At 43.5% G+C, this 57,671-nt stretch carries 51 protein-coding genes, 1 tRNA gene and 5 pseudogenes; 14 read left to right on the forward strand and 43 right to left on the reverse strand.

What is annotated here, in order from left to right:
- From F6K63_RS22685 to patR, 10 genes are all read right to left on the reverse strand, one after another.
- On the reverse strand, positions 1-1,024 hold a 1,024-nt coding region (locus tag F6K63_RS22685; RefSeq protein ID WP_287313174.1), incomplete at its 3' end, for a carbohydrate-binding protein.
- Positions 1,025-1,087: 63 nt separating this feature from the next.
- Complete coding sequence (locus F6K63_RS22690; RefSeq protein WP_287313175.1) at positions 1,088-2,071, reverse strand: KpsF/GutQ family sugar-phosphate isomerase; 984 nt, start codon at positions 2,069-2,071, stop codon at positions 1,088-1,090.
- A 386-nt stretch (positions 2,072-2,457) separates the two neighbouring features.
- Entirely contained in the window at positions 2,458-3,291 is an 834-nt protein-coding gene (locus F6K63_RS22695) for a glycosyltransferase (protein ID WP_071107464.1), read from the reverse strand.
- Between the two features lie 27 nt (positions 3,292-3,318).
- Positions 3,319-4,023 carry an acyltransferase gene (locus F6K63_RS22700; protein ID WP_287313176.1) on the reverse strand — a complete coding sequence of 235 codons (705 nt, stop codon included), beginning with the start codon at positions 4,021-4,023 and terminating at the stop codon, positions 3,319-3,321.
- 33 nt (positions 4,024-4,056) lie between these two features.
- Positions 4,057-5,334: an ABC transporter ATP-binding protein gene (locus F6K63_RS22705; RefSeq protein ID WP_287313177.1), complete on the reverse strand. Its 1,278-nt coding sequence runs from the start codon at positions 5,332-5,334 to the stop codon at positions 4,057-4,059.
- Positions 5,335-5,336: 2 nt separating this feature from the next.
- Entirely contained in the window at positions 5,337-6,146 is an 810-nt protein-coding gene (locus tag F6K63_RS22710) for an ABC transporter permease (protein ID WP_193431614.1), read from the reverse strand.
- Between the two features lie 701 nt (positions 6,147-6,847).
- Positions 6,848-6,979: a hypothetical protein gene (locus F6K63_RS22715; RefSeq protein ID WP_267875759.1), complete on the reverse strand. Its 132-nt coding sequence runs from the start codon at positions 6,977-6,979 to the stop codon at positions 6,848-6,850.
- A 102-nt stretch (positions 6,980-7,081) separates the two neighbouring features.
- A complete protein-coding gene (locus F6K63_RS22720; RefSeq protein ID WP_071107460.1) occupies positions 7,082-8,875 on the reverse strand; it encodes an SLC13 family permease in 1,794 nt (597 codons plus the stop codon).
- Positions 8,876-9,336: 461 nt separating this feature from the next.
- Positions 9,337-9,504: a hypothetical protein gene (locus tag F6K63_RS22725; RefSeq protein WP_154659665.1), complete on the reverse strand. Its 168-nt coding sequence runs from the start codon at positions 9,502-9,504 to the stop codon at positions 9,337-9,339.
- 6 nt (positions 9,505-9,510) lie between these two features.
- Entirely contained in the window at positions 9,511-10,521 is a 1,011-nt protein-coding gene (gene patR / locus F6K63_RS22730) for a heterocyst master regulator PatR (RefSeq protein WP_044492236.1), read from the reverse strand.
- Positions 10,522-10,809: 288 nt separating this feature from the next.
- On the opposite strand from patR, the gene F6K63_RS22735 reads away from it, so the two are divergent.
- Positions 10,810-11,721 carry a tetratricopeptide repeat protein gene (locus F6K63_RS22735; protein ID WP_287313178.1) on the forward strand — a complete coding sequence of 304 codons (912 nt, stop codon included), beginning with the start codon at positions 10,810-10,812 and terminating at the stop codon, positions 11,719-11,721.
- 74 nt (positions 11,722-11,795) lie between these two features.
- Here F6K63_RS22735 and F6K63_RS22740 read toward each other — a convergent pair whose 3' ends face one another.
- From F6K63_RS22740 to F6K63_RS22750, 3 genes are all read right to left on the reverse strand, one after another.
- Positions 11,796-13,523: a succinate dehydrogenase/fumarate reductase flavoprotein subunit gene (locus tag F6K63_RS22740; protein WP_008179299.1), complete on the reverse strand. Its 1,728-nt coding sequence runs from the start codon at positions 13,521-13,523 to the stop codon at positions 11,796-11,798.
- Between the two features lie 184 nt (positions 13,524-13,707).
- Positions 13,708-14,019, reverse strand: a complete 312-nt coding sequence (locus tag F6K63_RS22745; RefSeq protein WP_008179300.1) for a hypothetical protein — start codon at positions 14,017-14,019, stop codon at positions 13,708-13,710.
- Between the two features lie 757 nt (positions 14,020-14,776).
- A tRNA-Arg gene (locus tag F6K63_RS22750) sits at positions 14,777-14,849 on the reverse strand.
- Positions 14,850-15,499: 650 nt separating this feature from the next.
- Here F6K63_RS22750 and F6K63_RS22755 point away from each other — a divergent pair.
- The 3 genes from F6K63_RS22755 to F6K63_RS22765 all read left to right on the forward strand — a co-directional run bounded on the left by F6K63_RS22755 (position 15,500) and on the right by F6K63_RS22765 (position 18,303).
- Positions 15,500-16,159: an Npun_F0813 family protein gene (locus F6K63_RS22755; protein WP_008179302.1), complete on the forward strand. Its 660-nt coding sequence runs from the start codon at positions 15,500-15,502 to the stop codon at positions 16,157-16,159.
- Between the two features lie 93 nt (positions 16,160-16,252).
- The gene (locus F6K63_RS22760; RefSeq protein WP_008179304.1) at positions 16,253-17,287 is read left to right on the forward strand and encodes a hypothetical protein; all 1,035 of its coding nucleotides are present in this window, start codon (positions 16,253-16,255) and stop codon (positions 17,285-17,287) included.
- A complete protein-coding gene (locus F6K63_RS22765; RefSeq protein ID WP_287313179.1) occupies positions 17,284-18,303 on the forward strand; it encodes a helix-turn-helix domain-containing protein in 1,020 nt (339 codons plus the stop codon). Before F6K63_RS22760 ends, F6K63_RS22765 begins: the two co-directional genes overlap by 4 nt.
- 179 nt (positions 18,304-18,482) lie before the next feature.
- Here the strand turns inward: F6K63_RS22765 and F6K63_RS22770 are convergent, their stop codons facing one another.
- The gene (locus tag F6K63_RS22770) at positions 18,483-19,412 is read right to left on the reverse strand and encodes an ADP-ribosylglycohydrolase family protein (RefSeq protein WP_287313180.1); all 930 of its coding nucleotides are present in this window, start codon (positions 19,410-19,412) and stop codon (positions 18,483-18,485) included.
- A gap of 551 nt (positions 19,413-19,963) precedes the next feature.
- Between F6K63_RS22770 and F6K63_RS22775 the strand changes: the two genes are divergently transcribed.
- The gene (locus F6K63_RS22775) at positions 19,964-21,886 is read left to right on the forward strand and encodes a glycoside hydrolase family 10-like protein (RefSeq protein ID WP_071107454.1); all 1,923 of its coding nucleotides are present in this window, start codon (positions 19,964-19,966) and stop codon (positions 21,884-21,886) included.
- Between the two features lie 265 nt (positions 21,887-22,151).
- Here F6K63_RS22775 and F6K63_RS22780 read toward each other — a convergent pair whose 3' ends face one another.
- From F6K63_RS22780 to F6K63_RS22825, 11 genes and pseudogenes are all read right to left on the reverse strand, one after another.
- Positions 22,152-22,769, reverse strand: a complete 618-nt coding sequence (locus F6K63_RS22780; RefSeq protein WP_287313181.1) for a GNAT family N-acyltransferase — start codon at positions 22,767-22,769, stop codon at positions 22,152-22,154.
- A 114-nt stretch (positions 22,770-22,883) separates the two neighbouring features.
- Positions 22,884-23,048 (reverse strand): hypothetical protein, encoded by a 165-nt coding sequence (locus F6K63_RS22785; RefSeq protein ID WP_271969911.1) that lies wholly within the window; start codon positions 23,046-23,048, stop codon positions 22,884-22,886.
- A 29-nt stretch (positions 23,049-23,077) separates the two neighbouring features.
- The gene (locus F6K63_RS22790; protein ID WP_071107451.1) at positions 23,078-23,620 is read right to left on the reverse strand and encodes an EF-hand domain-containing protein; all 543 of its coding nucleotides are present in this window, start codon (positions 23,618-23,620) and stop codon (positions 23,078-23,080) included.
- A 120-nt stretch (positions 23,621-23,740) separates the two neighbouring features.
- Positions 23,741-24,358, reverse strand: coding sequence for a hypothetical protein (locus F6K63_RS22795; RefSeq protein WP_271969912.1), 618 nt, complete (start codon positions 24,356-24,358; stop codon positions 23,741-23,743).
- 141 nt (positions 24,359-24,499) lie between these two features.
- Positions 24,500-25,135, reverse strand: a complete 636-nt coding sequence (locus F6K63_RS22800) for a class I SAM-dependent methyltransferase (protein WP_287313182.1) — start codon at positions 25,133-25,135, stop codon at positions 24,500-24,502.
- Between the two features lie 65 nt (positions 25,136-25,200).
- Positions 25,201-25,544 (reverse strand): annotated as a pseudogene (locus tag F6K63_RS22805) (IS1 family transposase); the annotation flags it as partial.
- A gap of 178 nt (positions 25,545-25,722) precedes the next feature.
- Complete coding sequence (locus tag F6K63_RS22810; RefSeq protein ID WP_287313183.1) at positions 25,723-28,767, reverse strand: non-ribosomal peptide synthetase family protein; 3,045 nt, start codon at positions 28,765-28,767, stop codon at positions 25,723-25,725.
- Between the two features lie 18 nt (positions 28,768-28,785).
- Positions 28,786-29,553 carry an SDR family NAD(P)-dependent oxidoreductase gene (locus tag F6K63_RS22815; protein WP_287313184.1) on the reverse strand — a complete coding sequence of 256 codons (768 nt, stop codon included), beginning with the start codon at positions 29,551-29,553 and terminating at the stop codon, positions 28,786-28,788.
- A 66-nt stretch (positions 29,554-29,619) separates the two neighbouring features.
- Entirely contained in the window at positions 29,620-29,799 is a 180-nt protein-coding gene (locus F6K63_RS37385) for a cupin domain-containing protein (protein ID WP_353813073.1), read from the reverse strand.
- Positions 29,800-30,012: 213 nt separating this feature from the next.
- On the reverse strand, positions 30,013-30,657 hold the full coding sequence (locus F6K63_RS22820; protein WP_071107444.1) for a formyl transferase: 645 nt from the start codon (positions 30,655-30,657) through the stop codon (positions 30,013-30,015).
- A complete protein-coding gene (locus F6K63_RS22825; RefSeq protein ID WP_071107443.1) occupies positions 30,657-30,959 on the reverse strand; it encodes a hypothetical protein in 303 nt (100 codons plus the stop codon). Before F6K63_RS22825 ends, F6K63_RS22820 begins: the two co-directional genes overlap by 1 nt.
- Before the next feature lie 491 nt (positions 30,960-31,450).
- Between F6K63_RS22825 and F6K63_RS22830 the strand changes: the two genes are divergently transcribed.
- The 3 genes from F6K63_RS22830 to F6K63_RS22840 are packed head-to-tail and all read left to right on the forward strand — an operon-like array spanning position 31,451 to position 34,442.
- Positions 31,451-32,212 carry an HpcH/HpaI aldolase family protein gene (locus F6K63_RS22830; protein ID WP_071107442.1) on the forward strand — a complete coding sequence of 254 codons (762 nt, stop codon included), beginning with the start codon at positions 31,451-31,453 and terminating at the stop codon, positions 32,210-32,212.
- 29 nt (positions 32,213-32,241) lie between these two features.
- Positions 32,242-33,309 carry a histidinol-phosphate transaminase gene (gene hisC / locus F6K63_RS22835; protein ID WP_071107441.1) on the forward strand — a complete coding sequence of 356 codons (1,068 nt, stop codon included), beginning with the start codon at positions 32,242-32,244 and terminating at the stop codon, positions 33,307-33,309.
- A gap of 17 nt (positions 33,310-33,326) precedes the next feature.
- Entirely contained in the window at positions 33,327-34,442 is a 1,116-nt protein-coding gene (locus tag F6K63_RS22840; protein WP_071107440.1) for an ATP-grasp domain-containing protein, read from the forward strand.
- Positions 34,443-34,579: 137 nt separating this feature from the next.
- Here F6K63_RS22840 and F6K63_RS22845 read toward each other — a convergent pair whose 3' ends face one another.
- The 10 genes and pseudogenes from F6K63_RS22845 to F6K63_RS22890 all read right to left on the reverse strand — a co-directional run bounded on the left by F6K63_RS22845 (position 34,580) and on the right by F6K63_RS22890 (position 43,878).
- A complete protein-coding gene (locus F6K63_RS22845) occupies positions 34,580-35,974 on the reverse strand; it encodes a sodium/proline symporter (RefSeq protein ID WP_071107439.1) in 1,395 nt (464 codons plus the stop codon).
- A gap of 1 nt (position 35,975) precedes the next feature.
- A complete protein-coding gene (locus F6K63_RS22850; protein WP_202970742.1) occupies positions 35,976-36,218 on the reverse strand; it encodes a hypothetical protein in 243 nt (80 codons plus the stop codon).
- Positions 36,217-36,297, reverse strand: a pseudogene (locus tag F6K63_RS37955) (helix-turn-helix domain-containing protein); the annotation flags it as partial. The gene F6K63_RS22850 and the pseudogene F6K63_RS37955, both read right to left, overlap by 2 nt.
- Positions 36,298-36,315: 18 nt before the next feature.
- The gene (locus tag F6K63_RS22855; protein ID WP_287313185.1) at positions 36,316-37,893 is read right to left on the reverse strand and encodes a PLP-dependent aminotransferase family protein; all 1,578 of its coding nucleotides are present in this window, start codon (positions 37,891-37,893) and stop codon (positions 36,316-36,318) included.
- A gap of 30 nt (positions 37,894-37,923) precedes the next feature.
- Positions 37,924-38,268, reverse strand: a complete 345-nt coding sequence (locus F6K63_RS22860) for a hypothetical protein (RefSeq protein ID WP_287313186.1) — start codon at positions 38,266-38,268, stop codon at positions 37,924-37,926.
- 687 nt (positions 38,269-38,955) lie between these two features.
- Positions 38,956-40,527 (reverse strand): FAD-dependent oxidoreductase, encoded by a 1,572-nt coding sequence (locus tag F6K63_RS22865; RefSeq protein WP_071107435.1) that lies wholly within the window; start codon positions 40,525-40,527, stop codon positions 38,956-38,958.
- Positions 40,528-40,910: 383 nt separating this feature from the next.
- A complete protein-coding gene (locus F6K63_RS22870) occupies positions 40,911-41,546 on the reverse strand; it encodes a class I SAM-dependent methyltransferase (RefSeq protein ID WP_287313187.1) in 636 nt (211 codons plus the stop codon).
- 65 nt (positions 41,547-41,611) lie between these two features.
- Positions 41,612-41,990, reverse strand: a pseudogene (locus F6K63_RS37960) (IS1 family transposase); the annotation flags it as partial.
- 148 nt (positions 41,991-42,138) lie between these two features.
- Positions 42,139-42,328, reverse strand: a pseudogene (locus F6K63_RS22885) (IS1 family transposase); the annotation flags it as partial.
- 440 nt (positions 42,329-42,768) lie between these two features.
- Positions 42,769-43,878, reverse strand: a complete 1,110-nt coding sequence (locus F6K63_RS22890; protein ID WP_071107433.1) for a class I SAM-dependent methyltransferase — start codon at positions 43,876-43,878, stop codon at positions 42,769-42,771.
- A gap of 170 nt (positions 43,879-44,048) precedes the next feature.
- On the opposite strand from F6K63_RS22890, the gene F6K63_RS22895 reads away from it, so the two are divergent.
- Entirely contained in the window at positions 44,049-44,192 is a 144-nt protein-coding gene (locus F6K63_RS22895; protein ID WP_158026840.1) for a hypothetical protein, read from the forward strand.
- Positions 44,193-44,194: 2 nt separating this feature from the next.
- Here the strand turns inward: F6K63_RS22895 and F6K63_RS22900 are convergent, their stop codons facing one another.
- The 6 genes from F6K63_RS22900 to yidD form a co-directional block, all read right to left on the reverse strand.
- Positions 44,195-45,736, reverse strand: a complete 1,542-nt coding sequence (locus tag F6K63_RS22900; RefSeq protein ID WP_287313188.1) for a site-2 protease family protein — start codon at positions 45,734-45,736, stop codon at positions 44,195-44,197.
- Positions 45,737-45,738: 2 nt separating this feature from the next.
- Positions 45,739-46,677 carry an N-acetylmuramic acid 6-phosphate etherase gene (murQ, locus tag F6K63_RS22905; RefSeq protein WP_008179345.1) on the reverse strand — a complete coding sequence of 313 codons (939 nt, stop codon included), beginning with the start codon at positions 46,675-46,677 and terminating at the stop codon, positions 45,739-45,741.
- A gap of 86 nt (positions 46,678-46,763) precedes the next feature.
- Complete coding sequence (locus F6K63_RS22910; protein WP_131826930.1) at positions 46,764-46,970, reverse strand: hypothetical protein; 207 nt, start codon at positions 46,968-46,970, stop codon at positions 46,764-46,766.
- Between the two features lie 25 nt (positions 46,971-46,995).
- Positions 46,996-47,394 carry a DUF3110 domain-containing protein gene (locus tag F6K63_RS22915; protein WP_044492183.1) on the reverse strand — a complete coding sequence of 133 codons (399 nt, stop codon included), beginning with the start codon at positions 47,392-47,394 and terminating at the stop codon, positions 46,996-46,998.
- 282 nt (positions 47,395-47,676) lie between these two features.
- On the reverse strand, positions 47,677-48,387 hold the full coding sequence (locus F6K63_RS22920; protein ID WP_008179350.1) for a M15 family metallopeptidase: 711 nt from the start codon (positions 48,385-48,387) through the stop codon (positions 47,677-47,679).
- Positions 48,388-48,768: 381 nt separating this feature from the next.
- Positions 48,769-49,080 (reverse strand): membrane protein insertion efficiency factor YidD, encoded by a 312-nt coding sequence (gene yidD / locus F6K63_RS22925; protein ID WP_008179352.1) that lies wholly within the window; start codon positions 49,078-49,080, stop codon positions 48,769-48,771.
- 62 nt (positions 49,081-49,142) lie between these two features.
- Between yidD and F6K63_RS22930 the strand changes: the two genes are divergently transcribed.
- From F6K63_RS22930 to F6K63_RS22940, 3 genes are all read left to right on the forward strand, one after another.
- Positions 49,143-49,850 carry a diacylglycerol/polyprenol kinase family protein gene (locus F6K63_RS22930; RefSeq protein ID WP_287313189.1) on the forward strand — a complete coding sequence of 236 codons (708 nt, stop codon included), beginning with the start codon at positions 49,143-49,145 and terminating at the stop codon, positions 49,848-49,850.
- A 482-nt stretch (positions 49,851-50,332) separates the two neighbouring features.
- Positions 50,333-50,848, forward strand: coding sequence for a GNAT family N-acetyltransferase (locus tag F6K63_RS22935; protein ID WP_287313190.1), 516 nt, complete (start codon positions 50,333-50,335; stop codon positions 50,846-50,848).
- A 287-nt stretch (positions 50,849-51,135) separates the two neighbouring features.
- Positions 51,136-51,783, forward strand: a complete 648-nt coding sequence (locus tag F6K63_RS22940) for a glutathione S-transferase family protein (RefSeq protein WP_008179356.1) — start codon at positions 51,136-51,138, stop codon at positions 51,781-51,783.
- Positions 51,784-52,330: 547 nt separating this feature from the next.
- On the opposite strand, the gene F6K63_RS22945 is transcribed toward F6K63_RS22940, so the two are convergent.
- The gene (locus tag F6K63_RS22945; protein WP_008179358.1) at positions 52,331-52,480 is read right to left on the reverse strand and encodes a hypothetical protein; all 150 of its coding nucleotides are present in this window, start codon (positions 52,478-52,480) and stop codon (positions 52,331-52,333) included.
- 371 nt (positions 52,481-52,851) lie between these two features.
- Here F6K63_RS22945 and F6K63_RS22950 point away from each other — a divergent pair.
- Positions 52,852-54,204: pseudogene (locus tag F6K63_RS22950) on the forward strand (nicotinate phosphoribosyltransferase).
- A gap of 46 nt (positions 54,205-54,250) precedes the next feature.
- Here F6K63_RS22950 and F6K63_RS22955 read toward each other — a convergent pair.
- Positions 54,251-56,503, reverse strand: a complete 2,253-nt coding sequence (locus F6K63_RS22955) for an ABC transporter substrate-binding protein (RefSeq protein ID WP_008179362.1) — start codon at positions 56,501-56,503, stop codon at positions 54,251-54,253.
- Between the two features lie 346 nt (positions 56,504-56,849).
- On the opposite strand from F6K63_RS22955, the gene F6K63_RS22960 reads away from it, so the two are divergent.
- Positions 56,850-57,020 (forward strand): hypothetical protein, encoded by a 171-nt coding sequence (locus F6K63_RS22960; protein ID WP_154659666.1) that lies wholly within the window; start codon positions 56,850-56,852, stop codon positions 57,018-57,020.
- Positions 57,021-57,671 lie beyond the last annotated feature (651 nt).

Here is a 57,671-nt window from a genome sequence, read left to right on the forward strand (position 1 = left end):
CCTCAGGAGTTGGGGTCACAGATGGTGAGACCGGAATCAAATCAATGTAGTTGATGTTGAAGCCCCCACTCAGTACATCCAGGCGCAATTGATGAGTCCCGGCACTGAGGCTGAGCACTTGGGAAGACTCGATCGTCTGCCAAGTTCTCCAGCCACCAGTGTTGCCCAAATTCACACTGGCCTGTTCTCCGTCTAGACTGACTTGGAAGCTATGATTGCCATTGAGTGCAGAAGCCACACGAGCTTCGAGTTGATAAGTCCCGGAACTGGGAATGGTGACCTCATAGGTCAGCCATTCTCCTGACTCAATCCAACCCACCAGCGGCGTGCCATCTACATCGCCGCTGTAAGAAATATCCACATCCTCAAAGCGATACTCTCCACCATTATTGCCAGGGTCAAGATCGTAATAAGCTACCCCTTGACCACCAGTATTGTAGTCTTCTGCTTCGATGCGAACAGTAGAGCCGCTTGCCTGAACATCAGTTATAGTATCAATTCCGTTGCCCTGATTAGAGGTGTTGTTATCTGTACCACCATTATTGCCGTTGCCGACCTCAGGAGTTGGGGTCACAGATGGTGAGACCGGAATCAAATCAATGTAGTTGATGTTGAAGCCCCCACTCAGTACATCCAGGCGCAATTGATGAGTCCCGGCACTGAGGCTGAGCACTTGGGAAGACTCGATCGTCTGCCAAGTTCTCCAGCCACCAGTGTTGCCCAAATTCACACTGGCCTGTTCTCCGTCTAGACTGACTTGGAAGCTATGATTGCCATTGAGTGCAGAAGCCACACGAGCTTCGAGTTGATAAGTCCCGGAACTGGGAATGGTGACCTCATAGGTCAGCCATTCTCCTGACTCAATCCAACCCACCAGCGGCGTGCCATCTACATCGCCGCTGTAAGAAATATCCACATCCTCAAAGCGATACTCTCCACCATTGTTGCCAGGGTCAAGATCGTAATAAGCTACCCCTTGACCACCAGTATTGTAGTCTTCTGCTTCGATGCGAACAGAGTTCATAACCTACTCCTAATAATTTTTATTTCCTATTACACGAGTAGGTAGATGCTTCTTCAAGCTTGCTCAAAGTATACCACTTTGAGCAATGTCATGGAGTCGAAGTAAGCCAATACAGCGTTTGTGTTTATCCACCACCGGCAACACGGAGATTTGAGAAGTCCGATTTTCCATAAGCTGTAAGGCATCGTAAGCCAGTTGGTCAGGTTGAACCATTACCGGATTGGGAGTCATAATTGCTACTGCCTTGAGGTGTTCTAGCTCAGTTGGCTTGATTTTGGCAATCGAACGTCGTAAATCACCGTCAGTAATAATTCCGAAAAGTTCACCCCTATCGTCAACTACATTGACTGCTCCCAAACTGCCTTTAGTGATAGCACCAACAATTTCAATCCAGCTGGCTTGAGGGGAAATCACAGGGTTGTCTTGGTCTTTGTGCATTAAGTCTGCGACTCTCAAAGTCAGGCGCTTACCCAAACGTCCTGCCGGATGATTCAGAGCAAAATCTTCTGGCGTTAGCCCCTTAATTGGCATTAGTGTCATTGCCAAAGCATCTCCAATTGCCAGAGCAACCGTTGTGCTGGTAGTTGGAGCAAGATTAAAAGGACACACTTCTTGATCAACGGAAGCATCAAGCACAACATCTGCATTGCGAGCAAGAGTAGAGTTCAGGTTGCCCACAATCGCAATAATCGGTAATTGCCGACGCTTGAGGTAAGGCATTACAGCCACAAGCTCATCGGTTTCACCACTGTTGCTCAAAGTCACAACCACATCTGAAGAGGTGACGCTCCCTAAGTCACCGTGCATAGCATCCCCTGGATGTAGATAGGTTGCTAGAGTCCCCGTACTCGTCAAGGTAGCAGCAATTTTACGCCCTACAATTCCTGACTTGCCAACTCCCACCAATACCACCTTACCTCGACAATTAGCTAAAAGCTCAACAGCTTGCTCAACTTCCTGAGGTTGAAGTCGATTGGCAGCTAGAGTAATTGCATCAGCTTCTATTTTTAGCCTTTCAACAACCTGTGAAAAGCAAGTTTTTTCCATTAGGAACTGCATATATCTGTCTATAATTGGGGTAATATAAGTAGATATACCCTAAACTAAATGATTTAATTTTTATCTCCTTAAATTCCCCATACATAAGTCGATTATAGGCTATTTTATTGGAGTTTTAAGTAACTTAAAACCGTAAGTATTCAGCTATCAGCGTGTCGCGTATCAGCTATCAGCTATCAGCGTGTCGCGTATCAGCTATCAGCGTGTCGCGTATCAGCTTTTGAATAACATAGGCATTCGTCACAGCGTCGAAGCCTGTGCCACAAACTAGAAGCCTGTGCCACAAAGCTGTTCGCGTAGCGTGAGCTAAAAGCTCACGGCTGACGGCTGACTGCTGACCACTGACTGCTGACCGCTGACCGCTGAATGCTTACTTAAAACCAACTAGTTTTTTTAACGGATTTAATCGCCCTTTTTAAAGAAACTATTTCCCGAGCCATGGTTGAGAAATTTCCCTCTAGTAAATCACGCCTGACGTAGGAACGAACAAGGCTTAAATCAATATCATTTTGGGTTATATAACCGCAATCCCTAGCTTCCTTAAAGTACTGAAACCATAGATCTCCATAGGGATGATTGGTATACTTCCAGGGTTGAGTGTAGAGGTTCGTATAGTGGATTAACTTCGTATCTTTGTCATAGTAATCAAAGACATTCCAAAGGGGGTCTAGTTCTCCGATCTGGTAATTGTGATGAGCAAGAAAAGCAGGACTCATACGGGCAAGGTCAGGGTAAGAATACAGACCTTGCTCAATTTCGTCGTAGTAGGTTTCTAAATCAAAGTTGCATTTTTGACAATCGATCAGCATTACGCTCAAGCCCCAAAGGTCTTTAGCTTCACTGCTATAAGCTCTTTTTACTAGGAAATCACAGCCATTCAAAGGTGTGTCTAATAGTTCACCAATATCAGTCAAACAGATAGTATCTGAGTCAATATAAATAGCTTTACCTTGATAGTTACAGAGTTGTGGAATCAAATATCGGTAGAGACTAAACTCAGTTGTATTCCGATATTTAACTCTTAAGGACATGGGAGCGAGATAAGGCTGATCATCATTAAGTTCAATAGCATTGTGGGTGCCATTGAAAACATAAATATCCAGTTCCCTATGGCTATGCTTACGAAGAGAGTAAATTGAGACTTTCCTCTCCAGTAGACTCGCTTCGCCAGATCCGATAAATACTCGCACACGCTCTTGATTTTTCATGGCTAATTTTCATAATAGTGCTAGGAATTATTTATTAGTAATAATTTGATTAGATAAATCTATTTGACTTTGACTAGTCTTGGAAAAAACTTGATCCTGTTTACTCTCTTTAGGTTCACCACGTTTACGAATAACCTTGCCTGGTACTCCTACAACTACGGAGTAAGGCTCAACACTCTTGGTTAAAACTGTCCCAGCACCGATGACAGAACCTTTACCTATTCTGCAACCATCAAGGATTCTTACTCCCGCTCCTATCCAAACATCATCTTCTATAATGACACCTTTCTTAGTAGACGGTTGAAGGTCGATAGGCGTATCAAGATCATCAAAGGTATAGTTTGAAGTAACAATTACAGTATGGGTAGCGATTCTGACCCAGTTTCCTATAACTAAGTCACCTGCACCATAAAGAAAACAGAAAGGGTTGACACTACAGTCACTACCAATTTTTATCTTACCCTGTGCAGATATGAGCATTGCTGAACTTCGGATAATTGAGCGATCGCCAATATGAATAGCAGAGTCTTCCAAATTACATTGAAGAGTTACATTATTTTCTACAATGACTCGATTTCCAATAAATAATTTACTTAAATTATTTTTGATTACGCTTTGGCCTATATAACAGTCTTCCCCAAGATTTCCCAGGTTTTTACGGTAATATTTTTGTATTAGTTGTTTTTTATAATTATTCCGTAAATTACGAATTAACTTAAATAAGTTATACATCTATTATAATGGTTATAACAACAATATTTTTTGTTATTGGGGTAATGCTTTCCATTTTCTAGGTTGATAAAATTGACATTGTGTCATTAATGAATTACTTTTAACTTTGAAGGTTAATGATACGTGGTCGTAGATATACTTAGGTGGCTTTTTGACCCAGACTCTACTAGAGTAAGAACCAGGTCTTAATCCAAGATAAGGCATTTCTAACTGAAGTTGAACTATTCCATTATAAATTTTTAATATTGTGTTGTCTAGGTTACTATCCAGGTTTAATAATGGTTCCCCTTCTCCAGAAATTTCTCTAATCATAATACAAAGGATTCCATGAGAAATTTCTGTGTGAGCTTTGCAATTAACACACAAGTATACAGGTTGACCACTCAGAGGATATTCAATCCTATTTCCTTGTCCATCTTTAAAGTAAACGGCAAGAATATCTAAACCAGTGCTTTCTTCTGGTGGTTTTTCTTGAAAGAAAACAGCGCCCTGTGATTCCTGTTTGTTATCTAGGAACAAATCTTCATCATATTTTTGCATTACCACAGCCGCCTTACCAACTGCTAGTAATTTTCCTCGTTGAAGATAAATTGCTGAATCACAAATAGATAGAATAGAATTAGGATTGTGAGCTACTAGAACAAAGGTTGTACCTTTATCACGTAATTCAGACAGCTTTCTATAGCATTTCATCCTAAACAGAAGATCGCCGACTGCTAGCACCTCATCAATCAGAAGAATATCTGGTTCTGTATGAATTGCACTAGCGAAGCCTAACCTTGCTGCCATTCCAGAACTATAGGTTTGTACCGGCGAATCAATCGCATCCCCAATTTCCGCAAACTCTAGAACTTGATCAAACCGCTGATCAATTTCTTCCTTCGACAACCCCAAAATCGACATATTGGCATAAATATTTTCCCGCCCTGTCAAAATCGGATTAAACCCTGCTCCCAAAGCAATCAATGGTGCCAACCGACCTTTAACTTCCACAGAGCCAACATCCGGCTTAATCAAACCACTAATAATCCGCAACAATGTCGATTTACCACTACCATTTGTCCCCACTAAGCCAATAGCTTCTCCTCGTCGCAATTGAATACTGACATCATTCAGTGCCCAAAACTCCTTTTTCCGCAGCTTCTCATCCTTCTGCCTCAATCCTACTAACTCAGTGGCAATATCATGGACCCCATATAATAAAGACCGCTTCAAGTCCCGACAAAACTTTTTAGAAACCCCATTAACCGAGAGAATGACTTCACTATCCTGGGATTTGTCCGCAACGTCTCGCTCAGTGCTACTAATCATAATTAAGAACTGATCCTCTCAACTACAAAAGGGATAGATAGACGATAGACAATCCAAGCTAGGAGCAATCCCACAACAGCAATCCCACTCGTAACCCAAAATCCCAGAGGTTCTGATATCACACCTGTCGTTGCCAACTCTCGTGTTGTCACCAGCAAAGGAGTGACTGGATTCAATTTCACAATAGCGCCAAATACCCCCTCACTAGGAACTGGGTAGACAACTGGAGTCAGAAACAACCAAAATCCAGTTGCCAAAGTAAGACCCATAGAAAAATCTTTATACAAGGCTCCCATCGGGGCTAATAACAAGCCAATAAATGTTCCGAATAAGACAAGATGAATGAAAGCCACTGGTGCTATAATCACGCTCCAACTTACTGGCATCCTGAACCAGATAAACAAGCCCACAATCAGAATCAGCTTGATACCAAAGTTAAAAAATACTTGACCCAGTTTGCTAAGAATAATGGCTTCACGGGGGAAATTAATTTTAGCCAACATCGCCTTTGCCTCGGTCACCGCTTGGACAGGACCATTCAGTGTTTCCACAAAAGTCTGCCACAGGGTCATGCTAAACATCACATAAGCTGGATAGGGCAAGCCCGTGCTACCAACATTAATCACCCCATTACTCTTAGCCAAAGTAAAGCCAACAGCCGTCACAATTGGTGGTATAAAAGCCCAGATAATTCCCAGCAATGACTGGCGGTATTGAGCACTGATATCCCGGACCAGAAGTCGCCAAGCTAGTTCTCTAGAAGCCAGCAAGTCTCGCCGCATCTCTTGAAATAATTGAAGCGGATGCCTCATCTGACTCTCAGGGGTATAAACCACCCTGGGTAATCTCTGATCTGATCTTTGAGTCCGTTTCAAAACTATCTCCTCACTAAAATCCCTATGGTTACTCTGGTTTAAACTTGTGGAATAACAATCAATTATTTTATCGATTATATAATAATAAATTTTAAATTAATTTAAAATTTATTATTATCATAGCTTTACCATAGCGCCCTGCTAGGTTTTAGCTCTGAGGTATTTCTACTTATTTAAGGTATTTTTTTAAAGAGTGTAATGGCCATCAAACGTAATAATATAGGTTTTAATGCTAAAATATCAATGGTTTACAACTCTTTAAAAATTGAATAATTTGATACTATTTTTTTTGCTATAATCTACAGGTTATGGTGAGATTTTAAATCGATAATTATGGTTTATAATAATTATCTGTTCAGTTATTCAAGAGTTATTGGTTAAATCTGGATAGTTTAGCCAATCAATTAAATTCATTGGTTCAGAAAAAAAACTCTACCCCAGTTGACCAAACTATTCTTCAGCCAATTTTTTTTCCAATCACCAGCCTTGATATCAAGTTGCGTTCAAAGATATCACGATTCACAATCAGGAGGGGGAAGAGGGGAAAGAGTCCAGAGTATACCATCGGGCACCTCTGGTTTAGAACCGGACTTTCCGACCCGTCTGTTGCCGGTAATATCATGTCAAGATAATTACCCTTAATAAAAATCTCCCCCATCTGGCCATCTGGCCATCTGGCCATCTCCCCACACTTCCCACCCTCCCCAACCTCCCCGCGCCCCCCAAAATTGATGGGTATTCAACCAGACTTGATATAAGGGGTTAATCATTTCCCGACTCTTCGGATTTCAGCTCTCGGATCACTTAGCAGTTGCATAGTAAAAGATTTAGCTAAAGCTTCAAGAATCCCGGTCTATTTATAGCGGGGAGACTCAAGACAACCCATACAGGGCAATCACCAGTGGCGGAATAATCAATGCCATCAACAAACTTAATGGGGCACCCACCCTAGCAAAATCCAAAAACCTGTAACCCCCTGGCCCATAAACCATGGTATTGGTCTGATACCCAATCGGAGTCATAAAACTATTAGATGCGGCAAACATCACCGTAAACATAAACGCCAGAGGATTGAGACTCAAACTCTTAGCTACCTCCACAGCAATCGGCAATAGTAACACCACCGAAGCATTATTAGACAGCACCTCTGTGATCAGGACAGTAACCACATAGAACAGTGTTAACAACCAATAACCAGGGAGATTACCCCCTAGTGCCACTAGATTTTCCGCTAACCATTGGGTTGTGCCTGACTCCTTCATGGCTATTCCCAAAGGAATTAACCCAGCCAGCAGGAAAATAATATCCCAGCGTACTGTTCCGTACAGTTCCCCAGGCTTGAGACAACCAGTGATCACCATCAAGACTACTCCCAACAAGGCACTCACCATAATCGGTAGTACATTAAAGGCAGCTGCTAAGACTACCCCTACACTAATTGCGATCGCAATCCCTGCTTTGTCTCGCCGTAGGGTTTCTAAATCTCGCTGTCCAATCACCAACAAATCTCGACTGGTTTGCAATCCCAACAAACTTTGCCTCGGACCTTGTACCAACAGCACATCACCAAAGTGCAAGCAAACTCTTCCAAGTCTTTCTCTGACCAGTTCCTGTCCCCGTCGAATTGCCAAAACCGTACCGTTATAGCGTTGTCGAAACCGCATATCCTTTAAGGTTGAGCCAATTAAATTAGAGTTAGCCAGGATCAACACCTCAGCAATCCCTTCCTCCCCAGAGGTAAGACCCGTTTCCAAGGGTTGCTTTCCAAATTGGACATCAGCTAAGATTTCTATCCCTCGTTCATCTTTGACTCTCAGCAGACACTCCCGACCAGACCTCACAATCAAAATATCCCCTGGTCGCAATACTTTATCTGCCAGCGGTTGGGGAAAACGGCTACCATTGCGAATCAGTTCCAAAACGTCCAAATCAAACTTCCGCTGAATTTCACTGGCACGTAGGGTTTGCCCCACTAGGCTGGAATCTGGTGTAATTACAATTTCACTGACATACTCTTTGAGATTATAGTCCTGAGTGACAATACCATTGCTGGCTACTTTACGGTTGGGCAAAAGTCGGGGTGCCACTAGAGCCAAATATGCCAATCCTATGGTGAATGTAATTAGCCCCAATCGGGTGAATTGAAACAAGCTGAAATCACCATAGCCCAACTGTTTAGACAACCCACTGGCCAAGACATTAGTGGAGGTGCCAATGGTAGTGATCATGCCCCCTAAGATAGTGACAAAGGATAAGGGCATCAAAAGCCTAGAAGGGGAAATACTTTGCTTGCGGCACCAATCTTCTACAATAGGAAGTAGTACAGCCACCACAGCGGTATTGTTAATGAAGCCTGTTATGGGCCCAGCAATTATTCCCATGGTAAAGATTTGCTGGGTTGACTCCTTGCCTCCCCACTTCAGCAGTAGGTCATTCACGATTTGAAGCGCCCCAGTTCGGGCAATCCCAGCACTGAGGATAAACATAGCCATCACAGTGATCGTGGCAGGGTTGCCAAAACCGGAGATTCCCTGTTCTGGGGTGACTAGCTTTAGAAGCATAAGTAATACCATCACTGCGATCGCAGTGATATCCACTGGCATCCATTCCCTAATGAAACTGATTAAAGCTAGTAGGACAACGCTCAGGGTTAGAAATATAGTCATAGATAGCGATCGCTCTCACCAAAAAAGACTACCTTAGTTAGGTAGCTCATGGACATCCATCAAACATTTTGATAAATTTACCTATCCATGGAATTTATCTCGCCATATACTAGCCAAAATGATTCAATAACGCTATTAGTTAGCGTATCCTTTATCAAACTAATTTATAGTTATAGCAATGAGCATAAGCCTTAGGAAATCAAATTAATTTAAAGGTAACTTCGGAACTTCGGAACTTTGGAACAAGCATGTACTAATCTTTATTCCCCGAATTCATCCGTGACTATGAACTTAATTATTCATTATTATCTAGTCAAGTATATCCCTTAATTAAAACTTTAAATTAAGACACCCTTGATTTAAAAAAAATTAATAATAAACTGTCAATTATTGTTGACTGTTAACTGTTGACTGTTAACTGTTGACTGTTAATCTTACCATCCCGCCAACAAAAAAATCAATTAAATTAAAATTGAATAAACTCCTGGGGGTTGCTCTGAGGATGCCAGGGGAACAGGTAGCTTCTGGAGTAGGGGAGTAGGGGATATTCCATGTCCGTCCCGATTCCCCCATCCCCCCATCTTCTTCAAAGTAAAGCGTGGTAGCTCACGCTTCGAGCAATTTTCCACTTCCCATCAAGCAGAATTCCCAGAGGGATCACCCTTACTACCCTTGTCAATACGCTTGATCGGTTTCGGTCTTGGTCTTTGGGGTTTGGGTGCTGTGGCTGTAGCCACGCCATCCTTTTTACGAGGAGGGCGTGGCTTCGGGTAACTCTTTTTAGCACCAAAACGTTTTTTATTTTTATTAAATGGTTTCCTCTTTGGTCCAAATTTGTTGAGAAAACCAATATCGTTTCCTTCCTGGATCACCAGGGTATTGGCTTGCAGCTGTGCATGTAAATCCCAAAAATGACCAACGACCCTTTCTCCCAGGCAACCCTTAAGCTTTAACTTGAAAAACTTAGGCTTATCTGACTCTTTACGAGGTAATTGCCTAATTTTAACAACGACTTGTTCCTTCTCCCGCGAATGGTAGATCACCTCGCCACGAATGGAAAAATAGCCATCCTTCGGAATCGGTTCCGCCTCAGCTTCTGAGGAGTCATTTGATGTCTCGACTTCTGCTTCGGACTGAGCAACTCCCGAGTCAGTTGTTTCAGCTGAAGCTGTGGGTTCGAGAGTTTCTGGTTCCCAGACGCCAACAATTTGGACATGTAAGTTATCGTCTGCTTGCCTGATGCGGGGATAGACAACCCAGAGGTGGGGCTGATTGAGATCTAAGTGATTCTTGACCAAACTCATGACCCGACCGAGTAACACCGCATCAATCAAGGTTCCATCTGCCGCTACAAGTGTTCCCCTGGTCAACTGCTCTGCGGAAGGCATATATTTGCCATTGACCAGACCAATGGCGCGGTATTGCCTAGGTTCACTGGGGGCAGGAATTGGGTGCTGTCTTGAGACCTTACTTGAGACCTGAGTAGTTACTTTCCCATTAGATTCAGCTAAGGGAGCTGATTTGGTGGTATCTTGAGAGCCACCAGTTGGTGTTTCTGGGGGCTGGTTTTGCACACTGGATACTTCCGGTGGTTGGATTCCAGATGACTCAGCTGAGTCGGGAAGCCGATTCACAGACGAATTCATATAACCTCCTAGCGGCGGAGACACATTCCCATGGGTGGTTTTGACTGACATTGGCAGCATTGTTTTGTCAACATCTTCCAGCTTTCCGGTGTCCTTTCCAGAAAAAATTATCCTGGATTCTTGCCACCACAAAACTGGAGGGTGAGCGCACTTGGTACTAGTCTACCCACTGTACAGAATGCAGTGAGATAAAGGCTAGATCCGCAAAGTTTATGGAATCTTTAATCTGAGCGGTTTCTAGCCGATTTAACTGAGCTTTAATGCTAGCTTATTTAATAGATAGGATTTATGGGAGGATACTTTAAAACCCCCAAATCGTTTCATAATGGCAATAGAGTTCAAGAAGGTTTTGTGTCTCAAAAGCGCAGTCTGTGGATCAAAATAGTGCTAGTACTAGCTGTGCTAGCCTTTATCGGTATTTCGATGATTCCTTTGCTAGGGAATATTTTCAAGGATAATCCCGCCTCTGTTGGGGCAACACCTACAGCTACACCAAATATTTCTGCCCAGCAGCAAGCAGAACTAGAAGCTCAAGCCAAGGGTTATGAACTAGTCTTGCAGCGAGAACCAGAAAATTTAACGGCTTTGAGAGGTCTGCTGGAGATACGGCTGCAGCTAAGAGACATCAAAGGCACGATTGAACCCCTAGAAAAGTTAGCCAAACTCAATACTGACCAGACAGATTATGGAGTCTTGCTGGCTCAGGTAAAACAACAAATTGGCGATCGCGAAGGAGCAGCTCAAGCCTATCGGGACATATTAAACGCTAAGCCTGGGGATATGAATGCTCTGCAAGGGTTAGTTAGTTTGCTAACCCAGGAAAACCGCCCAGAAGCAGCCATCGGTTTGCTGCAAGACACCTTAAAAAGTTCCCAGCAAGTCAATGAAATTAAGCCTGGGAGCATTGATGTCATTTCTGTGCAGTTGTTGTTAGGTCAAGTTTACGCGAATCAGAAGCGTTATGACGAAGCCACAGCTATATATGACCAGGCAATCAAAGGCAACCAAGATGACTGGAGACCAGTGCTAGCTAAAGCCATGATTTTTCAAGAACAGGGTAACACTGAAAAGGCTAAACCCCTCTTTGACCAGGCTACATCCCTAGCACCAGCCAAGTACAAAGACCAAGTCAAACAGTTGGCAGCCGAAACTCCAAAAACTCCGGAAACTCCCGAAATTCCCGAAACTCCCGAAGATTAGTGATGAGTAACCGACACAGAGTACTAACGCTAGTTACCCATGACTCGACCACTGAGGCAGTCTCGGACTAGTAATCAATACTTCCGCTCTTTCGGTTCAAACAAGGTCATGCTTACCGGTTTATATTGCAGGTCAATACCTGCGGATGAGTAAAAAGCTAGGGTGTGTTTGAGAAAATTGGGATCATCCCGTTGGGGATAATCCTCCCGGCTATGGGCACCCCGGCTTTCTCGTCGGTTCAGGGCAGATGTAAGAATGATTTCTCCGACTATCATTAAATTGCGCAGTTCCAAGGCTTCGATAATTTCCGTGTTCCAACAGTTGCCTTTGTCATCCAAATAAATTTGCTGGTACTGTTGTTTCAATTGTTCCAGTTGGTTTAACCCCTCCTCCATGGAAGCTTGGTTACGGAAAACGCCACAGAATTGGGTCATACAGTCTTGGAAGGCTTGACGCAACTGGTTAAGCCGTAAGGTGCCAGATTTTTCCACAAGGGCTTTGATTTTTGCCTGGGCTGCATTGAGGTAGGATTGCTCATCAATGTCTGGTAACTTCCGGTCTTGGACGTATTTTGCGATCGCAGCACCAGTTCTTTTGCCATAAACCACACATTCCAACAGGGAATTACTCCCGAGGCGATTTGCCCCATGAACAGAGATACAGGCTGATTCCCCAGCGGCAAAGAAGCCCTCAATTAACCCATCTTTACCACTATGGACTTGCCCATCGGTGTTGACAGGGATTCCCCCCATGGAGTAGTGGGCAGTTGGTCGTACTGGCATTGGTTGATGTACTGCGTCAATACCAAGCAAGCGATGGGCTTCTTCCCAGCAAAACGGAATCCGACTCATAATCTTGTCTTTGCCCATATGGCGCAGGTCAAGGTAAACAAAAGGTCCACCTGCACTGCCATCAGGATGAATTCCACGACCAGCTCTGAGTTCTAGGGTAATCGCTCTTGAAGTAATATCCCGGGGTGCCAGTTCCATTTGTTTGGGGGCGTAGTCGCTCATAAAGCGATCACCTTCTGAGTTAATCAGATAAGCCCCTTCCCCTCGTACCGCCTCAGAAATCAAAACCCCCACCGGATACAAGCCCGTAGGGTGAAACTGTACAAACTCCATATCTTCCAAAGGCACCCCAGCCAGAGCTGACATTGCCAGACCATCCCCAGTGGAGGCAAAGTCATTGGAGGTCGTATTAAATACCCGTCCATAACCCCCGGTAGCGAACATGACAGCTTTTGCCCGTACTACTTCCACCTTCGTGTCTAGGAGCTGGAACATAACCACCCCTTTTGCCTGACCCTCTTCCAAAATCAGCTGCATAACGTACCACTCATCGTAGAGTTTGACACCGTTATGCCGGAGATTGTTCACCAGTTCATGCAAAATGGCGTGACCCGTCTTATCTGCCGCGTAGCAAGTGCGCCGATGGGAATGACCTCCAAAAGCCCTCTGAGCAATCCGACCATCCGGTAAGCGGGAAAACAGCACCCCCATGTGTTCCAGCTCAATGACTACCTCTGGAGCCTCTTTGGTGAGGATTTCTACTGCATCCTGGTCTGCCAAGTAGTCAGACCCTTTAACCGTGTCAAAGGCATGGGCTTCCCAGCTATCGGACGCATCAACATTCTTCAGAGTAGCTGCCATACCCCCTTGGGCAGCCACCGAATGGGAACGAATTGGGTGAGTTTTAGCCACAAGGGCGACATCCAGCTTAGGCTCAGAGCGTTTAATCTCTAAAGCAGCGCGACATCCAGCTAATCCCCCACCGACAATAATGACATCGTGTTCTAGCATCTCGGTCGTATTATGGAATCCGAATTCCTATTTTATGCTCTAGGTTATAGCCTCTAGGCATCTAGCCTCTAGGCATCTAGCCCCTAGGATTCTGACAAAGAATGAAGCGCCCCTCATCAAGCACGGAGGCTCTCAACTCTCCTTCCCCGGGTTCTGAAAAAGCCGGGGATGGTTCGGATTCTCTTCAACCGGTCGCCTCAATCGGTTTCTGTCTAGGCGCTCTGCCGACCGCTGTTGATGTGGTTTCCTCCTCTTCCATCTGAGCAATTTCAATATGGTTTAACAATGTAGTCACGAAGGCAAAGAGCAGGAAGGGCAGAGATAGTACCAAAATCAGCCCGACAGTTGCCAGAGCGTAAATTTGGCGGTCAGCACTCCAAAGAGCTAAGGCTGAGGCGAGACTCAGGAAAATTACGATTAACCAAACCATAATTTGTCCATAAATGTCACCAAAGCTTAGGGTGCAGACAATGCGATATCGTTGTAAGTTATCCATGGCATCTCTTGACACATTTCTTTATTTTTGTGACATACTCCCGACGCTGACAAGCGCGGTACAGCGCGGGCTTCTTACCAACTCCAGCCATCGCTTCGGATACTCGGTAAGCTTTATTAACGACACGGGATGCCCCTCCGCGCCGGAACAATACAAGAAGTTCTAGAACCAAAGTACTGCAGGTGCGAGCCCGTTGGTGCGACCCAAGGCCGGGGAACCCGGCCTTGGGTCGCACCGCCACGCGAATTTAATTCGCCGACGGAAAGCGCACCTATGGAATTTTACCCATTCACAGATAACTCAAACTATCGAGTTTTTCTGAAGGTCACCCCATATTCTTTGTTGTCAAGGTTTAATTAGTAGGTGGCGATTAGCTCTTAATTTGATGTCCCTACTATACCTAGTATGTCACAGTTAATTGGCAAGCTCCGTTACGACCCTTGCCCCGCTGTCATCCTAGAGATGAAACCTTAGAATAGGGTCGCCTTAATCAATGAGTTTTAACCTTTTTCCGCATAGCCTGCCAACCATAAAGGCGACCCTATTCTTACGGTAACTTCAAGACACTTACCCTATCGGGTAAAGTGCGGGGCTTCTCGCGGTTTAGCTAAGCATATGCGTCTCATCCAGGTTTGGGGGATTTCTCAATAATTTTTAAGAGGAGCGCAACATCACTTTACATTTAGACCTTAGTCCTATGTATTTTGTGAGCCAAATTAAGCCAGATGGTATTGACTTTTGACCAATAACCAAAGAGCGCCCTCGGTAGGATTTGAACCCACGACCCAGGGATTAGAAATCCCTTGCTCTATCCACTGAGCTACGAGGGCATAGCTATATCATACATCAGAAAAAACTGTTTTTGCTTGGCTGGTGATCGGGTACCAGTCTCTGTGTGGCTAATACCTAGTCCTATCAAGGCGCTTTGGGGGTATTCACTCCTGTGTCGGTAAACCATAAACAACTATTATACCAATTTCAAACGGGACAGTCAAGGTCAAGGAGGAACAGGGAACTTAGGATCAAGCAACAATGGCTCCGGTAACAGAAAGCATTCCCCGTTAACCGTTGCCCGTTCCCCGTTCCCGATCTCAGGAGAGCCTTGGGCTTAAGTGGATAGCCACCACAATTATCGATTGCTTGTCTCAATTAGCGGTAAGACTCAAGGCACTTAGCTCGAACCCGAGTTAAGGTAGGTACATAGTCAGTGTCACTGATCAGAACTTAGTCAGACCCTGTCACAAGGATTCTGATCAGGAGATAGTGACTAGTACTCTGTCAAAATTGAATTGAGGGGTAAACTATACTTTTCCGGATTAGGCACGCTTTTACTAGGCATTAGGTATGACTTAACACCTTGCCACCGTGCCACCGTGCGACCTTGCCCTAACCCTCAAAACTAAATTGACAGAGTACTAGGGGGTTAGAACACTTCGTCAACAGCACCCCCTGACCCTGTCAGGAGTCATGTGCCAGTATCATGTTTATTTTGAAAAGGCAGGATGTTGAAATCTCTAGTATTCAGCACCCACAGAGGGAGCAGCAAATCCCGATTCTCAATTACCAGGGGCAAACCTTTCGCCTGCTCAGTGTATTTGGTTCCACTCAGGAAGAGGAAGCCATAGCTTTCTGGCGAGACCTCACCGATAATCGGGGCAAAGCTTGTGTATTGTTGGAAGAACCTGACCGCTACAGCGTTTGGGGAAAAATCCGTCTGGAGCAATTAGGCACTGAACCCAGCTCTGAGGGCACTAGGGTATCCTACATTCAAGCCTGTCTTTTGCTACTACAGACGGTGTATATGGATGTGGAAGACTTCTTAGGAGCTAGACAAGCTGGGTTGTTTCAGAAGGATATCGCCAAGATCTTGATAGATTTAAACTTTCCCCAGGTTGAATCGACCCAAGCTGTACAACAATTGCTCAAAATCGACCCCCTTACCAACTCTGATTTTCCTACCTGGGAAGAACATGATTTGATCACCCTGTTGCAAGAACTCTATCGCTTAGGTAAAGACTATTTTGGCAATACCAACTTTGCTCAGGGGGTTAGCGATATATTGCAGGATATGCCCCCTCAGGAGCAAACTCAGTTTATCAACTGGCTTAACAACTCTGATCTTGGTAATCTATGGCAATAATCTACAATTGAAAATAAGCTTAAGAATCATAGATATTTTAGCTGCCTAACCATAGTCTTATTGTGCTAGTCAGTGATAAGTGTGAAATTCCTTATGAGCAGCTCTGCAGAACGGTCATCAGGTAATCTATCCCCCCTCAGCAGCAATACCATCATCTATGGTGGTATTGCTTGGGCGATTATCTCCCTATTATTCTTCTTGCTGTTTGGGATTACATCCCCTGGGCAAGAAAGTCCATTTTGGTACCTGATTACTACCTACTTTTTAGAATGTATACCCTTCCTAGTAGCAAGTATTCTCTGTTTCAGAAATTGGCGTAGCCCTCAGATTGCCAGTGGACGAAATGTCTGGCTAGGACTTGGTCTGGGGAATCTGTTCTATTTGATGGGTGACTTGATATTCGGTGTGTGGGAGCTGTATTTTCACCTTAACCCTGATGTATCACTAGCAGATGTGTTTTACTTATCGTCCTACGTATGTCTTGGGGTAGGCATGTTTTTAGCAGTTATTCCCAGGCGCTTAAACTTAGAACTTTGGCAAGGGTTAACGATTGTAGCGATTGCCATAGTGGGGATGGCCTTAGCTGCTTTGCTGTTACTTGCCCCTTCCCTCGAATCCAGCACTCCTGAATCTGGTGATTTGATAATTGCGTATTCTATTTCTGACTCGACCACAGCAGTTCCGGTCAAGGACAATAATGCTATGGTCATCTCGGCAGAGCCATCTGAAATAACCAACTCTGAGGCAAATCAGAGTACCGATCATAATTCTCCAAGGTGGGCTATTGAACTTGACAACTCACTGAGTGCCTATTCAAACCAATTGACGACCCTCTACATTGCTTTCGATGTAATTCTGCTGATTATTGCCTCATCCCTACTGTTAGCTTTTTGGGGTGGACGTTTTTCCCAATCCTGGCAAATGATTGCCGCTGCAACATTTTGCCTGTACATTGCAGATATGTGGTTTAAGTATGCTGAGACTAGACCGAACTACGAAAGTGGCGGTTTACCAGAAGTCTTTTTTGTATTCAGTGGTGTATTGTTTGCAATAGGGGCTGCCCTGGAATATCAAATATCGAGCCGTTCCCGTCGTGGTTCACGCAGGCGAGCTGAAAAAGTAGCATGAGTCCAAGAAAACTATCTGATGTCGATAAACAGGACATCCTAGAACTATATCGACAGACAGCAGAGACAACCTCAACGCTGGCTGACCGTTATGGAGTTAGTAACTCCACCATTAGCCGTATCCTTAAGAGCAACTTGTTGGAGCCAGAATACGAGGCTCTAATCCAACAAAAGCGCTCTAATCGTACTGCTGATCATGTTTCCTCTTCTACTGTCAAAACGGCTAAGCCTGTGGTAGAATCAGCAGCTCAACCATCACTAGTTGGACTCGAAAATGAACCATTAGCAAATGAACCATTAGCAGAATCTATCAGTGATTTATTGACTTCAACCTCTACTGATGGACGTCGGCGGCGTAAGCGTTCCTCTGTGGCTGCTCAACCACCAGTGGAGGAAGAGGAGCAACATACCCAACTGCAACTAGATATTACCACATCAGGTTCAGATGAAGATAAGTCTGTTGATGACCAAGATGAATTCTTACCTGAGGATAAGGGACTAGCAACTAGGAGATTCGCTGAGTTGCTGGACGAAGATTTAGGGGATTTGGATCAAGATGATGATTTAGAGGATTTGGATGACCTAGATGATCTAGATGACCTAGATGACCTAGATGATCTAGATGACCTAGATGAAGATTGGGACGATGACTTGCCAGATCCTGAGATTCACGAATCCATCAGAACCTCTGTGGCTAAAAGCGGTTCTTACATTGAAATTTTGCCCCTCTCGGAAGCTTCTCTTCCTAAAACCTGCTATTTGGTAGTCAGCCGAGCGGCGGAGTTAATTGCTCGCCCTCTGAATGAGTTTAGCGACCTCGGACAAATTCCTGACGAAGAAGTTCAAGAGACAACCTTGCCAGTATTTGAAAACCATAGGGTAGCACGGCGTTTTTCTAACCGTTCTGAGCGAGTCATCAAGGTTCCTGATGCTCAGATGCTTCAGAAGACCTCTTCCTATTTGCAAGCTAAAGGAATTACCCGATTATTAATTGATGGTCAGGTCTATTCTATTTAATATCAAGTCCCCTGGCTTCTGGGTGAGGGACTTTCGCCCTTAGGGTTTTAGGGAGTCGGGAGTCGGGAGTCGGAATTCCCCCTACTGCTGGCGGAAGGGTGGGAGGGGGGAAGCAAATGGAATGTACTTCATAAGTATTTGAAACGCTATAACTATTGATATAACTTACTTGATATAACTTAAGCGCTTTGAGCGAGGGCAAATAGTTGCTCAGCTGTGGACTCAATCAGCTCCCGTTTAACCAGTCGGGAACGCCAAGATTCTGGTATCCCTTCCTCTCCATAAAATGCCCCTGCCAATTGTCCGTAAACTGCCCCGGTGGTATCGGCATCATCACCTAAGTTGACGGCTAACAGACAGCCTTCCCGAAACGAGCTACTGTGCTCAAAGGCCCATAAAGCTGCTTCTAAGGATTTCACTACATAACCTGTCCCCTTAATTTCTGGCGGCTGGCGGTATTTGAAGGATCCTGTCGCAATTTCGTGTATTTCCCCAACCATTGGGTTTTCTTGCCAGTATTGAGGAATGGGGCAATAGAGTTCCGAAAGCAGTTCTTCTTTGCTTACTCCATTAACTGCTCCTACTAGCAGCGCCCCCAAGTAGCGACAGGCATCTACAGCGGTTGCTACTCCATGAGTGGTGCGTGAACTATCACCAGACTTCTCGATCGCTTCTCTTGGTTTTTTAGCATAAAACAAAGGCACAGGAGCTAAGCGCATGATAGACCCATTACCAGCACTACGGGGAGCTGTGGAACCACAGTAAGGGTTTTGGGTTATTTGAAATTGCTGCAAGGCTTGGGATACTGTGTTTCCAATATCAAAACACTGACCTGTGCTGCTTAGATAACCTTCTTGGTACCATCGCAGATACTGCTGTAATTGATCAACTGGATCAAACCCCTGTTGCTCAATCAAACTATGGGCTAAACACAGAGCCATGGATGTATCATCAGTCCAGTAGCCAGGCTTCAAACCAAAAGTCCCACCACCCACCATATCTTGAATCGGGGTAAAAGAGCCTGGTGGCTTAAACTCTAAAGTAGTACCGACTGCATCCCCGACAGCCAATCCTAAGAGACTGCCACGGTAACGGTTAATTAGCTCCATGAGATAATTCCTCCTGTGACATACTCCCACACTGACAAGCACGGTTCAGTGTGGGCTTCTTACCAACTCCACCCAACGGTATCGGCTTTCGCCGACGCGGGGCGCGTTCGGATACTCGGTAAGCTTTATTAACGACACGGGATGCCCCTCCGCGCCGGCACAATACAATAATTTCTATTTTTAATTAGTAGGTGGCGGTTAGCTCTTAATTTATTTTCCCTACTACATCTAGTATAGACGATATTCAATTGTAATTGTTTCCTTATTCCATGCAATAAGAGCGCAAAATTCATCCCATAAGACGCGCGCCTTAGATAGGGTCGCTTTACTACATGCATATTTAACCCTTTTACGCATAACCGACTAACCATAAAAGCGACCCTATCTTACGGTAACTTTAAACACTCATGCTGCGCATGTTCGTTGTGGGGCTTCTTTTGCTAGAAGCTAATCCATCACCTCTGCTACTCTAGTGTTGGTGTTTTTTGCATCTTCGCGGTTAATCAAAATCCTGATGAACCCAACACCCTTACCCGGAGCTTGTTCAACCCATGAAACCGTTACTCAGACTCTGGCCTATAGCCTTGGTAAATAAACTGGTTTCCTTTCAGCAAACCATTAAACGTCAGGGTTGGTGGATTTTGCTATTTGTGATCGGGATGATAATTCCTCTATGCCAGCTTTCCCCATCCTACGCCAGTGGCACCTTTAAAGATGTCCCAGACAATTATTGGGCACAGCCGTGTATCACCAAACTAGCACAACAAAATATTATCAGGGGTTACCCAGATGGTAGCTTTAAACCGAATGCTCCGATCACCAGAGCTGAGTTTGCTGCACTGCTTCTGAAGGCTTTCCCTAGTGCTCCTCAAGTCCGCACTGACAAAAAATTTGTAGATGTACCAACTAATTACTGGGCTAATCAGGCTATTCGTAATGCTGATAAAACGGGATTTTTGGCTGGCTATCCTGGTAGAGTTTTCCGCCCTAAGCAAAATATCCCTCGTGTCCAAGCGTTAGTATCTTTAGCTAGTGGATTGAAGTATCAACCGGTTAACCCTTCCGTAGAGACTTTAAAGGAAGCGTTTACTGATGCTACGGCAATTCCGAACTATGCCCAAAATGCGATCGCAGCGGCTACGGAAAATCAGATTGTGGTCAATCGCCCTAATGTGAAGCAATTCAAACCTAACCAACAAGCTAGTCGAGCTGAGGTAGCTGCTTTCTTGTGCCAAGCTACCCAAACTACTGGATTGATTCCTAATCAATACATTGCTAAGGTTGAGCCACCAACTGCTGCTTCTACTGAAGCGGAGTTAAGAGGGGTATGGCTGACAAATATTGATAGTGAGGTACTGTTGTCTACTACAGCAGTAACGGATAGCCTAGAAAAACTTAAGGAGCTGAACTTTAACACGGTATATCCTACAGTGTGGAATTGGGGTTATACACTATATCCGTCTCAAGTAGCTAAACGGGTAGTGGGACTGGAAGCACGAATATCCACGGAGTTAGAGAAAGACTTATTTGACCCAAAGAAGGGGGTGCAGGGAGGACGAGATGTTCTCAAAGAGATTGTCGAGGTGGGACATGACAATGGTTTGAGAGTTATTCCCTGGTTTGAATTTGGGTTCAAAGCACCTTCTTATTCTGAATTAGCCAAACGCCACCCAGATTGGCTGACCCAAACCAAAGATGGGGTCAAGACTCAAACTACTAAAGGATTAGAACCAGAGGATGAAAGACTACAAGAGATTGTTTGGCTCAATCCTTTTAAACCAGAGGTACAGCAATTTATTCAAGATTTAGTTATCGAAGTTGTCAACAACTATGATGTTGATGGTATCCAATTCGATGACCACTTTGGCTTGCCAGTGACCTTTGGTTACGATGATTTCACAGTAGAATTGTACAAAAAAGAACACCAAGGTAAATCTCCCCCCACTGACCCAAAAGATGAGGAATGGGTACGGTGGCGAGCAAATAAAATTACGGATTTCCTAACCAAGCTGTTTCGAGCAGTTAAAGACAGTGTTGAAGACAGTAACAATGATGTGATTATTTCCCTATCTCCCAATCCCCAGCGTTTTTCTTACCAATTCTTTTTAGCTGATTGGGCAACTTGGGAACAACGGGGTTTGGTAGAGGAACTAATTGTCCAGATTTATCGAGATAATTTCAGCACTTTTATCTCGGAATTAGACAAGACAGAAGTCAAAAGAGCACGGAGTCATATTCCGGTAGGAATTGGGATTTTAAGTGGTCTCAGAACTCGCTTAGTTCCGGTATCACAAATTCAGCGACAAGTGGATGCTGTGCGACTGCGGGGATTTGCTGGTGTGTCATTTTTCTTCTATGAAACCTTGTTGAATATGAGTGATGAACCAGCTTCTGAGCGTGAGAGGGGTTTTGAGGTCATGTTTCCTGAGTTTGTGAAAGCACCAGATATAGAGGATTGGAAGAAATCGAATTGATCTGGTGTCTAGTGGTTTCGGTAATGTTATATTATCTCCGGTTGAATACTTACACGGATGCATCTCATCTTTGTAAAGGTGCGCTTTCCGCATCTAATTATTAAATTCGCCACGGGTCGCACCTAAATGTTGCGTAGGGTGCGTGATAAGACGGGCTCACCCTAATTTTATCGCTAGCGAGTGTTGGGAGAGTCCGTCCGAAAATTGTAACGGGCAAGATGCCCATTCCACGCACCGGGTCAAACTAGGTAAAGGCTTGCTTTATTTATCCTGAGGGTAACTTCAGTTTTAATAATCTTTCAAACTTGGAGATCATTTCTATTAAGTTAGGTCGATCGTAACCATTGATATAGTAAAGATAAACCTCTTTGGGGTCCTCTGGGTGATAGCGAAATGGTAGTCCATGCTTGGTCATTCCGAATTCATTGACATATAGCTTGCCTGGATTTGGTAAAAAACCGGTTCCAAACAAATAACCACCGTTGCTATATAACAAATCTTTATATAATAGTTTTAACAGCTTGAAAACTGCTGTAGACTGTCTGTAATGTTTGCGAACTGCCAACCTTGTTCCTTCCACTGCCAATTTATCTTGTTTGATAAAATCGGGTAATTCGTGATAGCGTTCTAGCTCGAATTTTCCCTTAAATCTCCTACAAATTCTCAGACATCCCACTAAGCTATTGTGTTCGAAAACCCCTAACCAAGTGGCAACGGTATCATAGTCATCCCATAGCACCTTGCCTTGTGGAAGGTCTTTGACATGCAAACCACTGGGATTATCTGCTGGCAGTTCCCATTTTTCTTCTTTAACTAGAACTTCATAAGCTATTTTTTTGGCCTCAATTATCTCTTGTTCTTCAGTCAACACTCTAGCATTCATTATCTGATCTTGATGGCATCAGCTTTATGGGTTGATCACGATTGGGACTAACTAGAGAATAGTTGCCCTGATCGGGCAGGATGATGATGGGGGCTGACAAGCAGGATTAATTTCCTAAATTATAGCGTTTCTCTTAGCTATGAGGTACAAATTATTTTTTCCCTCTTCCCTCTTCCCTCTTCCCTCTTCCCTGCTCCCTCTTCCCTGCTCCCTCTTCCCTGCTCCCTGCTCCGAAGTCCCTACTCCCTGCTCCCTAAAACCCAGAAAATTGTACCTCACAAGTCGTAGAATTGCTATAGTAGGGACTATTAGTAGGGACCAAACAAGAAGTTTCCGGGGGCATCTGGGTCATCGCTGTGATGGAATTGCCTTACTAATTCCACAAACTCGTCTTTGCTGATGCTTCCATTACCACTTAGGTCTAGCTTGGGAAAAATTTCTGGAGCTAACTCCTCAGGAAGCCGCCAACTCTTATAAAATGTCTTGTATTCTTCAAGAGTAATGACCCCATTTCCATTCAAATCTAATAGCTCGAAGATCTGATTGGCTAGGTCAATAACAGTTTGATACATATCCGGGCTATTTATACGGTGGTCGCCATGTTCGAGCCACTCTGCTAGCTCAACTTTACCGTCGTTGTTTTTATCCGCATCTTTTTGCAGATGCTCCCAGTCCTCGATCAACTTGGCATGGAGCTGCTCGTATGATGGGGAGCCGGGGGTTAAATTACGGGCTTCGGCAACATTTTGGAAGATTACCTCAAAATCGTTTTCTTCCACCACGTTGTTGCCATTGGCATCATAGACGTGAAAGAGCCGCGTCCATTTTTTTGTTTGGAGTTCCGTAAGCATCCCTTAACTTGCTAAATTTGTTTTTGCACCCTGTAGACTACAGGTGTGAGTATATTATCATAAATCCAGCCATAGTCAGGTACTAATTTTTATCTTAAGATTTAGTTAATAAAATTTCTCTCAAACTAGCACTAATAAAGACTCGAAATTCTTCAATTTCTTAGCTTCATTATTATTAGCATATCCATAGACGCGAGGAAGTTGCTTCGTGCTTAAAAGTACTTTTCTGACCTCAGAGTTGGATACATTACTTAGGTTTCTGCCAGAAAGAAGAGCAGTAATGGCAGCTATCCCCAATGCCTGACCAACACCAGCATTGAATTCCACAATTCTACCAGCGGATGAAGCAAACCCTTGAAACCCAGAACCAGGACTAACAACGGCTAAATTAGGAACTGTCTTAATTTGGGCATGCTGGATGCCAATGTTGAAAATTGGCTTACTAAAACTTACACTTTTTATCCCGTTCTCAGAGGCTCTGTTACCAAGACCTTCGATACCCCCGCGCACATCAAAATGATAGCCAAAGGTTCCCAAAGCAGACCAATTCGGTGTGCCACCTAAGAGCATTTGGGAGCCATAGAGAGGGTCTACTACACCAGTAATATTGCCTGCATGGCGGATATAAAGTTCAGATGCTGGCTTAACGGCTTTCGCTCCGATACCCTTGAGCCAAGTTTCCACGAAATTCATCTCTTCGAGAATCAAAGCAGAGGGTTTAGCACCTGCTTTAGCCAATTCTTCTGCTTCACTGCCATTGACCTTACAGAGGAGGGCATTCCAGGAAAGCCTACCCCCTGGAAGAATTGCGACATTTCCTTTTAATTTTCCAGGTGGGATATTTTCTCCTTAAGCAGACAAACGGTAATCTTAGCCTGCTCAGTACTTATTTGCTACAACGAGATAGCTACCATAGATTGACATCAACGGAAAATGCCAACCTAAATACTGGGATACCCTACCTGATCCATATAATTTAACTCCTGAGAATCCATGCATTTGCAATCTCAATCGCAGAACTTCTGGAAAATGCTGAGTTAAATGGCTGACACCGTATACTGACATTCCAATGATTTTATTTTTTATGTAATTAGGATTGGGAGTGGTAAGCAACAGCCTTCCGCCAATCTTCAACACTCTTTGGAATTCACATAATGTTTGATCTACATCGGCAGGATACAGGTGTTCAAGAAACTCACCAGCAGTAATCACATCAAAAAATCGATCTTCCATAGGTATGTCTGTTGAAAGACCATAAACTTTTTGTGAATAGCACTCAGGCAAAACATCTAATCTTTCTTGTACACAATCAAGACCAAATAATGTCAGGTTCGGGTTCAACTCCTTAAAACGTAATCCACCTCTACCCGTATTGCAACCTACGTCAAGAATCTTTACAGCTCCTTTCTGAAAAAAACTGAAGAACTGTTCGTACCTTTTCAAGGTAAAAGGGTCGTGTTGTGAACGATTTTGTTGAACATTCTGAACTTCGTACTTCTTATGCAGATTGACCATGTTTGCTTCTCCAATTCAACATAGAAATGACTAAACTCCAAAGCGTTACTGAATTACCGGATAAATCAGGGATAGACAGGTATGTGCCTCGGTGGCACCGGCACCTCCGGCTAACTTCAGGTAATCCACTAACAGTCCGATCGAATGCTTCAGCATTTCTATTGACTTCGAGTCACACAAAGTCTTGGGATGTAGCCGAGCCAGATAGTGCCTTAATCGAGTGAAATTACCCTAGACTCGGGTCATATACAACGGGTTGACGATATCTGGTCACCATCGATGGATGTAGTTGGGATACACCTTGAAACCATCTGTAACATAGAAGAAACACTCCCACAAACTCTTCGTACGCCCACACCAGTTCAAAGGTCATTGTACTACGCTCTCCGATTCCGTAAGCTAGAATACCAGTCAATAGTCAGTTTCTCGGGTTTCTTTTTCCCAGGTGGTGTTAAAGCCAGTAGCAGGTCGAGTTGTAGTCTAGTTAAGACCTCCACCGCCGCAGAGTGAGGAGCATTTCGCTGTAGAGCTGACGGCTGACGGCTGACGGCTGAATGCTTACCTCAGGTCAATCGATTCTATCCGTCCTACATGCTAAATGGAAACTCTTCGATGTGCCGAAGGTAAACCCGAAGCAACTGGCTGTCTGGGGGGGCGCAAGTAATACCAGACTTAGCAAGTCCCTTAACAGTATTCTCGCAATCCAACTTTGACGTGAAGGAGGATGCCTCTAAATAGGTTAGCTGGGTTCCAGGAATTTTTTTGGTTAAAAACGGCAAGATGGGACTTAAAACATTTTCTGGGTAATTCAAGATCACATCCCGCATTTTTGATTCCCACTGGGGATAGTCTATTTGCTCGATAGGGTAGCCGATAGAACGGATGAGATCGACTAGCTCCCCTATCTGCAAACACTGAGGATTGACTAAGTGGAAGCTTTTTCCTAGGGATTCTTTCTGCCTAGATAGATCAACAATGGCTTGACTGACATAGTCTACTGGTGTCAAATCGAATTCAATATTGAGATCGGGAGCAATGCCTTGTTCGACAAAGCTCTTGAGCAGGCGACCTAAGGTTTGCTCGGCATTAGATGCGCCAGTTTTACTGTGCCCGCTAATCGTCCCTGGTCGGTAGATACTAACCGGAATACCAAAAGAATGTGCGGTTTTCAACAATTTTTCTGCTACCCATTTACTTTGAGCATAGCCTCCATAGACCACTTCACAATCTTCCAGAGGGTCTTCTTCTCGAATGGATGGCTTGTTGAAATACCCTGTTGACTTAAAAATAGCGGGTGAAGAGATAAAATGAACCGACTTGAGTTTGATTTGACTGGCTAATCTCAAGATTTCCTGAGTTCCTCCCACATTGGCTGCTCGCATAGCTGTGTAGGGATAGGCTAAATTTAAGAAGGTAGCAGCGTGATAGATAATATCGATTTCCCGCCCTAGCTCCTCGAACTGTTGGTCGTGTAGTCCCAAAAGTGACTGGGACAAATCCCCTATCACTGGAATAATCCGGGAGTTGAAACTTTCATATTCCAGTAAATAGCGATCTAGGTTCTTAGTAATTTTCTGCTTGCCTTCAGCAGTAGTCTTACAGCCACGAACCAGGCAATAAATCCTGGCTTGGGTTTGTCTGAGGAGTTCATCGAGTAAAAAAGCACCGAGAAATCCCGTTGCTCCAGTCAAGAAAATAGCATTGGGTTCGGCATAAGACCCAACAGAAGTAAAGTTCGGTTTGATGGTTGGATCTAGAACAGCTTCTGAAAGCAACTCTTCCACAGTCATGCTTTCAATCCCTGCAACTTCTTCTGAGTTGCTGAATTTATCGATTACTTCAGCCATGTTAGCTACTGTGGGTGCTTCTAACAAAGTGCGTAGGGGGAAATCAACTCCAAAAGCGTGTCTTACTTGGAAAAGGAGCCGAATTGCTAGCAGAGAATTTCCTCCTAATTCAAAGAAGTTGTCCCTCAGGCCAATTGGATGGATGTGTAAAACCTGACTCCAGAGTTGGGCTAATTTTGTTTCTAGTGAGGTACGGGGTGGGACAAATTCTTGCTCTAAAATAGGTCGTTCGGGATTAGGGGCTGGGAGCGATCGCCTGTCTAACTTACCATTAGGGTTTAGGGGCAATTCTTCCAAAACGATAAATGCGGCAGGAAGCATGTATTCTGGTAGCTTGGCTTGGATAAGTCTTCGCAATTCTGGCACAATTGCTGTCCGAGATTCGTCACCCAGAGTGCTGACAATATAAGCGACTAAGCGCTTGTCACCCGGAATATCTTCCCTAGCAATTACTGCGGCTTGTCTCACTACAGGGTGTTGAATAAGTACTCCTTCAATTTCCCCTAGTTCAATGCGGAAACCGCGAATTTTTACCTGATGATCCCCACGACCGAGTAACTCAATATTACCATCGAAAAGATAGCGAGCTAAGTCTCCGGTTTTGTATAATTTTGACTTTTGACTTACTCTTCGAGAAGCCGCTTTCGCGTCTATGACTTTTGAATTTTCAAACGGGTTAGTGATGAATTTTTCGGCTGTTAATTCTGGGCGGTTGAGATACCCCCTGACCAGATAGTCTCCGCCTACGTAAAGTTCCCCAGTTTCTCCTCTGGGAACGGGTTGCATTTGCTGGTCTAAAATATAAATTGGCAGGTTAGCAATCGGGCGAGTTATAGAAAAGTTACGCGGTTCTGGTTCTGGTTGACAGTTCCAGGAGCTAACAACAATGGTTTCAGTAGAGCCGTAGATTTCAATTGCTTCGCAATTGGGAAGGCGCTCCCAAAAGCGTTGTTTGAGAGCAAAGGGAAATGCCTCCCCACCTACAAAGATTCGTCTGAGATTCCTGCAAGTCTTCAAGTCCGGATCTTCCAGGAAAATCGAGAGCATAGACGAAACAAAATAAGCAACGGTAATTTGCTCTTGAGCGATTAGCCGAACTATGTAAGCACTATCTTTTTCACCGTCTGGTTTTGCTAAAACAACGGAAGCTCCAGCCATTAGAGGCCAAAATAACTCCCAGCGACTGGAAACATCAAAGCTGAGAGAGGCTTTGTGTAAAATGCGATCGCTCTTAACAAAAGGAAAAGTCTCTTGAAGCCAGCGCCAGCTTTGACAAACTGCTCTATGGGGCATCATTGCCCCTTTTGGCTTTCCGGTTGACCCAGAAGTATAGGTAATGTAAGCTAAGTTTTCTGCTCCAACCCTACCGACTGGGTTAGTATTGCTTTCTACAGCTATTTTCTGCCAATCTGTATCCAAGCAAACTAGATGTCCTTGATATTCTGGAATTTCCGCCACCAATTTCTGTTGCGTCAACAGCACTGACACCTGGGTATCATGGAGCATGAACTCCAAACGCTCGCTCGGATAGGATGGATCTAAGGGCACATAAGCCCCCCCTGCTTTAAGAATCCCCAAAAGTCCGACCACTGTATCAAGAGAACGCTCCACACAAATCCCCACTAGGGTTTCCGGTTCTACACCCAAGGAGCGCAAATAGCTAGCTAACTGGTTCGCTTTGCCATTAAGTTCTCGGTAGGTTAACTGCTGGTTGTCACACACAACCGCAATAGTATCAGGTGTTCGTTCTACCTGGGCTTCAAATAACTGAGGTATTCTATCCATATCCTTTTCCGATGCACTCTAGCGCACGTATGAGGCTCCATTAATATCAATGTTGGTTCCAGTTGCCGAGGGGACTTGTCCGGATAAGAGGAAAACCACCATGGCAGCAATTTCTTCTGGCTGGGCGATGCGCTGTAGGGGAATACCAGATACAATCTGAGACAGAGGATAGTTTTGGGTAAATTCCGCAGTCATCTCGGTATCAACAAAGCCGGGACAAATAGAATAGGCTAGTATGCCATCCGCAGCGAAGTATCGAGCAATACTTTTGGTTAAATTACTCAGTGCTGCTTTGGAGGCTGCATAGTGTATATACTCTGGGGTGTCGCCTCGGTGAGCTGCACGACTAGAGATGTTAACAATAATTCCTCCTCCCTTGGACTGAAAGTGTTCTATAGCCCGTCGAGTGATGGAACTAACAGCAATCAAGTTAACCTGAAGAGTTTCGATCCATTTCTCTTCCCAGACTGAGGGATTATCATCCAAGCTGAGTTCGGTCATGATGGCGGCATTATTGACAACACCATCAAGGGAATATCCCAGATTGAGCACTTCCTCCAGTAATTCTTGTCCTGCTTGGGGTTGGGATAAATCTTTTTGAATTACAACACAATCAGTTTTTGCTTCGGATGCTAGCTTCTGGGCTGGATCAATGTGGGAATTATAGTGCAGCACAACTCGTGCTTCTGACGCAATAAGATGTTCAGCAATCGAGTAGCCGATTCCTGTTCCCGCACCTGTTACCAGGAAGGTTTTTTCTGTGATTTTTAAGTTTTCAAGATTCATTACAATCACAAATTAAGAAGGGTTATCAGTAAAAAAATATGGTTAATAAACCACTAAAAAATTAAATTAATTTCCAGATTCATTTTTAATTTGATGTACTTTTACTGGGAGGAATAATATGCTATCACCCCTGTTTATAACATGAGTTGTTACCTCAATTACAAGGGATGCTTCACCCTCAAGGATATAGAAAAAATGTCTCGAGACTTCGTGGTGATGTACTACTCCTTCACTTCCTGGGGGCATAATCTCTTCTACGATGCTCAACTCATCACTTTTTAATAAATGCCATCAATCACAGGCAGTTCCCCATTTTAAATTCTCGGCATTAGCTTTATTGATCGTTTCTTGATTTGACATTGCTGTTTCCTTTTGAATTTAAAGTTACTTTATCAAGTACTTAAGTTTTAATTTATTTTAATCACACTCGATAGTTTACTTTGTAGACACTAAAGTTTTTTAGTTGATCGACTCCAACATTAAGTCAACAATTTTGGCTAATTTAGGATGCATGATAAAGTATTGTTTGCCTTCATTAACTTCCTGTTTAATACCCCTTACCTCACCCCGTTGTACTTTTAGTAAAGCTTCGATAAATACTTGCCATTTATTGGTGTAGTAATTGCGGTCTGTAACTGTTTTTATGGTGTCTCCTGGTTGTAACTCCAATTTCCTTCTGACCAGAATTTCCCCCGTGTCTAAACCCTCATCAACTAGGTGGGCACTAACACCGACTGACCCTCCTTCCAGAATTGCCCAGCGCCTACTGTCTAAACCACGATACTGGGGTAAGATGCCTGTATGAATGTTGACTGTAGCAATTTTAGGTATTGCTAGTATTGGTTTACGTAAAATATTGAAAACATTGACTGCTAAAACATCCGGTGCAATTGCTTTTATCAAAGCCAGACCTTCCTTGCTATTCGGATCGTCAATAAAATGTAGGTTGAAGCGATCGTTATGAGCATTCTCCCTCAAAAGATCGTATTGTTGACTGTCATTGCCCACAATGACAACATCAGCAAATTTAATATTCTGGGTTTGTGCTTGGTAAATAATATGAATAGTTATCAAGGGTGGGGTTGATAATAAACAAAATTTCATCACACAATTCCTAATCTCTTTCTCAGAGTCTCCAGGCAATGACTCTCTAACTCTTCAATCTCCCTAATTTGATTTGTTCCTGAGTATTCTTCTCGCAAGCGGTCGTTTAATTTCAGTGCTGTATTTAAGAAGCGATAATCATGACTTTCCATCCCATGAGCCATAAAACTTAGACTGAGTGAGAGCATTTCGGGGAGAGAAATTTCGGATTTTACTCCTTTCCATAGCTTTCTTATTTCTACGCGGCGCATAGATTTTTCTAATTCTGTTGCTGTCTGAATCATTTTTGAATTTTTTGTCATTTGATTTGCTTTTTATCTATTTTAAAACTGCAATAGCTTAAGTATTTTTTAGTCCAGTATCTACTACTGTACAGATACTAATTTACTGTCTTTGACATTCATAAATGCCAGGAACTTATTCTGTGCTGAAAGAATTGGCTCAGAAAATATTTATAGGTTTTTGCCTGCACATCCAATGATTTATTAAAAGTCATATTTTTCTTGTAACTTTAACAGATTGGTGTCACCTGTCAGTATAAGATTTTCTTAACTTTATAAAGTTTTGTTGACTTAAGTAACAAAAACACCTAGCGGAGCGATAACCTCGCCTGTAGAGTAGAGCTGGGGGGGCGACAAAATAAGCTAAAACCCAGACTATATAAGCAACCTAGCCCTTAGACTTCGTTGATAATACCTGAGGGGGCTCATGTCACCCCCTCAGACGAAAAACTGGAATAGGAATGGTATATTAGTCTAGGTTTAACTTAATCTCTAAAAGAAGGGAATAGTTGATGTCAAGTAACTTCAAACAGAAAATCCGCAATAATCAGGTTCTTTTAGGATCTGTAGTCACAATCCCTTCGAGCACTACCGCAGAGATAATGTCCTTAGTTGGATTTGACTGGCTTTGGATTGACATGGAACATGGTCCTCTGAGTCTAGAAAAAATCCAAGAAATTATGCAGGGAGTGGGCAATCGTTGCACTTGTCTAGTTAGGGTGCCCTGCAATGATAGGGTTTGGATTACCAGAATACTTGATAGGGGCTGTGATGGAATTATTGTTCCACAAGTTAACAGCGCTGAGGAAGCTAAGCAGGTAGTTAATGCCTGTAAGTATTCTCCTGAAGGTAACCGTAGTGTTACTATTAGTAGGGCACAAAATTATGGCATAAACCTGCAAGACTATTACGAACATGCCAATGAAAATATGATCATTGTTTTGCAAATCGAACATATTGAAGCTGTTCGGAATATAGAGTCAATAATTAATGTGCCCGGATTTGATGCAATTTTAATAGGTCCATTCGATCTTTCTGGTAGCATGGGCAAAACTGGACTGATTAATGATCCTGAAGTTCAAGAGGCAATTGCTACCGTCAAAGAAGCTTGCTTTAAGAAAGGTATTCCTATTGGCATTTATGTTGATGATGCACAAGGAGCAATATCAGCGAAGAAAAATGGCTTTACATTTCTTGGTGTTGGCATAGACTTTATGTATTTCTGGAAGTCGGCAAAACGGACACTGGAAGAAATTACTTCAAAAGAAAATTAATTCTATAGCATTTCCTAATCAAAAGATCCATGAGTTACTTTCGTCCATCTGTGGATAGGATGACTGGCTATAGGCCGGGAGAGCAACCTAAACCAGGCACGTCCATCGTTAAACTCAACACCAACGAAAACCCCTATCCTCCGTCTCCACAAGCTTTGGACGTTCTCAGAAATTTCGATGGTGACTTGCTACGGCGGTATCCAGATTTCTTTGCTAAGGAGTTTTGTCAGTCAGTAAGTGAGGTTTTTGGAGTACCTGCGGATTGGATAATTTTAGGTAACGGCAGTGATGAGTTGCTGAATCTGTTGATTCGAGCTTGTGCTGAGGGGAGTGATCGTAAAGTAGTCTACCCCACACCTACCTATCTCCTCTACCGCACTCTAGCAGCTATGCAACCAGCCCAGGTAATAGAAATACCCTATCCTGATGATTTTCAGTTGCCGATAAAGGCAATTATTCAGGCCCAAGGAGCACTAACATTTATCGCCTCCCCTAATAGTCCTTCAGCCCATATTGTACCTTTGGAGGATTTGCGATCGCTAGCTCAACAATTGTCTGGTATTTTGGTGGTTGATGAGGCCTATGTGGACTTTGCTACCGGTTCAGCTTTGCCACTACTGGAGGAGTTTGAGAATGTGATTCTGCTGCGAACCCTATCTAAGGGATATGGATTGGCAGGATTACGGATTGGCTTTGGGCTTGCCCATCCACGGTTACTATCGGGACTATTTAAGGTCAAAGATAGCCATAACGTGGATATAGTTGCCATGCTGGTTGGGGCAGCAGCAATTCGCGATCAAGCTTACAAAAATGATTGTGCTGAGAAAGTAAAGGCTAGTCGGGCGCAACTTATAACTGATTTATGCAAGCTGGGGTTTGTAGTGCCAGATTCTCAGACCAATTTTGTTTTGGCAACACCTCCAGGAGGTGATGCGGAGCAGCTATATCTAGCCCTCAAGGAGCGGGGGATCTTAGTCCGCTATTATAAGGAACCGAGATTAGATGATAAGTTGCGGATTACTGTGGGGACTCCAGAACAGAATCAAGTCTTATTGAAGGAGTTAGCAACCCTGTGCTCGACTCTATGTTATAGTTAGCCCTTTCAATTTACAGCATGACAAATTATCTAATAACGGGTAATAGTTTTAGCTCCAGTTTATTCGCTGAACTAAGCAACGATCCCCATTATAAAATAATTGATCAACAAGAGTTGATTAATTCTGATATATGTTTTGATTCGAGAGATAAAATTTGCGTTTCTTTGGAAGAAAATCTAGATGAGGTTTACAAACATCATAAGGATGAAAAATGGGTAAATAAAATCAAAATGATGAAAGATAAATATGAATTTCGTGAAGTGCTAAAAGGGATTTTCCCTGATTTTTATTTTGAAAAATTGGTTAGCAACGATATTCCTAAGCTCAAGATTCCTGAAAACAAAAAAGTTGTAATTAAGCCTGTACGTGGATTTATGGCAACTGGGGTTAACTTCGCCGATAAATCAACTGATTTAGAACAACTTAGAAATAAATTACAGGCAGAAATTTCTGACAGAGCTAAATATTTTACCAATTCAGTTGTCTCATCAGAGGAAGTAATAGTTGAAGAATTTATCCAGGGAGACGAGTATGCTAGTGATAGTTATATAACCAGCAATGGTGAGATAGTAATTCTCAACATCACTGCACACCCTACCCACGATAAATTTCATTATTTGAATGCTTTATATCATACGAATTACGAAATGTTCTTTAAACTATACGATAAAGTTAAGCATATACTATCAAACTTCCATTCTATAGTCGATATCAGCAACATTCCTATCCATGCTGAGTTTAAATTACAAGATGAACAATTGATACCAATTGAGTTTAATCCGGTTAGGTTTGGCGGAACGGGATATGCCGATCTTACCTATTATTTTTTTGACGTTAATCCTTTCAAATCATTCTTTGAAGGAAAAAGTCTCAATCCCAGTCAATTATGGCAAGGAAAACATGATAAATACTTTGGTAGGGTGCTGGCCTATAATGGAAAAGGTCTTGATATCAACAACTATAAACCTGACTATGATAAAATACAATCCGAATTTTCCAAGGTGTTTAAATTACACAAATTAGATTATCAAAACTACCTTACATTTGCTGTTTTATATGTGGAAGAAACAAATCTAGATAAGATTATGAAAGTGCTAAAATTCGAGTTTAGAGATTTCTTCAAAAAAATCTAGTGATCCGGGCGGAAGTAAAGATCCAGTAAGATAGTATAGAATGTTGGTTGTACTTACAGGATAAATCTACCATTTAGATTCCAAGCCAGGATAGTCCTGCTGAAGATTCAGCTTTTTTCTTCATGTCCATTCGCCACTTACAATTTTACCTTAGAGGCAACTAAATATACCAGAGTACTAGCAACCATACCGGGAAATATTTCCAAAATGTCACTCGATAGATTTAATCCAAACCGCCAAATCAGTGACACCGCAACACCAGTCGCCATCATCGCCACGGCTACAGGAACACTCACAGGTTGTCGCCAAGCACGCACGACCAAAAGAGGACCGAGTCCACTGCCCAGGGCAGACCAGCCAGCAAGTACTGATGCAAACACACTCTGGTTATTAGCCAGAGCAAGGACCATTGTTATTGCTGTCACCAACACTGTTCCTAGCTTAACCAGCTTGTAGGAGTGGGCTATTTGGGGAAACAGATCTTGGGTTAACGCTGCCGAACAAGAAAGAATTTGAGAGTCCGCTGTAGAAATTACAGCGGAGAATATCCCAGCGAGAATGACTCCCACCCAAACAGCGGGCAACATTTTTATTGCCAGTTGGGGTAGTGCCAACTCTGGATCTATATCAGCCAAATCAGGTATCAGAATCCTGGCGGTCAATGCGACCCCAATGGCCGTAAGGGTAAACACAAAAGCTAAGAGCGTGTAGATGTTGCGAGTCAAACCAATCTTTTCGGGAGAGTTGATGACCATCGCCCGAATCATGATGTGAGGTTGACCCACCACACCCAACCCTTGAAACAACCAACTGATTACAAACGGTAAAAATCCAAACTTGGCATTTGGAGTGGGGTCGAGCAGTTTTGGGTCAACCTCTCTAAGTTGAGTCCAAAGACCATCAAGTCCTCCAGAAGCTTGCACCCCGAGGGCCACCAACAGCAGCATAGCAAACATCATTAAGATTGACTGCACTGCATCTGTCCAGATAGAGGCCCTGATTCCACCCGCAAAGCAATAAACTGTAACAATGACTGCCCCCACGACGATTCCGAAAGCGTAATCCCAGCCGAAGATTGCAAAAAGCGCTTTGCCTCCTGCTAACAGTTGAGCAGCAGCATAGGCACCAACAAAAACAATGGTAATCAGTGCCGAGAGCACCACGATCGGGCGCTCTCCACCCTGACCTAGGAATGATCCGATCGTCTCTGAGCCCGTTTCCTCTGAAACCACTCGCAACTGCTTATGAACGAACAACCAGGCAATATACTGCCCCAGTAATGTTATTAGCATCGGCCAGAATGTGGAAATGCCTACTTGATAGGTCCAACCAATCAGCCCAATAAACATAAACCCACTGTAATTTGTGGCGAAAGCCGATAGGGCTGTCAGCCAGGGATTAACATTTCTGCTAGCAAGTAGATAATCAGCCGTATTGTTTTGCTTTCGAGTTGCTGAGTAAATTCCTACTCCTGTAAACAATAACAGAAATGCTAAAAAACTTATTACGATCGCTACTTGATTTTGGAGCATATTAAATTTTACAGATGGCTAATTTATATGGGGCTGGGTAAATCTTTTCCACAATTACTCTTTTTAGCGCTTCTGCTGCTAACTCTCTTGGTGTCCAATGACTTAGTGGTATTTCTGATTTTTCGGGAGATTCATACCAAATTTTCCTTGGTGAAAGGGTGTTTTTTAAAGTTACAGTCGTTGCTACATCAGGGATTTTGCGATGGGGCAAGTCTGCTTTTATTATACCTGGATTTGGTATCACAGGCGATCGCGACAATTTGAACCACTTGTTCTACACTAAAGAACTTTGTCGTGGGTGGACGTGGGCGGTCAGAAAAGATTTGCGTGAAGCTTCACCATTAGCTTGTTACCAGATGTGCTGGCGGTTTTGCTGGAATATTGCTTTTGGGATCCATAAAGGCAAAGAACTTATTTTGTGCTGCAATAATTCGCTCGGCAAATTTTTCTAACTCTTTACCTTCAGATGCAATGATTTCCTCAAAATCATTAAATGAGAACATACCTTTTTCTAGAGCTAGCAAGAAATACTTGAGTCGGTTCAGTGCTTCATCAATGTACTCTTGACTATTGTTAAATCCTTCTAAAGTCAATGCTTGTTGACCACGCATCAGATTAATACGTACCCCAAAACCAGGTATTCCCATGGCAGAGGGAATACTACAATGAAGACCAGTTATCAAACTTAATGTCTGGCAAAGGTGTTGAGCATCTCGACAAGATTGCTGTTCCAGAAAAGAAGCGTCAAATTGGATAAAATAGTTAATGCCAGCTTCCGGGTTAGCATAGGGACTAATCAGTTCTTTTCCTAATTCTTGATTAATCTGGGCAATTTTTTTGGTCGCATAATCAAAGTTGTTAAATTGGTACTCTACCGAACCTCCTCGCTCAAGGAACTTTTCCATGATATTTGAGGCCACAAGAGTTTCCAATTGCGAGAATTGAGAAATGGTATAGAAGCTATTGGAACCAAAAAATATTGATAGCTTTTGTTTTAAGGTTTGGTTACCACAAGCAATGGGGGTAATTAGTCCCCAGTTGGCAGCAGGAATTTTCTTCCTCATGCTAGTTGTATAGATAGCATTCTTCCGAATTTCTGGATATTCATAGAGAGAAGGAATTTTATCTTCCCTGAATAATCCACCATTATAGGCATCGATTAAGATAACCATGTCAGGATACTTAGCTAGGTATTCCTTGATCAGTTCAGCAATTTCAGCAAGAGCCTCATTTCGCAAGATAAATCCTAGGGCAGTAGGTTCCTCCCAAATAAAAGCTACAGGTACTCGATCACTTTTTTGGGCAGAATCAAAAGCTTCTTTAATCGATGCTGCGGTTACGGTGAATTTGTTACCACTCGATTGAGCATAAACTAATTCACCGCCAAGCAAGTATGGAAATGAACCGCCACACTTGAAAGACCCTTCAACTCCGATAACACAAGGCTTTTTATATAAAAGCTTTTTTTGATTTTGAGTATCGTTAACCTGAGCTGGAATTGAACCAAAGATTCCATCATGGAACTTTTGATAATGGTTTTGAAAGGCAATACTCAATACATAATATATCGCAATCATTGAGCTGCCCGGAAGCACAAGCACATCATCAATTTCGACTGGTATTTGCCTTTTTAAAACTTGATAAGCCAAGTTGATGAGCTTTTGGGGCTGATGACCGACTGTTTGAGCTAATTCAATTGGTGATAGGGAATATTCCTGAATATATTCATTGAGTTGCTTGAGATCCTGTTGGAGATCCGAAGCTGGCTTAATATCCCACGCCTCAATCTGTTGTAGTTGTGAGCTTTCTCCGATTTGCTTTACTAACGGCCTGAAATCTTTAGAATATCTGAAGTACTCGCAGAAATTTGAAAAACCTGGATTAATAGCAGGATCAAATTCAAAACCAACGCTAAGCATAATCTTAATACCAAACTTTTTTATCGCTGTTTACAGGTGTAGAGTAATTACAAAGGATAAACTTGACTTAATCAGACTATCATGCTCTTTTAATTCAACACCTTCGTCAGCTAACACTTTTCTGGCTGTAGGGTTTTGATCCGATTGGACTTTGGTGTCATTGCTCTGTTGTTTCTGTTCTAAAACGGCTTTGTTGTCAGGATTATCTGAGCACGGAGCTGGATAGCTATTTGTCGAGTTCTGTTCCCATCTTTGCCATGGCTCGACAGCCAACTGATGGAGATTAGCAGCCACTGTCACGAATCTCTCGGGAAGGAGAGATTGGAAGTAGCCCCAGTTTATTTGAGCTAGATCATCTTTGTTGAGTCGAGCCATGAAAACTACTCTACCCGATACTGGACACAATCTACTCTACCAGATAGTGGAGCCATGAAAACTACTCTACCCGATAGTAGACAGCATCTACTCTACCATATAGTGGACAGCTAATCTTGCGGTTCTTAATTAGGTGAGGTACAAATTAATCATTAACTAAAAAAATAATAAAAACAGTTTTTGTGTACCTCACTAGGATAGTAAAAATATATCTATTCCGGTTAATTAGTTTTGATTAAACTGTTGATTTAACTGTGGGTGGCCATCAAGGATAACAAGCGATCGCTTGTTATCCTTGATGGGTTGTTCAACAAAATTTAGCAGCGCTCAAATAGAATAACCTCCAATTCCTGGAGGTTTTCAAATCAGGGATTGCCAATCCCTATAGTTTATTAAACACTAGTCAACCGGACTGGATATGATACCAAATCCGCTTTACTGAGACTCTATTCAAAACAATCAAAGTCCTTGCCTACAGAAGATTTGAAGATTTGTGTAATTAATCTATCATAACCGGATTTAGTATGACTAGTGCTTACTCTGTTTATTGATTAGGCTTTGGATTAGATGAGCTGGTACCTGAGGGGCTGATCGCTAAATACTGGTAGCACCTCAAGTAGCGTGGCCATTCCCGTAGCGTGGCCATTCCCGTAGCGTGGCCCAAAGGCCAAGGCCAAGGCTCAGATCTCAAACCAGCACTAATAAAGACTCGAAATTCTTCAATTTCTTAGCTTCATTATTATTAGCATATCCATAGACCCGAGGAAGTTGCTTCGTGCTTAAAAGTACTTTTCTGACCTCAGAGTTGGATACATTACTTAGATTCCTGCCAGAAAGAAGAGCAGTAATGGCAGCTATCCCCAATGCCTGACCAACACCAGCATTGAATTCAACAATTCTACCAGCGGATGAAGCAAACCCTTGAAACCCAGAACCAGGACTGACAACGGCTAAATTAGGAACTGCTTTAATTTGGGCATGCTGGATGCCAATGTTGAAAATAGGCTTACTAAAACTTACACTTTTAAACCCGTTCTGAGAGGCTCTGTTACCAAGACCTTCGATACCCCCGCGCACATCAAAATGATAGCCAAAGGTTCCCAAAGCGGACCAATTCGGTGTGCCACCTAAGAGCATTTGGGATCCATAGAGAGGGTCTACTACACCAGTAATATTTCCTGCATGGCGGATATAAAGCTCAGATGCTGGCTTAACGGCTTTTGCTCCGATACCCTTGAGCCAAGTTTCAATAAAATTCATCTCTTCGAGAATCAAAGCAGAGGGTTTAGCACCTGCTTTAGCCAATTCCTCTGCTTCACTGCCATTGACCTTACAGAGGAGGGCATTCCAGGAAAGTCTACCCCCTGGAAGAATTGCCACATTTCCTTCATCGAGGATGACACCACTTTTTGCTAGAGAGAAGGTCTTACCTCTAAAAGAGTGGTAAGCTACGGATAGGGCTGGGGAGCGAATGTCGATGTAATCCTTACCCACCCACATGGTTTTGAGATTACCCCTGGGGTCTCTCATATTCTTCCTGAGTCGTTCAGCAAACTGAGCATCAGACCCAGCAGCCTGCTTTAACCACCGTTGAGCTTCGTGATCAGCAGGATTAGCGAAGCGCTTGAGATAGGCATACTCTACCTGCTTTAGTCTTTTGATACTGAGTCCCTCAGTTTCAAATACTAGGGTGACTGGTAGTTCGGATTCGGGCAAGCCAAAGGTGTTAAATCCTTTTAGTTTCCTAACTCCAGCCGCTTGGGCTAATTCTCCATTGACTGTGGAATCGATAAATTGCTTGGCAAAATAGGTTTCGCCTCTGGCTAACTTGATGCCAGCTAGCTCTGGACCGTCTTTAATCACTGATTCAATCTTGACTTCCCGGATCAGAGCCACACCTGCTTCTTGCATCATTTTCTTGAGGGTGGCATCAGCTTTGCGGGGGTCAAGAGCAATTAAGTTGACACCTGAGCGCTTTAAAAATTCTTTGTAGAGGCTAGGGGGTGAGCCAAAGGTGTCGAGCTTGAGGGATTTACGCAGGTTACGAGGAATCTGGCACCGATCAAGGTAGGCCAGACCTCCCCTGACGAGATGACCACCAACACCTTCATGTTTACTGCCTTTGGACATTAACAGAATGCGTGGATACTTACCTGTCCGGCGGCGATACTCTTTACCTGCAGCGATCAGCGCTAAGATACCTGGAACTTCATCACCAAATCCAATGACATCGTAAGAACGTTCTTGATTACTGGCCATGTTTCCCTCACCCCAATTCCTGAACAACCTGATGAACTGATAATTCTAGTGTTCTATAGCTATTGGTCTTTGACAGTACCCTTCGGGGTACTATTTATTTTCACTATTTATTTTTAATTTTGGTTCTTGGTGCTGGAAATAGAGAAGGGTGATTTTTCGGAATTTGCCTACATTCTCGATCAGGGCTACTAGGGGGAGAGTGGGAGGGTGCATCTCATATTTGTAAAAAAGAAGGGGAAGTGTGGGAAGTGTGGGGAGTGTAGGAATTTTCGCGGGAATTTTTGCCTAATTGCAAAAGCAAGGGATGTGCCGACCTGAGGGGGTTTCCCCCACTCGCGCTTTGCCTCAAGACAGTGAGATGCACCCCGGGAATCTTAGCCTGCTCAGTACTTATTTGCTACAACGAGATAGCTACCATACATTGACATCAACGGAAAATGCCAACCTAAATACTGGGATACCCTACCTGATCCATATAATTTAACTCCTGAGAATCCATGCATTTGCAATCTCAATCGCAGAACTTCTGGAAAATGCTGAGTTAAATGGCTGACACCGTATACTGACATTCCAATGATTTTATTTTTTATGTAATTAGGATTGGGAGTGGTAAGCAACAGCCTTCCGCCAATCTTCAACACTCTTTGGAATTCACATAATGTTTGATCTACATCGGCAGGATACAGGTGTTCAAGAAACTCACCAGCAGTAATTACATCAAAAAATCGATCTTCCATAGGTATGTCTGTTGAAAGACCATAGACTTTTTGTGAATAGCAATCAGGCAAAACATCTAATCTTTCTTGTACACAATCAAGACCAAATAATGTCAGGTTCGGGTTCAACTCCTTCAAACGTAATCCACCTCTACCCGTATTGCAACCTACGTCAAGAATCTTTACAGCTTCTTTCTGAAAAAAACTGAAGAATTGTTCGTACCTTTTCAAAGTAAAAGAGTCGTGTTCTGAACGATTTTGTTGAACATTCTGAACTTCGTACTTCTTATGCAGATTGACCATGTTTGCTTCTCCAATTCAACATAGAAATGACTAAACTCCAAGGCGTTACTGAATTACGGGATGAATCAGGGATAGACAGGTATTTGCCTCGGTGGCACCGGCACCTCCGGCTAACTTCAGGTAATCCACTAACAGTCCTATCGAATGCTTCAGCATTTCTACTGACTTCGAGTAACACAAAGTCTTGGGATGTAGCCGAGCCAGATCGTGCCTCAATCGAGTGCAATCACCCTAGACTCGGGTCATATACAACTTGTTGACGATATCTGGTCTCCATCCGGCATGTAGTTGGGATACACCTTGAAACCATCGGTAACATACAACAAACACTGCCACAAACGCTTCGTACGGCCACACCAGTTCAAAGGTCATTGGACTACGGTCTCCGATTCCCTAAGCTAGAATACCAGGTTCGAAGTGGTTGACGACTGTCGGGAGCAGAATTGGTTGCATTCTCTTGATTGCGTAGCCAAGCCCACATTTGGTCTCCGAGGCAAAAATGCCACCACTCTCTAGGATGACACCGGAACCCAGCCGAGTACATTAAATTTTTTAACAGCTGTCGATGGTGGTGATCAGGCAAGTCTTCTGGTTTTTTTAGACCCTACAAAGGGCAAGCAACTCCGAAAAGTTCCCCCACTTCTGGAGTATAGTCTGGGTCATAAGCATCCCGAAGCAGCCCACCCACCTGCACAGGCCCAGGTGATGATGGTTTTATGATGAACGCCCTTGACACGCTCGTACCCCCGAAAGCCCATGCCATTGACGTACATTTTGAGGCATTCTTGTCGGACTTCATCGCTTTAGCCTTGTCTCTTGGTTAATCGTTTATCGCCAAAATCACATTGGCTGTATGGATTGAATCCTAACAAACTCATTGGCAAAAGTTGACTCACCCCAAAGCTGTTATCACTTTACCAGTGAAATCTCCGTTGTCCTACTACTACGATTTGGTTCGCGGATAGTAGCCGCGAACCATCCCCCCTTTTCCACATCCCGTGAAAAGTCAGATTCCCTGTTCCCTATTCCCTGTTTCCTATTCAACACTTCTGATCTGCTTTATATAATTTATCCAATCTTATCTATTGAAGCATGGCTGCGGGAGTAGTTTCTCTCATCGGTTATTGCTTTGAAATAAAACATAACTATGGCAAGCATTTTACCTCTTTTTGACTTATCGTTAGTCAATTATTTTTACTAATCTCTAAGCATAAGTGCCCGTTCAACAATCAGATATAATTTCCGGCTTGCGCGAAATCCAATATTTACTAACAAAGTGATTTTTAGTTTCGACCTGTTCAAAGCCAGCTTTTTCGAGACGTTCAACTAAGTTATCTGTGATGTAATTTCTGTAATAAGGCTCGTGAAACATAGCCATAAAATTTTCCATCGATACCTCAAACTCAGGAGAATCCAATAGTTGCATCGAATCACAGATGGTGAATACTCCCCCTGGTTTAGTCACTCGGAAGCATTCCTCAATTACTCGCTGACGAGCTGCTGTTGGTAATTCATGGAATAGAAATACACTGCTTATGCCGTGAAAATAATTATCTGAGTAAGGTAACTTTTCGGCATTGGCCTGCATGAGTTGAGGCAATTCTTCAGGATTTTCGGAAAGTAGTTGGTTGGCTTTGCGTAGATAAGCTGGGGATAAGTCAACCCCAAATAAAGATGCTTTAGGTAGGGTAGCGCGAAGGAATTTTAGGGTTCGTCCCGTCCCACAAGCTACATCTAAAACCTTGATTTGGTGGGGTGGTACAGAAGCAAAGACACTTAATCCTTGCTTGATTGGAGCAAGGATTCGCCGACGCATACTATCTGCTGCACCATAAAACAGAATTTCTACCTGCAAGTCGTAGAGATTAGCCGACATATCACTTAAATAGCCGTCTGTCTGATAGTGAAAATTTTGCAGGTAGTAGGGCGGATAACCTTGTAGCTCAATCTCAGGAGAAAACCTCTGATATTCTTTTCGTTGCCACCTTGACCAAATTTGAGGCAGATATCTCCAAATTTCAGGATAGTAACGGAAGAAATCCTGCCAAGGATTATCGAATAATATATCAACTGGATACACGCCCTTTTCGGCATCTTGCCAATCAGCTTCACCCAGATTTTTTCGTCTTTTTGCGAACTCAAGTAAGAGTTGTTTAGAAAGGGGTTGGGTTATTTTATTTAGTTCTGGAAAAAAAATGTTTCTCAAGCGGTCTCTAATCGCTGAATGAGCAATACTAAAAAAACTTTTGCTTTGTTGAAATACCTGGTAAGCGAATTTAATTAACGGCTCACGGATAATTGTGAATTGGTTGATTTTGGAAGTAGATTCCATAGTGAAACTTAAACTAATTGAGGTACAAAAGTTTGGGATTTTAGGGAATAGCGATGCATCGCTTTTTCACCATTACTCCTAAATTTGCTCATCGTTAAGTATGATTAACTAAGGTTGAGAGTTTCCCGCAAGAAGCGTGTAATTCTCAACCGACCCTACAAAGGACGCTTATGGCGAAAAACTTAACAACCTTGGCCAAAAGGCCACGGGTGCGCGTTCAACTTTCAACCGTTCAACCTACCCTTCACCGAACGCCAAAGGCGAACAACCGTTTAACCTTGGCCTTTGGCCACGGGTGCGCGTTCAACCCTTGAAATTAACCCCCAATCCCGAGCCTTCCTGCCAAAGCGGGATTAATGGGAATCAGAGTTGCGACCATTAAAAATAATGCCAATAACCCCCACAATGCTCGAGTATCATCGAGTTCGGTAATTTCATTGAGGCTAGGACGCTCCAAACCCCGCTGCAAGAACAAAATCAAGATTCCCCAGTACAAAATTATGGGATTGGCTGGATTGATTAAGGCCAAAATCCCCAAAATTACTAGGGTGGCAATGGTAGCAAGTCGAGCGGTTTTGCGTCCGTAGATAGCTTGGACAATTCGCCCACCATCTAGTTGTCCTGCGGGCATTAGGTTCAAGGCTGTTATGGTTAAACCTAGCCAACCTACAATGGTCAGAGGGTGAACATCCACTAAAGGCTCTTGGAGAGCACTACCGAGCAATAACTTTGCCAGCCCTCCGACTAAAATTGACCCTTGGAAGAATTCCGCTGGCACCTGAAAGGCACTGCCTTGATGAGAAAGGACTAATCCCGCCATCAGCATCAGTAGAGACACTAAACCACCTACGGCTGGTCCGGCTAGAGAAATATCAAATAATACTTTTCGATTGGGTAATAGGGATTCGAAGCGGACAATAGCACCAAATGAGCCGATTTGCAAGCTGGGAAGGAAAAAGGGTATGCTGAGGCGAACGTCGTGAGCTTTGGCTTGCCACCAGTGACCAAGTTCATGGGTAATCAGAACTATCCAAATTCCGATGGTAATCGGTAAGGCTTCCCGAAACCGTTGGGGTTCACTGAATAAATCAAACTCAAGCAGTAACCCAGATACTTCTAAAGTGGTGAAAAATGTAACAATGAGCAGGACAAGGGCCAAGATTTTCTGGGGAACTGTAGTGGTTCGTGGGTCATTGGTACTGGGCAAGACAATGACAACTGGTTTCCCTTCTGGATTATCGACTAAAAATAGCCGATAGCGATCGCTTAATTTTTCCTCTAGATTAGCTGACAAACGAGAATGTACCAATTCGGCATCGTTTCCCCGCAGATTGCCTGTAAAAATTGCCCCTTCCTGATATTTTATAGTTTCCGTAGCAAAGAACGTATCAATCCCAAAAATCCCTTTAATAACTTGTAGGTCTTCATCAGGAATTGTAGCTACTCCGATCCTGGTGGTATTCGGACCCTCGGATACGGCAGTTAAATTTTTGTAAGCTGCAGTATCTTGCTCCTCAGACTTTTGGGCATCCTTGCTTTGTTGTTGCTCCTCGAACAGTTTGGTGGCACGCTCCCGCCAAACTTCATCTTGACCTGCTGCACGTAAGAGCCTGCCCAAGTAGATGTATAGGCCGGTGGAAGCGACTAGCAGAAATAGGATCCCAACGATATTCAGGTAAATTCCCATGCTGACTAAGCCAAAGAATAATAGCCAGGGCAGTGTCAAGACTACTGACTGCAACCAGGCTAAAATTCCTAGCTTGCCGTAAGAACGAGCGCGGTTATAGCCCCAACCTAGAACACCGAGGGCTACGAGTATGATCACCAAAGTGACAGTAGTCTCTGATCCGTTAAACATTATCAATTCAATTTTGATGGAGTACTAGTTTGTTTCCAACTTTGGAGAGCGGCCCTGAGATCACTTTGGTTTTGCTCTAGGAAGCTGGCTCCCTCTAGCTGGTCTAATCCTGTCCAGTACATTAGTAGCGCTAGTTTTACCTGCCTGCCACTGCGCTCTAGTAAGTGAGCGCAGTCTTCTCGGCTGAGGTTGGTCAGGTCTTTGAGGATGCGCAGGGCTCGGTCATGAAGTTTCTTGTTGGTCACTGCCACATCTACCATGCGATTGCCGTAGACTTTGCCAAGCTTTACCATCGCTCCTGTAGAAAGGATGTTCAAGGCCATTTTAGTGACAGTACCGGCTTTGAGGCGAGTAGAGCCAGCTAGGACTTCCGGACCAACTAGCAGCCGAATATCAATATCAGCATCAATACTGACCTGTTCAGGGGGGACACAAGCGATCGCAATCGTGGTTGCGCCCCGCCCTCGTGCCTCTTGGAGTGCGCCGTGGACAAAGGGTGTGGTCCCACCTGCGGTAATGCCTACCACCACATCTAGGTCATGTACCCGGCGATGGGCGATCGCTTTTGCACCATCTTCCTGTCGGTCTTCCAAATCTTCAGAACTCCGCACCAACGCCCCTGCTCCTCCAGCAATGATCCCTTGGACTAGGTCTGGGGGTGTACAAAAGGTGGGGGGACATTCGGCAGCATCGAGGACTCCCAAGCGTCCACTGGTACCAGCTCCCACGTAGAAGAGGCATCCTCCTTGACGCAATGCCTTTGCAGTGCAGTCAATGGCTTGAGCTAGCTCGCTACGAGCTGCTGCGATCGCATCTAGGGTTTTGGTATCCTCTTGATTAAATAGATCGACTAACTCTAGGGATGTCAGCTGGTCAAGGTTCTGACTATTGGGATTAATCTGTTCGGTCAGTAGATGTCCCCGTTGTTCTAAATTTTGCATTATATTATTTAGTCATTGGTTGAAGGTTGAAGGTTGAAGGTTATTTGGTTGAAGGTTATTTGGTTTAAGGGTTTAAGGTTGTTCGCTTAGCGTGGCCTTTTGGGCAAGGTTGTTCGCCTTTGGCGTTCCCTTAGGGTAGTTTGTTTGCCTAGGGTGGCCTTTTGGCCAAGGTTATTTGCCTTTGGCGTTCGGTGAAGGATAGGTTGTTTAGTTGTTTGGTTGTTCGCCTTTGGCGTTCGGTGAAGGATAGGTTGTTTGGTTGTTTGGTTGACGGCTGAAGGTGGACGGTTCAAATGTATTCCTCAAATTTTTATCAGCTTACAATAAATTTTCCAACTGACGGCGAATGCGGTCTAGATCTGATATTTCTGATTCTTCGGTTTTCTTGAGGTCAGGTTCTTCGGTTTTCTTGAGGTCAGGTTGCCAATCCGTCTTTTCTAGATTTGTTTCCGGTGGCATGGCCAACATTCCTTCACTAACCAACTCCGACTCATAACCAGCCGATTGGCAAAACTCCTCAATCTCTTCTAGATCGATAGCTTCCACGGTGGGTGTTGGGAAATCCTGAGCTTCGAGCAATAAAGCAAAGCGGGTAGCATCGTCTTCTTTTTCAAACATCAATACCGTTTGCTTATCGCCAATTTGGATAGTGTGAATTCCCTCGTTTTCTGTCCGGGCATTAAATAAAAGGACGTATACTTGCTTAGGTGCCATCATAAATCTTATATAACCTTAAGTAATCGTTATTTTTTAATTGTTTTTATAGGATATCTGATACCATTTTGCTTTAATGCCAGGGAGAGATAGCAGGAGGGCCAAGACAGGCAAGAGGGGCAATAAAAAATGGTCTATTTGTAGCATTCTTTGAGCTACTTGATTAATAATTCCACTACAATGCCACTGCTAAACCATCTTAGCAGCAACTGAGCTATCACCACGCTCCCCATTTAGCACGCTCCCCACTTAGGACTGACCCACTCTCCGACTCAGTCTCAGGACTCAACAGGCTCCGCACTCAACACCACCATATCGTGCCATCAAGGTATTGGTTGAATCTTCTTGATTGCGCAGCCAAGCCCACATTTGGTCTCCGAGGCAAAAATGCCACCACTCTCTAGGATGACACCGGAACCCAGCCGAGTACATTAAATTTTTTAACAGCTGTCGATTGTAGTGATAAGGCAAGTCTTGCTGATTGGCGTAATAATCGGGATGGGAGCGTGGTGAGACTTCATCAATCTCAGAGCCCATATCAATGGTTTCACCGGTGGCATCCACCAGGGTAATATCTAAGGCAGCACCTGTACTGTGAGGGGGTGGAGTCATGGGGTTAGAGCTGGGTACTGCCCAAAATTGATAGACTTGTTCCCAAATCGCTTGCTGTTGTTGTTCCGATAGGATGCTTGGGTTGAGTTGTTGTGCCTGAGCTACTTGGGCAAAAGTATGGTCAACCATGAATTGTTGGACTTCCACCGGTCGATAGCCATCAAAAATCTGGATGCGCCAACCTGGATGCTGCTGTTGGAGTTGGCTTTGAGCCACAAAGAGTGCTTCTATCACACTCTCGCGCAGATAATAAGGGGAAGCCTTACCATAAGGTGCCCCCAGTTTTTGGTAGGGGTGAGGGTTACGAGCGGCAAATTGTGCTAAGGGAATGGGGATGAGGGGTTCTCCACACTCTACAATTGGGATTTGCTGATAAGGTTTCATAGTTGCAGTTCTCAATTGCTTGAGGTAATTACTAGCAGTTGGTTGCGAGGGAGTCGGGAGTAGGGAGTAGGGAGTAGGGAGTAGGGAGTAGGGAAGTCGGAAGTGGTAAAAATTCTGTTTACCTCATTACTCTCATTACTATGAGAACCGCTATAGTTTTTCTTTTGGGCATTTTTGGAGTTATCAAAAAGCGTTGATCAGCGCGAAGCATATCTTTTGGCAAAATTAGAAAATATTTAAAGTCTTTTAACGGTCACATTTTTAACACCTAAAAAACTCAACCTAAAACCAACTTTTGCCTTTTGCCTTTTGCCTTTTGCCTTTTGCCTCTTGCATGATTTAACTACTTTTTTACCATACTCAAACCACAAGAGCCACTAATTATTCCCTGTTCCCTGTTCCCTGTTCCCTGTTCCCTGTTTCCTGTTCCCTGTTCCGAAGTTCAACACTTCTAGATTTATCCCTATTACCATTAGGATAAACGTCAGGCACGGGATCATAACCCCCTGGATAGAGAGGATGACACCGTAGAATACGCCGAATTCCTAGCCAACCACCCCGACAGACACCAAACCGCTCAATCGCTTGGATAGCATACTGGGAACAGGTTGGGCGAAAGCGACAGACTGGAGGAAATAGGGGCGAAATAAAAGCTCGATAGCCTCGAATTAGCCAAATCAGTAAAAGTTTCATGTAATGGTCACCCCATCTAATACAGTAATAAATAGGTCTTAAAGTATGCTGCCATCAGATCCTTGTTTAATTCTGTAACCTGGATAGAATCAATCCCAACCCTATGGCTGCAAATTGCACTGATTGCTGTCGGTCTCGGTGTGATTGTGCTGCTGGCGGAAACACTACATCAGCGCACCGCCAGGGATTCAGAAATTACCCGTAAAATTGTTCACATTGGCACCGGTAACGTTATTTTAGTGGCTTGGTGGCTACAAATACCTGCCTGGGTAGGTATCTTGGCATCAGTTATCGCTGGTGCGATCGCTCTTTTGTCCTATTACATTCCTATTTTGCCTGGTATTAACAGCGTTGGACGCAAAAGCCTAGGCACTTTCTTCTATGCTGTCAGTATTGGTGTCGTGATTGCCTGGTTTTGGCCCTTACAACAATTCCAGTATGCCGCTATTGGTATTTTAGTGATGGCATGGGGGGATGGATTGGCAGGACTGATTGGTCAAAAATTTGGCCAACATCCCTATAACGCTTGGGGGATGCAAAAAAGCTGGGAAGGGTCTGGGACCATGGCCATAACTAGCTATGTCGTCAGTAGCCTGATCCTTATCGCTGTTCAAGGTAATGTCTGGCAAACCTGGTTGATGTCAATTGCGATCGCATTCTTTGCCACAGTCTTAGAAGCCTTCTCCAAGTTCGGTATTGATAATCTCACAGTTCCTATCGGTAGTGCAGCAGTAGGGTTCTTTTTAAGTCAAATTCTCAGCTTGGGTTGAAGGGCTCTTCAAATAGCTCAGGTTATGAGCCTGTGCAGGATAGTAGCCAACAGTATTCACACATCAGTGCTGATTTTTCGTAAACCGGTACCCTGTAGCGGCAAACCGGTACCCATTTGTTAGACAAAAATACTGCTTTCTGGGAAATCGATACTGTTTTTTCCTTAACCGGTACCCAGTTTTAAGACAACAGTACTCTAGAGCATCAAACTAGATAGCAATCACAGCAATCCACTTAAGTCAAGTAGAATATGTGATCAATATTAGGGGAAAAAGACGAGCAAGTTCCATCTATCAATACAAAATTGGTGTGAGCAGTTAACGATAGGAGGCTTAATAACTAGTAATTTATAGAAAAGTGATGCTCCGTTCGCGTTCGCGCAGCGTCGGCTTTGGCGAAAGCGTGGCCTACGGCCTCAGTCCCTACTCCCTGCTCCGAACGCGCCCCGCGTGGCCTACGGCCTCAGTCCCTAAAACCAAGAATGATTGACTTACCGATAAAAACAAAACGCCTAGTTATTCGCAGATTTGTTACCAAAGACATGCCAGCATACTTGGAATTGATGCTTGATCCAGAATCAACCAAATATCTGGCTTTTGACCATGAGCAAAAAACGCGAAAAGGTGCTACAGAACTGTTCAACTTTGTTTTGTCGTCTTATGAGTCAGATCAGGTAATTCATGCTTACGCGATCGCCCTAGCGAATACTGATGAGTATGTGGGTTCCTGTGGCTTCTCTCCCTACCAAGGCAGTATCGTTGAATGTTATTATACTAGAAATCCTCAACATCAACGCCAAGGCTATGGTTTTGAAGCCATAACAGCCTTGCTAAAATCCTTAAAGGCTTCTCCATCAGTTACTGAAATTCGAGCTTATTCTAATCAAGACAATATTGCCAGTATTAATCTGGCCAAAAAGCTAGGGATGGACTACCTAGGTAATTCAGTTCACCTACAGTCTGGATTGGAGGGTGTCTTTTACCGGATTAAATGTTAACAACATGGTGTTATTCCGTAGCGAAGTTAACTGGGAAGTGGTAAGATGTTTTAGATTGTGTCTATCCTGTTGTAATCCGGTGGTTTCGGTAGTTTTCCTAGATAATCGAAGTTTTTTTCGGTAAAGGGTAATGGGTAATGAGTAATCGAACAGTAGTAATCACAAGTAGCAATTACCAAGTACCAATTACCAATTACCAAGCTTAACAATACCAAAGCTACCGAACTGGAAAGTAGATCTTCAAATAAAAATCAATCAAACGTTGATAGTAAGGGAGAGTTGAGTCAATGTTACAGTTTTACAATAATCCTATGTCCAACAATGCCCGACGGGTATGGATTGCTTTATTAGAAAAACAGATTGACTTTGAGCCTGTTGAAATAAAATTAGATGGAGATCAATTTACGCCAGAATTTATTGAAATCAATCCCTTTCATCACATCCCAGTCCTAATCGATGATGGATTTAAAGTGATAGAATCCTTAGCCATCTTAGATTATTTAGAAGCTAAATATCCAACTCCTGCTCTGATGCCTACTGACCCCCAAGCTATTGCTACAGTGAGGATGATACAACTGGTCAATGTCAATGAGCTTGCTCCTGCTATCGTAACCTTTATGCGCCATAACTTGGAGATTGAAGTAGAAGCAAAAAAATTAGAACAAGCTCAAAAACAAGTTGCCACAGTGATGAAATTTTATAGCGAAAAATTGGGCGATAAAAACTACTTTGTAGAAGGGCAATTTACGTTAGCCGATATTGTCGCCGGTTTGTCAGTATATTTTCTCAGCAAGATCGGCGTTTCTTTAGCAGACTATCCCTCAGTGCAAAATTGGCAAACAGCTTTACAGGAACGGGAAAGTTGGCAGCAAGTTCAACCAACACCAGAAGAGTTTGAAATGTTTAAAGCAAAAGTGAAAGCAATTTTGTCGTAAGCATTCAGCGGTCAGTGGTCAGCCGTCAGCCGTTAGCCGTCAGCCATCAGTGGTCAGCGGTCAGTGGTCAGCTTATTTTATTCAAAGGTGCGCTTTCCGCATCTAATTATTAAATTCGCCACGGGTCGCACCTAAAAGCACCGATTGCGCTACTTGAGGTGCTGCGCGAACAGTAGCCTGGCCATTTCCGTAGCGTGGCCAATGGCTGATAGCTGATAGCTGATAGCTGATAGCTGATAGCTGATAGCTGATAGCTGAATGCTTACATTTTGTCAAGGTAAACCACTAGAAAATTGGCAACCGCTGAGTTAATGGGAGTAGGGAGTAGGGAGTTATGAGGTAAGCATTCAGCCGTCAGCTATCAGCTATCAGCTAATGCGCTACGGCCAAGCTACTGCATCACAGTGTTCGCTTCCAGCTTAAATCATCCCACCAATAGGCAACCCCACAACACCCTTAAGGGCGCACGGCGTGCGCCCCTAAGGGTGTTTTGTATTCCAGCAAGAACCGCTATAATCCAGGGTTCATATTATAGCTAAAATCGAATTTACCAAGATGCCTCTTTCTGCTCAAAGGGGTCACCGCTAAAGGGTTGAACACCAATAGCAGGATAAATGTCATCATTAGGACCAAAAATCCTAGCTACTGCTTCAGAAAGATATTGAATACTGCTTTCCAATAGTTTGTAAAAAGCCATAAAATTGCTCTCCTGAATTAGTTGAGTTAGAGTTGAAAACAGCAGTGGCTATAATTAGCGCGAACCTTTCCCTTTTATGGTGGTTCGTGAGTACTGCCATGCTGTCATCAAATTGCTGTTCTCAAATTATTGAGTCTTAACTGTGAGTACAGACTGAAAGACGTTTCTGTCTGGTGTACTTTATCTTATCGAGAATTATCGATTTGGTACCGGGATGAGTAATATTTGTTTGGTAATATTTGCAATACTTTTCTCAAGCTTAACTAATCACTAAGATTTGTTTGGTAATTTTGAGAGGATTGTTAAAAAATCTGTACCTATTTAAAGTTCCTTTACCTTATGTTAAACATTACTCCTTAAACAGTACTATTATGAACCCTAAAGACCAGGAATTAATACCTACAGCTGAGGACTATAGCTTATTAACTGACCTGTATCAGCTGACCATGACAGCCTGTTATAGCGGTGAAGGCTTAGCCCAAAAACCAGCTTCCTTTGAACTATTTGCGCGACGTTTACCTAATGGCTTTGGTTACTTGATTGCTATGGGACTCGCTCAGGTACTGGACTACCTGGAACAGTTTCGCTTTAGTCCCCAGGCACTGGACGCATTAAAAGAGACAGGCATTTTTCAGGGAGCACCGGAACAGTTTTGGTCACTCTTAGCAGAAGCAAGCTTCACCGGTGATGTCTGGGCAGTGCCCGAGGGAACAGCAATATTTGCTAATGAACCGTTTTTGCGGGTGGATGCTCCTCTGTGGCAAGCACAGATAGTAGAAACTTACCTACTCAATACAATTAACTATCAGACCTTGATAGCAACTAAGGCAGCACGGCTAAGAGATGTGGCGGGGGCCGAGGCTAGCTTACTAGAGTTTGGCACACGACGGGCTTTTAGTCCTCAGGCATCCCTGTGGGCAGCACGAGCAGCTATAGCAGGTGGGTTGGATGGCACATCTAATGTATTAGCAGCCCTGAAATTAGGATGTCAGCCTAAAGGAACCATGGCTCATGCTTTGGTCATGGTGATCACAGCATGAGCAAAGCATGAGCAGGATGCTTTTACGGCCTTTTATCGCTATTTTCCCAATGCTCCCTTATTAATAGATACCTACGATACTGTAGCAGCCGCTAAGAGTCTGGCTCAACGAATCGCAGCTGGGGAAATCCAAGTGACTGGAGTACGTTTGGATTCTGGGGATTTAGTGACCTTGTCCCAAAAAGTGCGATCGCATTTACCCAATGTCTCAATTTTTGCCAGTGGGGATTTAGACGAATATGAAATAGCCAGACTCAAACAGGCTGGTGCTTGTATCGACGGTTATGGACTCGGAACTCGCCTAGTCACTGGAAACCCCATCAATGGAGTCTACAAATTAGTAGAAATTGATGGCATTCCCACCATGAAACAGTCCAGTAGCAAAATCACCTATCCAGGGCGCAAGCAAATCTATCGCCAATTTCACCAAGATACAGTTATCAAAGACCGGCTAGGATTGATGAGTGAATCCTGCCAAGATCATGAGCAACCTCTGCTGGAACAAGTCATCAAACAAGGTCAACGACTCAAGCTGCCAGAATCCTTAGACGTGATACAAAAACGCACAGCTGCTTCTGTTGCCAGTCTTGCCACCTCAACGCGACAACTTCATCAGCCCACCCCACTACCTGTAGAAATTTCTGATGCCCTACAACAGCTCACCATAGCTACCTCCAAAAGGTAAAAGGCAAATGTTAAATTTCAAATCACAATTAACAATTAACAAATTGCTACAAATACCGCCAGCACAGAAGAGACGTGTAAACTACCAAAATTACTGGAAACGCCACTCTTCCAAACTCCATTAATTTGCTAATCTTGATTTTACCAGACTGAAACCCCTCACTATTCCCAATCACCACCATCAACAACTGTAAGCCATTGAGTACGTAAACGATAAAAAAGGCATAGTCGAGAGCCACTACATAGCCAACCCCCTCCGGTAGTCCTTCTATCAAGCTCAAATGGTAAAATACAATCGCTAGTAGCAAGCCACTTACTGCTTCTACGGACATGTGATCGAAAGGGAGAAACATGAACAGGTATCCCACCACCACAAAAAACAGTAGAGGCAATAGATTCTTGATACTGAAACTGACTAAATCCCGCTTGATTTTAATAACCACATTGAATCGGGAATATTCGATATCTGAATCTGTGTCGATAAATCGTCGATTGCCCAAAGTGGAATCGTTAATCACCGTATCCTGGAAAAAGGTAGCATTCTCAACACTCCAATCGGTAATCTTCTCAAACACTTTAGCTCTCTCCCAATTTTTGAGAACTTCTTCTGTAGTGGTATCTCGCATTCCCACGAAGTCCACTACATAAATTAGCTTGTCCCGAGTTAGGTTAATATGTCGAAATCTCGCTGATAGAGTCTGATGGTCAAACGGGTAATCATGAAAATCAAACTTTTCATGAAAATCGCCTTTAACCCGGTATACTTTATAATTTATATCATCGTTTAAATCTGTATCTATCGGTTCCTTTAAGGTCAATTTTTCTCCTGAATCTAGCCGCTCAATGCCATAATTTGTGAACTCGATTTGGTCTGCAGTAATATCGCCTTGGTACCTAAACCAAATGTAAAAATCCACCAAATAGGAGGACGTTTTTTCATCTATGTGACTAATCTCATTGATATCCATCCCGGTGTAAACGATATGGGTTTTTACCATATAGTTATTACCAACCTTTACAATTTCACCACTGTCGAGCTGTTCTTGCAGATTAGCAACAGCCCGTAAGTCCGGTATTATTTGCAGCTGGCTAAACGCTGAAATAAAATTTCTTCTATCAAAAATACCCACAAAAACTGGTGCTACTGCATTGCCGTAATAGTCAAAATAAATATTTCTGGTTGCCCCCTTGAACGCCGTTTCCTGGCTATTAATAGTTGCTAAGCTCTCTTTGAGCATCAAACGGTTTTTGGGTAAATCGTCCCAGGTAAGATCAGAGCGCTTAATTGCCTCAACAATGGCTTTTGCCGCATCATAATAGCAAGTCGCCACCCATCCCGGCGCTTGTTTGTACTTCTTTTCAAATTCGTTTCTGAACTGTTGACCCCCATCATCAGAAATGTCAAAAATAATCGGAGCAATGGCATAAATTCCATTGGTAAAGAAGCCTGGTTCATCCATCTCCTCTGGGGAGTCTTCAAACCGTTGCCCCAGGGATATTTCGGCTAAGGAGTCACCGCCAAAAATGGGGAAATTCATCCCAGAACTCCTCATTTTTGCAATTAATCCAGCCACTTGATTGCGATTCGCTGTCATCACAATCACTCCTGGGTCTTTCCCGCTATTGTTTAAAGCCAATAAATCTTGATAAATCGTTTCTATGGCTTGGTCTATATCATCCCCTAATACCCACTTACTTACTACTTCTCCCCCTAACTCCCGAAACGTCTCTTCAACAGTCTTCCCTAAGGTCAAGCCATAAGTGCTGGGGCTGTAAACTAGGCTAATCTTGGAAGATCCCAGAATCTTTTGGATATAATTGGCGATAAAAGTACCCTGAGCACTGTTAGAAAAAATGGTGCGAAAATACCAAGTGTTCGATTGGGTGACCGCATCAGCAGTAGCTGAGCCGGTCACCGCAGGAATCTTATGGTCTTGATAAACTTTGCCAGCAGCCGTAGATACCCCACTACTGTAATGACCAATCACTGCGATCGCATTTGATTGAGCAATCTTCTGAGCAACCTGGCGTGCCACATCCGGATTGCCTTGGTCATCATAAACCTCTAGCTTCAACTTTTTGCCCTTAACACCGCCAGCCTTGTTAACTTGGTTAATGTAAAGTTCAGCACCGTCTACCATTGCTCTGCCTGAGCGTTGTGCTGATTCACTAGCATTGCTTAACGGAGCTGCGATCGCAATGGTTATCCTATCTTTATATCCCTCGAAGCTATCAATTGCTACAACTGTACCGAAGGCAAGCAGTACGATAGATACTAATACGATGGCTTTTTTTAGCATATATCACCTGATCAGTTGAATGGTCACAGATTACAGGTTACAGGTTACAGGTTACAGGTTGAAAGTTACAGGTTACAGCTTGAACGCGATCGCGTGGCCGAAAGGCCAAGGTTACAGGTTGAAGGTTACAGGTTGAAAGTTACAGGTTGAAAGTTACAGGTTGAAAGTTACAGGTTACAGGTTTAACGTTACAAGTTACAGGTTTAACGTTATAATGTGCATATTTAACTTTAAAGTTTATATTTGACAGGTTTAACGTTACAGGTGGCCAGTTATACATCCGGCTTTCAGTTCTTAAGCCTCTAATCTTCAACCATCAAACCTTCAAACTATCAAACCATCGACCTTGGCCTTTCGGCCACGCGATCGCGTTCAACCATCAAGCTTGGCCTTTCGGCCACGCGATCGGGTTCAACCTTCAACCTTCAAGCTTCAACCTTGGCCTTTCGGCCACGCGATCGCGTTCAACCATCAAGCTTGGCCTTTCGGCCACGCGATCGCGTTCAAGCTGACCTGACTTCGTGACTGGGCAATCATGCCCTTGCTGCTTTGGGAAGATTAAGCGCTTCTAAAAACCACGAATTAGAACTGTCAATAACATCATTTAAAACAGGATAAAAGCTGGTTAACAATGACCAATGACCAATGATTAATAGACTGAAGTCTAGCCAATTGAACGTTTTTCCAATCAACCCTGCCTAAAAAAAACAAAACATACCTTAGGACTTTTAGGCTAAAATAGTTGGCAATTTTATCAATACTTTTTTAATTTAATTATCTTTCTTCACTCTCTTATATCTATTACTTATTTTTAAAATAGCGGTTATCATATTCATCAGGTAGACAGGATTTTTTCCCGATTCCCGATTCCCGATTCCCGTTCCCCTCCTGGGAGGGGTTAGGGGTGGGTTCCGATTCCCGATTCCCGTTCCCCTCCTGGGAGGGGTTAGGGGTGGGTTCCGATTCCCGATTCCCGATTCCCGATTCCCTGTAATAGCACCATAGCAATTGCTTTAGGTAATACCCTCAGGGTGATGACCGTGACTTCCGTGCTATAAGTTGGATAAACTAATAGCTCGTAACCATTCAGCGCTCAGCCCCTCAGCAGTCAGCTTTGGAAGGGTTAAGTTCTATTGCTCTGATCTGAATGTGAGCTTTTCCAGGCTTA

Source organism: Moorena sp. SIO1G6 (assembly GCF_010672795.1).
Classification (GTDB): Bacteria; Cyanobacteriota; Cyanobacteriia; order Cyanobacteriales; family Coleofasciculaceae; genus Moorena; species Moorena producens.

Excerpts from the sequence above, each read along its gene's own strand:
- F6K63_RS22810 (WP_287313183.1), bottom strand. The coding sequence starts at position 28,767 with ATGGATAGAATACCTCAGTTATTTGAAGCCCAGGTAGAACGAACACCT.
- F6K63_RS22865 (WP_071107435.1), bottom strand. The coding sequence starts at position 40,527 with ATGGCCAGTAATCAAGAACGTTCTTACGATGTCATTGGATTTGGTGAT.
- F6K63_RS22735 (WP_287313178.1), top strand. The coding sequence starts at position 10,810 with ATGGGAGGATACTTTAAAACCCCCAAATCGTTTCATAATGGCAATAGA.
- F6K63_RS22720 (WP_071107460.1), bottom strand. The coding sequence starts at position 8,875 with ATGACTATATTTCTAACCCTGAGCGTTGTCCTACTAGCTTTAATCAGT.
- F6K63_RS22840 (WP_071107440.1), top strand. The coding sequence starts at position 33,327 with ATGACAAATTATCTAATAACGGGTAATAGTTTTAGCTCCAGTTTATTC.
- F6K63_RS22940 (WP_008179356.1), top strand. The coding sequence starts at position 51,136 with ATGTTACAGTTTTACAATAATCCTATGTCCAACAATGCCCGACGGGTA.
- F6K63_RS22765 (WP_287313179.1), top strand. The coding sequence starts at position 17,284 with ATGAGTCCAAGAAAACTATCTGATGTCGATAAACAGGACATCCTAGAA.
- F6K63_RS22915 (WP_044492183.1), bottom strand. The coding sequence starts at position 47,394 with ATGATGGCACCTAAGCAAGTATACGTCCTTTTATTTAATGCCCGGACA.
- F6K63_RS22830 (WP_071107442.1), top strand. The coding sequence starts at position 31,451 with ATGTCAAGTAACTTCAAACAGAAAATCCGCAATAATCAGGTTCTTTTA.
- F6K63_RS22690 (WP_287313175.1), bottom strand. The coding sequence starts at position 2,071 with ATGGAAAAAACTTGCTTTTCACAGGTTGTTGAAAGGCTAAAAATAGAA.
- F6K63_RS22770 (WP_287313180.1), bottom strand. The coding sequence starts at position 19,412 with ATGGAGCTAATTAACCGTTACCGTGGCAGTCTCTTAGGATTGGCTGTC.
- F6K63_RS22820 (WP_071107444.1), bottom strand. The coding sequence starts at position 30,657 with ATGAAATTTTGTTTATTATCAACCCCACCCTTGATAACTATTCATATT.
- F6K63_RS22695 (WP_071107464.1), bottom strand. The coding sequence starts at position 3,291 with ATGAAAAATCAAGAGCGTGTGCGAGTATTTATCGGATCTGGCGAAGCG.
- F6K63_RS22760 (WP_008179304.1), top strand. The coding sequence starts at position 16,253 with ATGAGCAGCTCTGCAGAACGGTCATCAGGTAATCTATCCCCCCTCAGC.
- patR (WP_044492236.1), bottom strand. The coding sequence starts at position 10,521 with ATGAATTCGTCTGTGAATCGGCTTCCCGACTCAGCTGAGTCATCTGGA.
- F6K63_RS22900 (WP_287313188.1), bottom strand. The coding sequence starts at position 45,736 with ATGTTTAACGGATCAGAGACTACTGTCACTTTGGTGATCATACTCGTA.
- F6K63_RS22755 (WP_008179302.1), top strand. The coding sequence starts at position 15,500 with ATGTTTATTTTGAAAAGGCAGGATGTTGAAATCTCTAGTATTCAGCAC.
- F6K63_RS22935 (WP_287313190.1), top strand. The coding sequence starts at position 50,333 with ATGATTGACTTACCGATAAAAACAAAACGCCTAGTTATTCGCAGATTT.
- F6K63_RS22855 (WP_287313185.1), bottom strand. The coding sequence starts at position 37,893 with ATGCTTAGCGTTGGTTTTGAATTTGATCCTGCTATTAATCCAGGTTTT.
- F6K63_RS22705 (WP_287313177.1), bottom strand. The coding sequence starts at position 5,334 with ATGATTAGTAGCACTGAGCGAGACGTTGCGGACAAATCCCAGGATAGT.
- F6K63_RS22870 (WP_287313187.1), bottom strand. The coding sequence starts at position 41,546 with ATGGTCAATCTGCATAAGAAGTACGAAGTTCAGAATGTTCAACAAAAT.
- F6K63_RS22715 (WP_267875759.1), bottom strand. The coding sequence starts at position 6,979 with ATGATTAACCCCTTATATCAAGTCTGGTTGAATACCCATCAATTTTGG.
- F6K63_RS22710 (WP_193431614.1), bottom strand. The coding sequence starts at position 6,146 with ATGAGGCATCCGCTTCAATTATTTCAAGAGATGCGGCGAGACTTGCTG.
- F6K63_RS22775 (WP_071107454.1), top strand. The coding sequence starts at position 19,964 with ATGAAACCGTTACTCAGACTCTGGCCTATAGCCTTGGTAAATAAACTG.
- F6K63_RS22815 (WP_287313184.1), bottom strand. The coding sequence starts at position 29,553 with ATGAATCTTGAAAACTTAAAAATCACAGAAAAAACCTTCCTGGTAACA.
- F6K63_RS22845 (WP_071107439.1), bottom strand. The coding sequence starts at position 35,974 with ATGCTCCAAAATCAAGTAGCGATCGTAATAAGTTTTTTAGCATTTCTG.
- F6K63_RS22745 (WP_008179300.1), bottom strand. The coding sequence starts at position 14,019 with ATGGATAACTTACAACGATATCGCATTGTCTGCACCCTAAGCTTTGGT.
- F6K63_RS22895 (WP_158026840.1), top strand. The coding sequence starts at position 44,049 with ATGGCGAAAAACTTAACAACCTTGGCCAAAAGGCCACGGGTGCGCGTT.
- F6K63_RS22790 (WP_071107451.1), bottom strand. The coding sequence starts at position 23,620 with ATGCTTACGGAACTCCAAACAAAAAAATGGACGCGGCTCTTTCACGTC.
- F6K63_RS22700 (WP_287313176.1), bottom strand. The coding sequence starts at position 4,023 with ATGTATAACTTATTTAAGTTAATTCGTAATTTACGGAATAATTATAAA.
- F6K63_RS37385 (WP_353813073.1), bottom strand. The coding sequence starts at position 29,799 with ATGCCCCCAGGAAGTGAAGGAGTAGTACATCACCACGAAGTCTCGAGA.
- F6K63_RS22920 (WP_008179350.1), bottom strand. The coding sequence starts at position 48,387 with ATGAAACCTTATCAGCAAATCCCAATTGTAGAGTGTGGAGAACCCCTC.
- murQ (WP_008179345.1), bottom strand. The coding sequence starts at position 46,677 with ATGCAAAATTTAGAACAACGGGGACATCTACTGACCGAACAGATTAAT.
- yidD (WP_008179352.1), bottom strand. The coding sequence starts at position 49,080 with ATGAAACTTTTACTGATTTGGCTAATTCGAGGCTATCGAGCTTTTATT.
- F6K63_RS22780 (WP_287313181.1), bottom strand. The coding sequence starts at position 22,769 with ATGAATGCTAGAGTGTTGACTGAAGAACAAGAGATAATTGAGGCCAAA.
- F6K63_RS22945 (WP_008179358.1), bottom strand. The coding sequence starts at position 52,480 with ATGGCTTTTTACAAACTATTGGAAAGCAGTATTCAATATCTTTCTGAA.
- F6K63_RS22800 (WP_287313182.1), bottom strand. The coding sequence starts at position 25,135 with ATGGTCAATCTGCATAAGAAGTACGAAGTTCAGAATGTTCAACAAAAT.
- F6K63_RS22955 (WP_008179362.1), bottom strand. The coding sequence starts at position 56,503 with ATGCTAAAAAAAGCCATCGTATTAGTATCTATCGTACTGCTTGCCTTC.
- F6K63_RS22860 (WP_287313186.1), bottom strand. The coding sequence starts at position 38,268 with ATGGCTCGACTCAACAAAGATGATCTAGCTCAAATAAACTGGGGCTAC.
- hisC (WP_071107441.1), top strand. The coding sequence starts at position 32,242 with ATGAGTTACTTTCGTCCATCTGTGGATAGGATGACTGGCTATAGGCCG.
- F6K63_RS22825 (WP_071107443.1), bottom strand. The coding sequence starts at position 30,959 with ATGACAAAAAATTCAAAAATGATTCAGACAGCAACAGAATTAGAAAAA.
- F6K63_RS22740 (WP_008179299.1), bottom strand. The coding sequence starts at position 13,523 with ATGCTAGAACACGATGTCATTATTGTCGGTGGGGGATTAGCTGGATGT.
- F6K63_RS22890 (WP_071107433.1), bottom strand. The coding sequence starts at position 43,878 with ATGGAATCTACTTCCAAAATCAACCAATTCACAATTATCCGTGAGCCG.